This is a genomic window from Muriicola sp. Z0-33 (genome assembly GCF_026126425.1).
In the GTDB taxonomy this organism is placed as follows: domain Bacteria; phylum Bacteroidota; class Bacteroidia; order Flavobacteriales; family Flavobacteriaceae; genus JAFMPW01.
Genome location: NZ_JAFMPW010000003.1, coordinates 288357 through 346027, shown reverse-complemented (window position 1 = coordinate 346027; position 57671 = coordinate 288357). Strand labels below are relative to the sequence as shown.

Annotated in this window: 61 protein-coding genes (2 of these 61 cut by a window edge); 53 read left to right on the top strand and 8 right to left on the bottom strand. The window is 38.6% G+C overall.

The features are described 5' to 3' along the window. The 6 genes from J1G40_RS07265 to J1G40_RS07240 form a co-directional block, all read left to right on the top strand. Positions 1-487 carry the 3' portion of a hypothetical protein gene (locus J1G40_RS07265; RefSeq protein WP_265241946.1) on the top strand. 410 nt of this gene lie to the left of the window's left edge, so 487 of the gene's 897 nt are visible here — the last part of the coding sequence; its start codon lies beyond the left edge, outside the window; the stop codon is at positions 485-487. 30 nt (positions 488-517) lie between these two features. Then, positions 518-1060: a DinB family protein gene (locus J1G40_RS07260; RefSeq protein WP_265241945.1), complete on the top strand. Its 543-nt coding sequence runs from the start codon at positions 518-520 to the stop codon at positions 1058-1060. Positions 1061-1233: 173 nt separating this feature from the next. Beyond that, positions 1234-1878, top strand: coding sequence for a metal-dependent hydrolase (locus tag J1G40_RS07255; RefSeq protein ID WP_265241944.1), 645 nt, complete (start codon positions 1234-1236; stop codon positions 1876-1878). A 62-nt stretch (positions 1879-1940) separates the two neighbouring features. Further along, positions 1941-2372 carry an MBOAT family O-acyltransferase gene (locus tag J1G40_RS07250; RefSeq protein ID WP_265241943.1) on the top strand — a complete coding sequence of 144 codons (432 nt, stop codon included), beginning with the start codon at positions 1941-1943 and terminating at the stop codon, positions 2370-2372. A 196-nt stretch (positions 2373-2568) separates the two neighbouring features. Then, complete coding sequence (locus J1G40_RS07245) at positions 2569-3141, top strand: gluconate 2-dehydrogenase subunit 3 family protein (RefSeq protein WP_265241942.1); 573 nt, start codon at positions 2569-2571, stop codon at positions 3139-3141. A gap of 4 nt (positions 3142-3145) precedes the next feature. Then, positions 3146-4735: a GMC family oxidoreductase gene (locus tag J1G40_RS07240; protein WP_265241941.1), complete on the top strand. Its 1590-nt coding sequence runs from the start codon at positions 3146-3148 to the stop codon at positions 4733-4735. 173 nt (positions 4736-4908) lie between these two features. On the opposite strand, the gene J1G40_RS07235 is transcribed toward J1G40_RS07240, so the two are convergent. Next, positions 4909-5349 (bottom strand): hypothetical protein, encoded by a 441-nt coding sequence (locus J1G40_RS07235; RefSeq protein WP_265241940.1) that lies wholly within the window; start codon positions 5347-5349, stop codon positions 4909-4911. Positions 5350-5796: 447 nt separating this feature from the next. On the opposite strand from J1G40_RS07235, the gene J1G40_RS07230 reads away from it, so the two are divergent. The 24 genes from J1G40_RS07230 (at position 5797) to J1G40_RS07115 (ending at position 30694) form a co-directional block, all read left to right on the top strand. Continuing rightward, complete coding sequence (locus tag J1G40_RS07230; RefSeq protein ID WP_265241939.1) at positions 5797-6690, top strand: alpha/beta hydrolase; 894 nt, start codon at positions 5797-5799, stop codon at positions 6688-6690. Between the two features lie 134 nt (positions 6691-6824). Beyond that, positions 6825-7364, top strand: coding sequence for a dihydrofolate reductase family protein (locus tag J1G40_RS07225; RefSeq protein WP_265241938.1), 540 nt, complete (start codon positions 6825-6827; stop codon positions 7362-7364). Between the two features lie 9 nt (positions 7365-7373). Then, positions 7374-8567 carry a serine hydrolase domain-containing protein gene (locus J1G40_RS07220; RefSeq protein WP_265241937.1) on the top strand — a complete coding sequence of 398 codons (1194 nt, stop codon included), beginning with the start codon at positions 7374-7376 and terminating at the stop codon, positions 8565-8567. A gap of 110 nt (positions 8568-8677) precedes the next feature. Continuing rightward, complete coding sequence (locus J1G40_RS07215; protein WP_265241936.1) at positions 8678-9718, top strand: serine hydrolase domain-containing protein; 1041 nt, start codon at positions 8678-8680, stop codon at positions 9716-9718. Between the two features lie 31 nt (positions 9719-9749). Next, on the top strand, positions 9750-11030 hold the full coding sequence (locus tag J1G40_RS07210) for a DUF6090 family protein (RefSeq protein WP_265241935.1): 1281 nt from the start codon (positions 9750-9752) through the stop codon (positions 11028-11030). A gap of 109 nt (positions 11031-11139) precedes the next feature. Next, the gene (locus J1G40_RS07205) at positions 11140-11658 is read left to right on the top strand and encodes a hypothetical protein (protein WP_265241934.1); all 519 of its coding nucleotides are present in this window, start codon (positions 11140-11142) and stop codon (positions 11656-11658) included. Between the two features lie 153 nt (positions 11659-11811). Beyond that, the gene (locus tag J1G40_RS07200; RefSeq protein WP_265241933.1) at positions 11812-12516 is read left to right on the top strand and encodes a hypothetical protein; all 705 of its coding nucleotides are present in this window, start codon (positions 11812-11814) and stop codon (positions 12514-12516) included. 261 nt (positions 12517-12777) lie between these two features. Next, positions 12778-13692 carry a diacylglycerol/lipid kinase family protein gene (locus J1G40_RS07195; protein ID WP_265241932.1) on the top strand — a complete coding sequence of 305 codons (915 nt, stop codon included), beginning with the start codon at positions 12778-12780 and terminating at the stop codon, positions 13690-13692. A gap of 94 nt (positions 13693-13786) precedes the next feature. Beyond that, a complete protein-coding gene (locus tag J1G40_RS07190; RefSeq protein ID WP_265241931.1) occupies positions 13787-13927 on the top strand; it encodes a hypothetical protein in 141 nt (46 codons plus the stop codon). A gap of 131 nt (positions 13928-14058) precedes the next feature. After that, positions 14059-15057 (top strand): PDZ domain-containing protein, encoded by a 999-nt coding sequence (locus J1G40_RS07185; RefSeq protein WP_265241930.1) that lies wholly within the window; start codon positions 14059-14061, stop codon positions 15055-15057. A 164-nt stretch (positions 15058-15221) separates the two neighbouring features. Beyond that, on the top strand, positions 15222-15509 hold the full coding sequence (locus tag J1G40_RS07180) for a YdhR family protein (RefSeq protein WP_265241929.1): 288 nt from the start codon (positions 15222-15224) through the stop codon (positions 15507-15509). A gap of 109 nt (positions 15510-15618) precedes the next feature. After that, positions 15619-17160: an amidohydrolase family protein gene (locus J1G40_RS07175; RefSeq protein ID WP_265241928.1), complete on the top strand. Its 1542-nt coding sequence runs from the start codon at positions 15619-15621 to the stop codon at positions 17158-17160. Between the two features lie 216 nt (positions 17161-17376). Further along, on the top strand, positions 17377-18795 hold the full coding sequence (locus J1G40_RS07170) for a S41 family peptidase (RefSeq protein WP_265241927.1): 1419 nt from the start codon (positions 17377-17379) through the stop codon (positions 18793-18795). 227 nt (positions 18796-19022) lie between these two features. Further along, positions 19023-19325 carry a GNAT family N-acetyltransferase gene (locus J1G40_RS07165; RefSeq protein ID WP_265241926.1) on the top strand — a complete coding sequence of 101 codons (303 nt, stop codon included), beginning with the start codon at positions 19023-19025 and terminating at the stop codon, positions 19323-19325. Between the two features lie 83 nt (positions 19326-19408). Continuing rightward, complete coding sequence (locus J1G40_RS07160) at positions 19409-20236, top strand: alpha/beta hydrolase (protein ID WP_265241925.1); 828 nt, start codon at positions 19409-19411, stop codon at positions 20234-20236. A gap of 186 nt (positions 20237-20422) precedes the next feature. Beyond that, a complete protein-coding gene (locus J1G40_RS07155; RefSeq protein ID WP_265241924.1) occupies positions 20423-20818 on the top strand; it encodes a hypothetical protein in 396 nt (131 codons plus the stop codon). A 10-nt stretch (positions 20819-20828) separates the two neighbouring features. Continuing rightward, entirely contained in the window at positions 20829-22349 is a 1521-nt protein-coding gene (locus J1G40_RS07150) for an amidohydrolase family protein (protein WP_265241923.1), read from the top strand. 172 nt (positions 22350-22521) lie between these two features. Further along, positions 22522-23886, top strand: a complete 1365-nt coding sequence (locus J1G40_RS07145) for an amidohydrolase family protein (RefSeq protein ID WP_265241922.1) — start codon at positions 22522-22524, stop codon at positions 23884-23886. Between the two features lie 122 nt (positions 23887-24008). Next, positions 24009-24545: a dihydrofolate reductase family protein gene (locus J1G40_RS07140; protein WP_265241921.1), complete on the top strand. Its 537-nt coding sequence runs from the start codon at positions 24009-24011 to the stop codon at positions 24543-24545. Between the two features lie 184 nt (positions 24546-24729). Further along, positions 24730-26223, top strand: coding sequence for an amidase (locus tag J1G40_RS07135; protein ID WP_265241920.1), 1494 nt, complete (start codon positions 24730-24732; stop codon positions 26221-26223). Positions 26224-26236: 13 nt separating this feature from the next. Continuing rightward, positions 26237-27064 carry a cyclase family protein gene (locus tag J1G40_RS07130; protein WP_265241919.1) on the top strand — a complete coding sequence of 276 codons (828 nt, stop codon included), beginning with the start codon at positions 26237-26239 and terminating at the stop codon, positions 27062-27064. A gap of 188 nt (positions 27065-27252) precedes the next feature. After that, positions 27253-28092, top strand: a complete 840-nt coding sequence (locus J1G40_RS07125; protein WP_265241918.1) for a formylglycine-generating enzyme family protein — start codon at positions 27253-27255, stop codon at positions 28090-28092. 102 nt (positions 28093-28194) lie between these two features. Continuing rightward, positions 28195-29409, top strand: coding sequence for a hypothetical protein (locus tag J1G40_RS07120; RefSeq protein WP_265241917.1), 1215 nt, complete (start codon positions 28195-28197; stop codon positions 29407-29409). Positions 29410-29731: 322 nt separating this feature from the next. After that, positions 29732-30694 (top strand): amidohydrolase family protein, encoded by a 963-nt coding sequence (locus J1G40_RS07115; RefSeq protein ID WP_265241916.1) that lies wholly within the window; start codon positions 29732-29734, stop codon positions 30692-30694. Between the two features lie 52 nt (positions 30695-30746). On the opposite strand, the gene J1G40_RS07110 is transcribed toward J1G40_RS07115, so the two are convergent. Next, entirely contained in the window at positions 30747-32774 is a 2028-nt protein-coding gene (locus J1G40_RS07110) for an MGH1-like glycoside hydrolase domain-containing protein (RefSeq protein WP_265241915.1), read from the bottom strand. 406 nt (positions 32775-33180) lie between these two features. Between J1G40_RS07110 and J1G40_RS07105 the strand changes: the two genes are divergently transcribed. Next, a complete protein-coding gene (locus tag J1G40_RS07105; RefSeq protein ID WP_265241914.1) occupies positions 33181-33633 on the top strand; it encodes a GNAT family N-acetyltransferase in 453 nt (150 codons plus the stop codon). 137 nt (positions 33634-33770) lie between these two features. Here the strand turns inward: J1G40_RS07105 and J1G40_RS07100 are convergent, their stop codons facing one another. Continuing rightward, positions 33771-34142, bottom strand: coding sequence for a putative quinol monooxygenase (locus tag J1G40_RS07100; protein ID WP_265241913.1), 372 nt, complete (start codon positions 34140-34142; stop codon positions 33771-33773). Between the two features lie 138 nt (positions 34143-34280). Here J1G40_RS07100 and J1G40_RS07095 point away from each other — a divergent pair, with 138 nt between their 5' ends. The 3 genes from J1G40_RS07095 to J1G40_RS07085 all read left to right on the top strand — a co-directional run bounded on the left by J1G40_RS07095 (position 34281) and on the right by J1G40_RS07085 (position 37192). After that, the gene (locus tag J1G40_RS07095) at positions 34281-35279 is read left to right on the top strand and encodes a GlxA family transcriptional regulator (protein WP_265241912.1); all 999 of its coding nucleotides are present in this window, start codon (positions 34281-34283) and stop codon (positions 35277-35279) included. 170 nt (positions 35280-35449) lie between these two features. Next, positions 35450-36325 carry a CPBP family intramembrane glutamic endopeptidase gene (locus J1G40_RS07090; protein ID WP_265241911.1) on the top strand — a complete coding sequence of 292 codons (876 nt, stop codon included), beginning with the start codon at positions 35450-35452 and terminating at the stop codon, positions 36323-36325. 162 nt (positions 36326-36487) lie between these two features. Beyond that, positions 36488-37192, top strand: coding sequence for an SIMPL domain-containing protein (locus J1G40_RS07085; RefSeq protein ID WP_265241910.1), 705 nt, complete (start codon positions 36488-36490; stop codon positions 37190-37192). 19 nt (positions 37193-37211) lie between these two features. Here J1G40_RS07085 and J1G40_RS07080 read toward each other — a convergent pair whose 3' ends face one another. Next, complete coding sequence (locus tag J1G40_RS07080) at positions 37212-37907, bottom strand: tetratricopeptide repeat protein (RefSeq protein ID WP_265241909.1); 696 nt, start codon at positions 37905-37907, stop codon at positions 37212-37214. A gap of 212 nt (positions 37908-38119) precedes the next feature. Here J1G40_RS07080 and J1G40_RS07075 point away from each other — a divergent pair, with 212 nt between their 5' ends. From J1G40_RS07075 to J1G40_RS07015, 13 genes are all read left to right on the top strand, one after another. Then, the gene (locus tag J1G40_RS07075) at positions 38120-39013 is read left to right on the top strand and encodes a hypothetical protein (protein ID WP_265241908.1); all 894 of its coding nucleotides are present in this window, start codon (positions 38120-38122) and stop codon (positions 39011-39013) included. A gap of 152 nt (positions 39014-39165) precedes the next feature. Continuing rightward, entirely contained in the window at positions 39166-39795 is a 630-nt protein-coding gene (locus J1G40_RS07070) for a low molecular weight phosphatase family protein (protein ID WP_265241907.1), read from the top strand. Then, complete coding sequence (locus tag J1G40_RS07065) at positions 39788-40567, top strand: MIP/aquaporin family protein (protein ID WP_265241906.1); 780 nt, start codon at positions 39788-39790, stop codon at positions 40565-40567. The genes J1G40_RS07070 and J1G40_RS07065 overlap by 8 nt, the downstream gene beginning before the upstream one ends. An 82-nt stretch (positions 40568-40649) precedes the next feature. Further along, positions 40650-41618, top strand: coding sequence for a zinc-binding alcohol dehydrogenase family protein (locus tag J1G40_RS07060; RefSeq protein WP_265241905.1), 969 nt, complete (start codon positions 40650-40652; stop codon positions 41616-41618). 14 nt (positions 41619-41632) lie between these two features. Further along, a complete protein-coding gene (locus tag J1G40_RS07055; RefSeq protein ID WP_265241904.1) occupies positions 41633-42520 on the top strand; it encodes a pirin family protein in 888 nt (295 codons plus the stop codon). A gap of 44 nt (positions 42521-42564) precedes the next feature. Beyond that, the gene (locus tag J1G40_RS07050; protein WP_265241903.1) at positions 42565-43116 is read left to right on the top strand and encodes a dihydrofolate reductase family protein; all 552 of its coding nucleotides are present in this window, start codon (positions 42565-42567) and stop codon (positions 43114-43116) included. A 128-nt stretch (positions 43117-43244) separates the two neighbouring features. Then, positions 43245-44033 carry a DUF1080 domain-containing protein gene (locus tag J1G40_RS07045; RefSeq protein WP_265241902.1) on the top strand — a complete coding sequence of 263 codons (789 nt, stop codon included), beginning with the start codon at positions 43245-43247 and terminating at the stop codon, positions 44031-44033. A 36-nt stretch (positions 44034-44069) separates the two neighbouring features. Further along, positions 44070-44843, top strand: coding sequence for a molybdate ABC transporter substrate-binding protein (gene modA, locus J1G40_RS07040; RefSeq protein WP_265241901.1), 774 nt, complete (start codon positions 44070-44072; stop codon positions 44841-44843). Next, on the top strand, positions 44836-45240 hold the full coding sequence (locus J1G40_RS07035; protein WP_265241900.1) for a TOBE domain-containing protein: 405 nt from the start codon (positions 44836-44838) through the stop codon (positions 45238-45240). Before modA ends, J1G40_RS07035 begins: the two co-directional genes overlap by 8 nt. Further along, positions 45234-45908 (top strand): molybdate ABC transporter permease subunit, encoded by a 675-nt coding sequence (gene modB / locus J1G40_RS07030; protein ID WP_265241899.1) that lies wholly within the window; start codon positions 45234-45236, stop codon positions 45906-45908. The genes J1G40_RS07035 and modB overlap by 7 nt, the downstream gene beginning before the upstream one ends. Further along, positions 45905-46792: an ABC transporter ATP-binding protein gene (locus J1G40_RS07025; protein ID WP_265241898.1), complete on the top strand. Its 888-nt coding sequence runs from the start codon at positions 45905-45907 to the stop codon at positions 46790-46792. Before modB ends, J1G40_RS07025 begins: the two co-directional genes overlap by 4 nt. A gap of 119 nt (positions 46793-46911) precedes the next feature. After that, positions 46912-47235 carry a TfoX/Sxy family protein gene (locus J1G40_RS07020; RefSeq protein ID WP_265241897.1) on the top strand — a complete coding sequence of 108 codons (324 nt, stop codon included), beginning with the start codon at positions 46912-46914 and terminating at the stop codon, positions 47233-47235. A 26-nt stretch (positions 47236-47261) separates the two neighbouring features. After that, complete coding sequence (locus J1G40_RS07015) at positions 47262-48338, top strand: Gfo/Idh/MocA family protein (RefSeq protein ID WP_265241896.1); 1077 nt, start codon at positions 47262-47264, stop codon at positions 48336-48338. A 35-nt stretch (positions 48339-48373) separates the two neighbouring features. On the opposite strand, the gene J1G40_RS07010 is transcribed toward J1G40_RS07015, so the two are convergent. Then, complete coding sequence (locus tag J1G40_RS07010) at positions 48374-48907, bottom strand: thioredoxin family protein (protein ID WP_265241895.1); 534 nt, start codon at positions 48905-48907, stop codon at positions 48374-48376. Positions 48908-49084: 177 nt separating this feature from the next. Then, positions 49085-50326, bottom strand: a complete 1242-nt coding sequence (gene lysA / locus J1G40_RS07005; RefSeq protein WP_265241894.1) for a diaminopimelate decarboxylase — start codon at positions 50324-50326, stop codon at positions 49085-49087. A 110-nt stretch (positions 50327-50436) separates the two neighbouring features. Here lysA and J1G40_RS07000 point away from each other — a divergent pair, with 110 nt between their 5' ends. From J1G40_RS07000 to J1G40_RS06985, 4 genes are all read left to right on the top strand, one after another. After that, positions 50437-51129: an LON peptidase substrate-binding domain-containing protein gene (locus tag J1G40_RS07000; RefSeq protein WP_265241893.1), complete on the top strand. Its 693-nt coding sequence runs from the start codon at positions 50437-50439 to the stop codon at positions 51127-51129. A gap of 164 nt (positions 51130-51293) precedes the next feature. Beyond that, complete coding sequence (gene sucC / locus J1G40_RS06995; protein WP_265241892.1) at positions 51294-52487, top strand: ADP-forming succinate--CoA ligase subunit beta; 1194 nt, start codon at positions 51294-51296, stop codon at positions 52485-52487. A 240-nt stretch (positions 52488-52727) separates the two neighbouring features. Further along, positions 52728-53063 carry a hypothetical protein gene (locus J1G40_RS06990; protein WP_265241891.1) on the top strand — a complete coding sequence of 112 codons (336 nt, stop codon included), beginning with the start codon at positions 52728-52730 and terminating at the stop codon, positions 53061-53063. 239 nt (positions 53064-53302) lie between these two features. Then, positions 53303-53632 (top strand): hypothetical protein, encoded by a 330-nt coding sequence (locus tag J1G40_RS06985; RefSeq protein ID WP_265241890.1) that lies wholly within the window; start codon positions 53303-53305, stop codon positions 53630-53632. Positions 53633-53674: 42 nt separating this feature from the next. Here the strand turns inward: J1G40_RS06985 and J1G40_RS06980 are convergent, their stop codons facing one another. Then, positions 53675-54022 (bottom strand): DUF1456 family protein, encoded by a 348-nt coding sequence (locus J1G40_RS06980; protein WP_265241889.1) that lies wholly within the window; start codon positions 54020-54022, stop codon positions 53675-53677. A gap of 136 nt (positions 54023-54158) precedes the next feature. Between J1G40_RS06980 and J1G40_RS06975 the strand changes: the two genes are divergently transcribed. Beyond that, on the top strand, positions 54159-54560 hold the full coding sequence (locus tag J1G40_RS06975; protein WP_265241888.1) for a TerB family tellurite resistance protein: 402 nt from the start codon (positions 54159-54161) through the stop codon (positions 54558-54560). A gap of 233 nt (positions 54561-54793) precedes the next feature. After that, positions 54794-55222, top strand: a complete 429-nt coding sequence (locus tag J1G40_RS06970) for an Hsp20/alpha crystallin family protein (RefSeq protein ID WP_265241887.1) — start codon at positions 54794-54796, stop codon at positions 55220-55222. 641 nt (positions 55223-55863) lie between these two features. Here the strand turns inward: J1G40_RS06970 and uvrB are convergent. Continuing rightward, on the bottom strand, positions 55864-57671 hold the 3' portion of the coding sequence (gene uvrB, locus J1G40_RS06965) for an excinuclease ABC subunit UvrB (protein WP_265241886.1). Its footprint extends 181 nt past the window's final position; 1808 of the gene's 1989 nt are visible here — the last part of the coding sequence; its start codon lies beyond the right edge, outside the window; the stop codon is at positions 55864-55866.

The following is a 57671-nucleotide window of genomic DNA, read 5'->3' as shown; positions in this document are numbered from 1 at the left end:
CTTACTGGGAATTCTTGAGAAACATAATGTAGCAACCCCCTGGTCAGAGAAGGCAGAGCAATTTGTGTGGAATGAAATTGAACGCATTAAAGAGAAGCACGCTTTTTGCCATTTGTGTGTCCCGAGGCGATTGCAATTCTTGCAATACACAAAAAGCAGAGAAAAGGCAGACAAAGCCCTTGAAAATTTAAAAAAATGGATAAAGGCAGACGGGGTAATTTGCAAGGATAAAACAGATGATGGTTGGGGGCTTTATGGTAAACCGCACAGTTTGTGTTACACATCATCCCCTGATAGTATTCTAAATACTCTTTTTTCAGAAGAAGAAATAGCTTCCGATTTAGATGAACTGGTCCGAAGACAGAAAGAAGATGGTCGGTGGGATACATGGTATGGGATTAGTCAGGGAACAAAATTAGAATGGGCAGGCATACAAACATTATGGACCTTGAGAGTTTTGAAAAACTTTGATCGCATTGAAAAATAACAGGAATCTACATAACCAAAATAAGGTCTTATGAAACGCATATTAATTCTGAGTATAGTAATTTTATCTTCCTCATTAACTTCACCACTGTTTGCGCAGGACAATGATTTTATCAAAGAATATTTGGAGCGCCTGGAAAATTCACGTAAGTACTTAATTCTTGTGGCAGAGACTATGCCCGAAGAAAATTATGGATTTAAAGCAACGCCCGAATCAATGAGCTTTGCCGAGAATTTAATGCACATTGCCTGGGCAATGGATTGGCACAGTCTGTCCTTAATGGGAGGACGTGTAGCCAGAGATTGGAATACCGACACCGAACTCAAAGCGGATAAGAAATCAAAAAAGGAAATGATTGCTGCAATAAACAAGACCTTCGACAAAACCACAGCTTTTATCTCAAATTTCGATATAGATAAACTCGAAGAAAGATTAGACTATTTTGGATTAGATAGAACAAAAAGACAAGTTTTGTTATTACTTGCAGACCATATTACACATCATAGAGGGCAAATGCTTGTTTATATGCGACTCAATGGACTAAAGCCTCCAAGGTATGTTTTGTATCAGTAATTAGCACAGAATTTAATAAAAGAAAGCAGTCCATAAATAATGAACGCTACATGCAAAACTTTAATTTAAAACCTAGATGGTTTTTTTAACTTGGCACATTTCTATTCTGACAGGTCAGATTATATTGACTAAGCGGAAGGATTTTTGAGTAATTTTGACTTAAAAGAAGAACCATGTTTATAGGACATTTTGCAGTCGGACTATTGTCAAAGAAAAATGATCAACTGCCTTCTCTGGCCATGATGTTCCTTGCGGTGCAGCTGTTAGATTTAATTTGGCCAATTTTAGTTCTTTTTGGAATTGAAACCTTCTCAATAGATCCGGGAAATACCAAACTGACACATTTAAATTTTGAGTTCTATCCCTATTCACATAGTTTATTAGCAGCCTTTGTTTGGAGCCTGTTATTGGGTGCTGGTTATTTCTTATTTACTAAAAACAGTAAAGGGTCATTACTACTTGGTGGATTAGTCATTAGTCATTGGATCCTTGATTTAATTACCCACAGACCAGATTTGCCGCTCTCACCTTTTTCGGAAACCAGGATGGGTTTTGGATTATGGAATTATCCAGTTATAGAGATTGTTTTGGAAGTTTTGCTTTTTGGGGTTGGGGCATTTCTTTATTATAAATCATCCAATTTCAAGCGAAAAAAATCATTTTTGCTGTTAATTGCTTTTCTTCTCGTTGTGCATCTAATGAATCTTAGTGGTCCGCCACCACCCAATGTAATGGCCGTCGCATGGTCTGCCAATCTGATGTGGTTAATAATTCTCTGGGCCGGGTGGATTGAAAAAAAACCATCACAAAGTACCTGAAGTAGTCTTAACACCAACAAGGTGTAAATTACATGCCAACCGGCCATACCAGAATTTAAGATTTGAATTTATCCCAATACGTAAAAAAAAGAAATGGAGTTCCTTTAGGTGCAAGTGATTCGCTTAAAAATATGATGATTCGTTCATTGGGAGCAGGAAAGTTTAAGAATTTCTGGAAATTTTGGAATCCTATATGGAGCTATTATCTGGGAAAATATATTTTTAAACCTCTGAAAATCATCTTATCCCCGGCCTTATCTCTTATACTCACATTTACATTCTGCGGCTTTATACATGATGCGGTTATTATGTTATTGAGGTGGAACTTTGAATTGCTTTTAACTCCCTGGTTTCTATTAATGGGATTTTGTGTGGTTTTAAGTGATTATGCCAAAATTGACTACTCAAAATACCCCTGGATCACCAGGGCCCTTATAAACCTGTTAATAATCTTTAGTTGCCTCTTTATAGCCTATCAGCTGAGAATTAAATAAGCACAAGATTTATAAAACTAATAAGAAGTACTAGTAACAAGCTATAGGCCTTAATCTGAGACGGATACCAGGCTTCCAGGTAGCCAATTAGAAAATCCTTACATTTAACTGACCCGATATATCCGCTGGGTGACAGGACAGGACATCCCAGGAGAAATAATAGCCCAATAGTCAGAAACTTTTACAAAAATAGATTATGAATAATAAATGGTCGAGAAGGAGCTTTACCAAAGCTGTGATTTCTGCACAAGCCCTGATAGCTACTGGTGCGTTGACACTTCCTGTAGCATGTGCCGAAACAAAAAAAACCGAAGGGGATGCTCCTTTAGACAGCCAACAGCAAAAGACCCTGAAATATGCAATGGATGAAATAATTCCTGCCAATGAAAAAATGCCCTCAGCTTCGGAAATAGGAGGGGTTGGCTACGTTTTAAATATCCTGGAGGAATTACTGGAGTTAACGCCTTTATTTATAAGCCTGACAGATAAAATTGAAGCTCATAGTCTACAACATTTCAGCTCTGATTTTTCAACATTGAATAAGGATAATCGTATTGCTGTATTAACCAATATGGAACAATCGGAACCTGAGTTATTTAAAGTACTTAAGGACTTTACTTATGAGAGCTACTATACCAATAAAGAAGTATATGAATTAATTAAATATGAACCCCATACTACAGGAACATTTGGACCAGAAATGACACCCTTTGATGAGAAATTATTAGATCGCGTTAAAACCGGTCCACCGACATATACCAAAATTTAAGGTTATGAAAGATGAGGATATAGATGTTTTAGTAATCGGATCAGGAGCTGCGGGTGCTGCCCTCTCATGGAGTTTAACCGAAAAAGGCGCAAAAGTGGTTTGTTTGGAGCAAGGTGGCTGGATAGACCCTTCTACATTTCCTTCATTAAAACCAGATTATGAAACTCATTTAACCAGGGAGGGCGATTTTAATTTAAGTCCGAACTTAAGAGATCGCAAGGAAGATTACCCGGTTACCACTGATGGTGAGAACCCGCCATTTGTTATGATGTTTAATGCCGTGGGCGGAACAACAATACATTGGCAAGGTATTTTTCCCAGATTTCATCCGTCAGATTTTAAAGTAAAAACCTTAGATGGTGTTGCTGACGACTGGCCTATTGGTTACTGGGATTTGGAACCTTATTACGACTTCAATGATAAAATGCTGGGCGTATCTGGTTTAGCCGGAGATCCTGCCAACCCTCCACGCTCTAAAAGACCAACACCTCCTTTACCCCTTGGTAAAATGGGACATACATTAGTGAAGGGCTTTGAGAAATTAGGTTGGCACTGGTGGGTTAGTGACCACGGCATTATTTCGGAGCCATACAAGGGTAGAGCACCTTGTAAGCTACATGGTAAATGTATGTTTGGATGTCCAATGGGAGCAAAAGCAACTACTGATCGTACCTATTGGCCATTAGCTATAGAAAAAGGTGCTGAAATCAGGACCTGGTCCAGGGTTAAAGAAGTTACCGTTACAAAGGAAGGAAAGGCAAAAGGGGCTATCTATTTTGACAAAGATGGAAATACCCGGGAGATAAAGGCTAAAGTAGTAGTAGTGTGTTGTAATGGGATAGGAACGCCCAGGTTGTTATTGAACTCTAAGTCCAATTTATTCCCGGACGGATTGGGCAACAGTAATGGCCTGGTAGGTAAAAACTTTATGACACACCCAACGCATTTCATTAATGGTGTTTTTGAAGAAACCATGGACAGTCATATAGGACCTATGGGGAGCCCTTTATTTAGTCAGGAATTTTATGAGACCGACGAGAACCGGGGATTTAAACGAGGATATATGCTTATAGGAGAGCGGACATTTGGACCCTTATCTCAGGCCCAGAACATTCCGTGGGGGAAAGCACATCATACTGAATTTGGTAAAATCTTTCCCCATCAGGTAGGTCTGACTGTAGTGGCAGATGATCTTCCGGAAGAAACCAATATGGTAACATTAGATGATAAGGAGGTAGATACCAATGGGATTGCAGCTGCGAAAGTAACCTATTCTCTATCCGAAAATTCAAAAAAAATGTTGGCCCATGCCGTTGAGAAATCAACCGAAGTTTTAATGGCCGCGGGAGCTAAAGAAATCATTGTTCCCCCACCAACAAACCTGGCCCATTTAATGGGAACAGCTCGTATGGGAACAAATGAAAAAAATTCTGTGGTGGACAAAAACAATAAAGTACACGGGGTGCCAAATTTATATGTAGTAGATGGGAGTTCATTTACAACAGGTGCAGGTGTAAATCCTACTTCAACTATAATGGCATTGGCATTAAGGGCTGCTGATAAAATCTGGGAAAAACGTACTGCCTGGAAATAATGGGTATTAGAGGTAGTTTGAACAAAAATTAAAATGAATTTTGAAAGCAGAATGTTAAAAGCCAATAAATCAAAAGAAAATGCCAGCAGCATACTGGCATTTTCCATAACCCCTCTCAGGGGTTTTTAATGTTATTCAATTGATCTTCTTTTTTCAAAGATCGGCTTGGATGGTTAATTCCAACTGAAGCCCTTGTCCGAATTGGATTTAATGACCACGTAAATCACAATAACGGCCAGGACAATATGCATATATCCATACTGACTTGGCACATCATCTCTAACGCCCAGGATCATATAGGCCTGGAATAGATTTACGGCAATGATAGCCAGACCAATCTTTTTGGCAATCGTAGTTGCCGCGACATTGTCCGAGCCATATTTCGCTTTCGTTGGGAAGGTGACAATTGCAATGCCCAAGAAAGCCATCATAGTTGCTAGCATACCCCATTCGCCTACGGCCGAGTACGCCTGGTACTCACCAATGATGGGTAGTAGGCTAAAGAGGAATATCCCCAATAAAAAGTTCCTTCGGTTAAGTTTCAGGGCACCGAATGCGGCCAGGAGTAAGAATAAGACCCCCACTGCGCTAAAAATAATTTCTGCTGTTTCCATAATTAATAAAGTTTGGTTGTTAGTTATTGATTAATAAGCACTTAATATACGGAATAAATAAAAAAGCACACCCTTTTGGCCCTGACATTTTAATAAGCAGATCTAATTTAAATTGTGAAGAACAAATTAATTGCTACTGAAATCAGAGGCGCAAGAGCCGGGTGGTTGGGATGAAGAATAGGGTAGTATGCTCCAAAAGTATGGCCAGGACCGCTTATGATTTATTATTAGAACAACTACCCAAATAACTAACCATATCAACCTGCAACAACCTGAATAAGAAATAGCAGCCTGACTGGTTAATTAAATACATAATCCTTCAATTTAACTATCTTAAAGCCCGGTAGTTTTCATTTTCAATAACGTTATGAATCATTTGAATAGGCCATTGTAGTTGAATTATTCAAAAAATTACCGGAATAATCATTTAAGTTAATAATTTTCAAAATGAAAAATTTAGCACCTTTTGGTCTGTTGTTTATATTTTTTTTATTTGGAAATATAGTCGGGGCTCAAACTGTTTATAGGCTATGGGAGGAGACTGAAAAGCCCCATTATAAAGAAAATAACTTAAAAGAATATGAAAAAGAGCTTTGGGGGACACTTTGCTTATTAAATATTACAAACCCCACACTTACCGTCTATAAGGCTAAGGGGGAGAATACCGGAAAAGCAGTAGTTATCATACCTGGTGGCGGCTATGAAATGGTGGCAATCCACCACGAAGGTTACGATGTGGCCGAAAAGCTGTCGGCCAATGGCATTACCGCGGCAGTGTTGAAATACAGGCTTCCAAGCCCTGAAACATCAGAGGAGCCCCATTTAGTTCCGCTTACCGATACCAGAAGAGCACTTGTGCTTCTAAGAAGTATGTCCGGGGAATATGGTTTTAATAGAGAAAAGGTAGGTGTTATGGGCTTCTCGGCAGGTAGCCATTTAGCCACCGTTGCCAGTCTTTGGAAAAGTGATAGAGAGGAAGAAAACCCTAACTTTTCTGCCCTGATATATGGGGTGACCAACCTTTCAGATGCAAATTTAAAATGGCTCGAGGAGAGCTTATATTACAGAAAGCTTACCGATGAAGAAGTTAATCAAAACCAACTACTCAATTTAGTATCTGCAGACACCCCTCCGGCATTTTTGGTACATGCTTATGACGATGATGTTTGTTTTGTGGAGGAAACTACGCTATATGCTCAGCAATTATACCAGCACAATATATTGGCAGAGGTACATCTGTTTGCCAAGGGGGGGCATGGATTTGGATTGGGTAGTGAAGAAGATGGCACAGGGCAGTGGATAAACCTATTTATTAATTGGGTCAGGTCTAACGAGCTGTAGCAGCTTTTTGAGGATTGCTGGCAGGATTAATTGGTGAAATCACTTTTAATTACTTTAACAATGTTTAGATTGCAATGCAATGCGCTATATAGATTAGCCATGAATTTCTTACAGAAATACCGAACTTTAATATAGTGGACAAAAAGAATAGTGTATTTATAGCGACAAGTTTAGATGGCTATATTGCCGATAAAAATGGTGGGGTAGATTGGCTGCATTCCATCCCGAATCCCGATCTTGACGATATGGGATATATAGCATTCACCAATGAAATAGACGCTCTTGTCATGGGCCGATCCACCTTCGAAACCGTCTGTGGATTTGATGTAGACTGGCCCTATGACAAACCGGTATTTGTATTGAGTACTACTTTAAATGAAATCCCTGAAAGTCATAAGGAGAAGGCGTTTTTAGTTAAAGGCTCGCTTACTGAAATTCTGGCCCAGATTTATAAAAAAGGATTTTACAGACTTTATATAGACGGAGGAACAACAATACGTAACTTTCTCAAAGCAGATTTAATTGATGAAATGGTCATTACCACTATTCCGATATTACTAGGGGGTGGTGCGCCTTTGTTTTCAGAACTTCCCAAAGCAATGGAATTTGAATTAATGGGGACCAAAACTTTTTTAAATCAAATAGTGCAGCGTCATTACAAACGAAAAAATTAAAAATAAAAAATGAGCAAGTTAAAGAACAGAATACAACTACTTCCATTTTCCATTTTACTCATCCTTGCACTTATTGGATGCAAAACAGGAAATAAGGACAAAGAAGCTAATAAAGATGTTGCTTCTTCAACCTACACCTTAACACCATCCAGTGCCCTATTAGCGGTAATAGATTCCGTTAATCTGGAAATAAAAAATGGAGCATATGGCCTGATAGATCGTTTTATGGTCATCCAAAACAAAGAGGTATTGGCAGATTTTAAATATGTGCAGGACTATGCCTCCATAGCCAAAAAATACGATACTACTAATCATCAATTTAATTACAACCACCCTGACTGGCATCCCTTCTACAGGAAAACTCAGCTGCATTCCCTCCAATCTGTTACCAAAAGTGTTACTTCAATACTGCTTGGGATAGCTTTCGATTTAAATGAGGAGTACAATGTTAAAACAAAAGTGATGCCCTTATTTAAAGATTATACTATTAAAGCTTTGGATGAAAGAAAGAAGGCGATAACTATTGAAGACTTGTTAACAATGAGAAGTGGCCTGGAGTGGAATGAAGATGATTATACGGATCTCTCCAATGATTGTATTGCGATGGAATTAAGCGATGAATGGATAAAGTATGTATTAAATAAACCTATGGATACCATTGCGGGAAAAAGGTTTGAATATAATAGTGGAGCAAGTGTGCTTTTGGGTAAGATAGTCAGGATTATTACCGGACAGCGTATAGACAAGTGGGCCGAAGAAAAACTATTTGAGCCACTTGGAATCAGCGATTATTACTGGAAAAAAACCCCGGATGGAGAAATTGATACAGAAGGGGGGCTATATCTAAAGGCAGAAGATTTGGCTAAAATAGGTGCTTTATTTCTTAATAATGGGGTGTGGAATAATAAACAGATAGTATCTGAAAGCTGGGTTACAGCTTCGGTAAGTCCGGTAGTGAAAGACGTAAACCCCAATAACAATAGACAAATAGGATATGGTTATCAGTGGTGGATTCCCGAACACAGCAATGGTGAAAGCAAAATTTTTGCGGGCAATGGCTATGGAGGACAATTTTTGATGGTTGTACCAGAACATGAATTAATAGTGGTTTTTAATGGTTGGAATATCAATGACACCCCTGAAAAGTCGTCCTGGAGAGTTTTACAAGACAGGATAATTCCGGAGCTTATCACGAACAAATAATTTGGTATATCATTAACTACAATTTTTAGGATGCAAGGCCGATAAGGTTTTAGCCAGAACGGTAATAATTGATTTTAGAAGAATGTATACTTTCAATAACATAAGGTAGGATGACTAAGAAACAAATAAAACGAATCCTCAGAATTGTCTTACCTGTTGGAACCATTATCTCATTATTTTACGTACCCTGGATTTTGGTGTGGGCCTGGATACTACCCCTTCCGGATACGGTACAGGGGCAATTAGATGAGGCTATTAACCATGGTTTTGACGGGATGATTGTCTATGTAGATCAATCCGGGAAAGCTCCGGAATTTTATGCGGCGGGTTATAAAAACAGGGAAAATAAGATAGCGGCAGACCCCAAAGCCTTATTTAAGATCGCCAGTATTAGTAAGCTGTATATCGCAGTGGCTATGGCCAAATTGGCGAACGAAGATCGTTTGTCTTTAGATAAGAGTCTGGCAGATTACTTTCCCGAATTGATGGGAAGAATTGAAAATGCAGAAAAAATTACCCTAAGGATGATGGTACAACATAGAAGTGGCATTCCCAATTTTACTAACCACCCGGATTTTTGGGTAAACCCACCGGACAACAATAAAGATATCCTTGCACTGGCACTAGATTTGCCGGCAGAATTTCAGCCTGGGGAAGATTACGGTTATTGCAACACAAATTATTTATTGCTTTCTGAAATTATCGACAAGGTGGTGGGATATAGTCACCAGCAATATATTAAAGAGGAAATTTTGATTCCACTTAAACTGAAAAATACTTTCGCCTCACTGAGTGAAGTGAATCTAGACCGTTTAATGAGTGGTTATTATGTTGGCATTGAAGAAGATATTAAGACCGCAAATTATGGATCTATGATAGCTACTGCGGAAGATGTGGGGATTTTTTTAAGGGCACTAAATGATGGCTCCTTGTTTAAAGAAGGAGAGCAGGAGATCTATTCTTCAATTTACGAATATGACCATGGAGGATTAATCCCCGGTTATCAGAGCCTAGCCGAATATCATGAAGATATTGATACTGTTGTCATACAATTCTTGAATACGACCAATTTTGAAGGTTACAACTGGAATTTATCTCAAATAGTCCACAATAGAATTGTAAAAATATTGAGAAATAGAACAAGCTCTTGATAGTATATAAATGGAATGAAAAAATAATTTTATGATCAGTTTTTTTAGACGGTTAAGGCAACGATTATTATCTGAAAACAGATTCAGCAAGTACCTGATGTATGCTATTGGAGAAATTTTGCTTGTTGTGGTTGGAATTTTACTGGCCCTTCAAATAAACAACTGGAATCAGGAACGAATTCAGGCCAAAGAACTTGATGGTTTAATGAAAAGCATTTCAAGCGCAATCCAATCGGATGTTAAATATCTGAATTATATCAGAACGGCCAGAGAAAATATGGGGCAGCATGCAGATTCTATCTTTAATGCGTATATGGATAGGCCGTTTACTTTTATGGAATTAACCGATTATGCATACCTCTCCAACACATTTAATGATTTAATAACTACTATTTATTACCTGCCCAATACAAGTTCTTTTGAAGCTTTGAAAAGTTCACTCTATTTAAGTAAACTCCAGGGAACAGATATTGAATCATTGCTCCATACCTATTATTCTTCAGCAGATCGAATTCAGAAACAGGAAGAAGAATACAACCAAATACTGAAGGCCGATTATCGGAGTTGGTCTAATGAATTTAGAAATAATGGACGAGATCTTTTTATAAGGCCTTGGTTTTATGATGATTCAGAAGAAAAATTAAAGCGATTTATAGAAATTCTGAATGCTGAAAGTACAACCGCACTTTTTGCCAAAGGATTTGAAGAAATAAATATGACCGATTTATATGATCTGCAAATTACCCTGGGTGAAAAATATATTGAGATGGTAGATCAAAAACAAGTGAATTTTAGTGAGCAAACCAAAATAAGTTTTAGCAGTATTATAGGGACATATGAAGAAGTTGATGTGTTAAATCTATTGATTGATGGCCAGGTTGCACCAAATTTCGATTTTATCTATGCACAATCCGGAGATGTCTATTATCCGGGGATAGATTTTAAAGAGGACTACCTGGTAATAACCTATCCTGAAGATACATTTACATGGGGCTCACCCTATTTCAGAATTAAGGTATTGAATGGCAGGGTTACCGAGTTAGATTTTTCTAAATACAAACATGTTGTTTTGGAAATGAAAGGAGAAAAAGGAGGTGAGGAATTTGCCCTGATGATGAAAGACAAGTACGATCTGCCGGATGGCAAAGAGTCAAGAGTAAATATAACATTGACCCAAAACTGGAAAAAATATCAGGTACCAATTGATCAATTCAAAACCGCAGACATGGAAATAATTGAGACTCCCCTGGGCTTTGTTTTTATCGGCGGTCAGGGAAAAACAATTCATGTAAGGTCTATTCAGTTTAATTAGGAAGGAGAACTTGCAAGGGAAAGAACTAAAGTTCAAGGCACTTTGTAGTGCATTGCTCAAATGATGCAGCCATAGGTAAATATTTGGTAACATCTAAAAACAGGAAAGAATGAAAAAATTTTTAACAATAGCATTTTGCTGTATTTGTTTTGCTTTGGTATCATGTAAAAATGCCAAGGAGCAATTAACTAAAGTTCAAATAGAAGAGATCACTAAGTCGGCTACAGCTGTTGTTAAAAAGGTATTTGAATATTCCAATCTGCAGGATTTTGAGACCGGCCTAACTCACTATTCGGCATCTTCCGATTCTTATTTTATTACTGATGGCATAATGCACTCCCTGGGCGACCTTAAAAAATCCTATCGGGAAATAGGCCCTTCGGTAGAAGTTTTACATAATACAATTGAAAGTTGGAATACTTCAGTATTATCAAAAGATGTTGTAATATTTACCCTTCCGGTGCAATTAAAATTAAAGCTCAGGGGATTGCCTGAATACAATGGGAAGCTTATATGGACCGCCACGGTCCAAAAACAAAATGATGAATGGAAAATAGTACAAAGCCACGAATCATGGTTAAACTGTGCCCAGGTTGCTGCTGCCTTGACAGCGGTAGCTGATAATTAAGAAAGAAGTTAATAGGCAAAAAAATAGCTGCAAAAGCTTAATATTAAATCAATTGCGCTTTTTTATTACATTTATGTCAACTAAAAAGCCAGAATATTGAAGTCTACTGCTTTTTATATTTTGGGCCTTTAGGGCCATCTTAAAAAACCAACTATGCCAAAAGCAAAATTCTACAAATACGCGCACCTTTACCTGGCGCTAGGATTGGTCATTGTAGTCCTTGGATTTAGTAAAACTTATTTTGTCAGATTAGGAGACTTTAGACTTCCTTATCACCTTCATGGAATTAGTGCATCTTTATGGATGATTTTACTTATTGTACAGCCTTACTTGTTCCAAAGAGGCTGGTTAAAAACCCATAGAATCCTGGGTTGGACTTCTTTACTATTGGTGCCTATGTTGGTCATTTGTGGGATTATAATGATGAGATTCATGATCCAGGGACAAGCAAATTATCCACCCAATTTAGTTTATAAACTTGCATTTATAGATGCATGTACCTTATTAAGTTTTACAGTTTTGTACGTGCTGGCGCTGTATTTCAGGAAGAATCTGATGCTTCACTCCAGATTTATGGTGACAACAATATTTGGCCCGCTGCTACCAGCCTTGGCCAGACTATTCCTATTTACAGTAGGGCTGGCCGCCAACTTCAACGAGGCCCTCACATATTCGTACTTGTCAATAGAACTCGTTCTTGCATTTATAATTTGGAAAGAGCGTAAAAAACCGGAAGTAAAGATTACATATGTTCCTTTTCTTGTCTTTATTATTGCGCAACATGGTCTTATGTACTATTCAAATGATTGGGCCTGGTGGAAAACACTAATGGATAGTTTTGCAAATTTTCAAGGGTAAGAGAACCATGGAATTTATGCGACCATCAGCAAAGTAAAAAATTCTTTGTACGTAAAATTAAACGAGATTAAGGCCAACACAGTTAGCAGCAAAGTAATAAATAAACAAATCCTTAGAATATAAATTTTATTGTTCGGTGCATCAGGAGCCAGAACCACAGCTTTGAGAAACGAATTGCCAAAATAGGTTGTCATTCATCATGTCTTAGACCAAGCAATATCATAGTTTCTGTTTTGCACCTTATGTCTTACCTTACCCTTGATGAAAATTACCTTTATAGTCAATAACAAGAACAACCGCCTTGCAAAAGTGCTTCCAGGGCTGCGCAACTATTGCGAGCAATCAAAATTTGGGCAGTTACAGTTTTATGCTACCCAGCAGAAAAAACATGCCATTGAACTGGCCAGCCAAGCCACTGATAACGGCTGTGATTTTATGATTGCTGTTGGGGGTGATGGCACCTTGCATGAGGTGGTCAATGGGGTGCTGCAAAGCAAGCTTACAGTTGATCAGTACCCAACAATAGGCCTGCTGCCACATGGTTCTGCTAATGATTTTGCAAGAACAGCGGGCCTCACCAGTGCTATTGAAGCACTGATAGAAATGATTGCATCCAAGACCACTCAAAAGATAGACCTTGGTAAAATACTACTTCACCAAACCGGGGAAACCCGTTATTTTATAAATATTGCCGGAGTTGGGCTAGGCCCGGAAGTTGCGCAACAACTAGAAGCATCATCCTCTGCCTTAGGTCCGGGCTTCAATTACTTTAAATGCATTATAAAAGGATTTCTCAGCTATGTAAAAAAAGAGGTTAGCTGCTCTAGTAGTACCTGGCAGTGGAAGGGGAAGCTACTTCAAATGGCAGTGGCCAACGGACGTTATTTTGGCAATGCCCTCTGCATTGCCCCTAATGCCATCCTTACCGATGGGCAGTTCCAGGTCGCTATATTTGGCGATTTAAGCATTTGGGATTATCTAAGAAACATTGGCAATCTTAAAAAGGGAGTAAAGATTAAGCACAGGCAGGTAAGCTATCACAATTCCAGTGAAGTACTGCTAGAAAGCGCAAACGCCTGTGGAATTGAGGCTGATGGGGAATATGTGGGTGTTGCACCGGCTACCATAAGCATTGTTCCAAAAGCCATAAACTTTGTAATGCCTCCGGCTGACTAAAGAACCCCTGCATCTTTCTTGGCCCCATGTGAATGATAATTTCCTGTTTTTAGAGCAACTAAGAAATTCTGGAAGATAAAGGCCAGCCTATGCTATGAAACAGATAAAACTTACAAATACTGCTGATCTGTTCTTCTTAATGGCCTGGGAACTTTATGAAGCGGCATTTCCATTAGAAGAGAGAAGATTAAAGGATGCCCAGATCCGGGTTATGAAAAACTCCGACTGCAATTAAATATAACGGTAGAACAATTCCATTGGTAGTATGGTTGACCTTTGTTAACAAACATAATTCATTTATTAACAGTGAGTTAAATTCAGAATATTAATTAGTATCTTATCTCAATAACCAACTAATTAAACATTATGACTGATCAACCAACCAAGTACGCTCTTTTGTTAAAGATTGGAGCGGTACTATTTATTATTTGGGGCATCCTGGGACTCATGGACGCCAAAAACTATTCCTATTCTGGCTATAGCACAGATGGTAACAACACAATTACCCAGGTAAGAGACGGAAGTCCGGCTGAAGCTGCAGGTATGCAGGTGGGAGATGTTATGAAAAGCTTTGACGGCATTTCAGTAACAGATTCTAAAGCTTTTTCGGAAAGAGCACGTACCGAAATTGGACAAACTGTGGAAATTGTGGTCGACAGAGGTGGCGAAGAACAAGCGTTACAAGTGACCTATGCTGAATTAACGGATAAAAACAGCACACTGAATTTATCCGCATTTATTATGGGCCTATTATTTGTGCTTTTAGGACTATTTGTATATATCAAAAAGAAAACGGCCCTGACATTTGCATTTGCTGTTTTTGCAGTTCTTTTCGGGTTTATTTGGTTCAATGGGCCTAATGTTGGTCCGGGATTCATGAGAAATCTTGTTAATAGCGTTAGTGTCACTATTATCATGTTTGCCTTTGTAGCTTTGGCCCGTTTTATTCTACAGTACCCACCGCAAAGCGCTTTTCTGAAAGGTGGTAATAGTCGGTGGATTTATGCTCCTGCAGCTGTAATTGTGGCCGTTATCTGGATATTAAATTTTTTACGACCCGATAGTACAAGTACGCTGAACGTCACTATGAATATGCTGTTTTTTGTAGTAATTCTCTTTTATTTCGGATTATCACTTATCATGCTGATAAGCAAATATTCTAAAGCCAATACAGAAGTAAGAAAAGCATCCGGATTAAATTATATGTTGTTGGGAGCAGTTTTAGGGTTACTTCCGTTTTTAATATATTTCATAATAGACCAGATATCACCTACAACTATTTTACCGGGTGATGATTATATGTTTTTGACATTTGCATTTATTCCTATTTTCTTTTCAATGGCATTAATGCAAAAAAGCAATTAGGTTTAATGGGGTGTAATTGAAAAGCCATGACCTGATACTGAACATTCAGGAGAACAAAAAAGTGCAAATTTCTATAATTTGCACTTTTCTTTTACTTTGTGCTTAGGGCAAATCACCTATTAAGGACTATATGCTAACCGTTATATTAAACTAAAACAAACATCATGATCTTACAAATTATCAAATTGAAATCGAATCTGCCGGAAGAAGAATTGCTAAAAAGGGCAAGGGAAAGGGAGCCACAGTTTAAGGCCATCCCGGGTCTTTTACAGAAATATTACGTGAAAATTGGAGCGTCTGGTCAATATGGTGGTATATATGTCTGGGATTCCCAGGAATCTCTTGCAGCTTATAGAGCATCCGATTTGGCAAAGAGCATTCCAGAGGCATACGAAATAGTTGAAGCCCCCAATATTGAGATCATGGATATACTATTTCAATTGAGAAATTAAGTAAAATTCACTGCCAGTAAAGGTATTGTTCCTAATTAATTGTAACAACTCCCCTTAAAATTCGTCATATTCCCAAACTCATTTATTCAACCAGTTAGAGCAATCTTTAATGAAACTGCATAGCAAGCTTTTAATCTTTCTCTCTTTATTATTGTCTTTATCCTGTTCGGAAAACCAACCTGAGGTTAGTGTAAGCAAAGGAATTTGGCTTACCAATGTCTCCGTTATATCTCCCGAATCGGAACAAATAAAACCATTTATCGGAACCGTTGTAATAGATCAAGACCAAATTGTTTATGTAGGTCAGGAAGATATTCTGGTCAAGGGCGACTTTCAAAAAATTGATGCCAAAGGTAAATATCTTATTCCCGGATTGATAGATTCGCATGTACATTTGAGTTCAATTGCCGGCATGACCTACAGGCATGCCAAAGAATATCCAAAACTGGCTGAGAGTTATTTTGAGCAGCTACCCAGAAGCTACCTTTATTTTGGATACACCTCCCTGATAGATCCAAACAATTATAGTCCGGGAACCATTAAGGACCTGAAAAGCAAGCATGTTCACCCTGATATCTATACCTGCGGGGAACAGGTTAAGGTAATGGACGATTTTATGATGGCTGAAGACGATCCTGATGATCGTTATAAATTTTATCCCGATTTCTTGCATGACAAATACAATGAAAATGTCAAAATTCCAGATTCCATAGATGTTGAGCTGCATACTGTAAAGCAAGTGGTAAGAAATGTAGTCGATAAGCAGGAAGGTATCTGCATTAAAACTATTTATGAAGATGGTTTTGGCGGCACCGAAGAAATGACCTGGGAGTTGCCATCCTTAGAAATCATTGAAGATTTGGTAAATGAAGCCCAGAATGAGAATATTCCCGTATTGTTGCATGCAAATTCATTTGCCGCTCAGAAGTTTGGAGCAAATGCCAATGTGGATATTATTGCCCATGGTATGTGGCACTGGGGGCTGTTGAAAGACTATTTAAATGTCAGCGATCTTCCTGATGCCCATAAAGCATTACTCACTGCAATTGCGGCAAAGCAGATTGGGTATCAGCCTACCTTTAGGGTAATTGGAGGACAAAGAGATGTTTTTAAACCCAGTTTCGTGGATGATCCAAATTTGCAGGAAATATTTCCTCCAGAGCTGCTTAACTGGTTAAGAAGTGAAGAAGGGTCGTGGCAAAAAAAGAGAATACTTACTTATGGAGGTGCGTATTTCAACAGTGATACACCAGATTCGGAAATTGCGATTTTGATGCAATCAGTACTAGATAAGATAAACATCACCACCAATTATTTATATGGAAAAAAGGGCAAATTGTTATTCGGGTCCGATACACCAGCCATGAATAACCATGCAAATCCACCAGGATATAATGGTTATTTGGAAATGATAGAATGGGCCAAGGCAGGGGTTTCTTTAGAAGATTTGTTAAAAGCTGCTACTATAAATAACGCTAAGGAATTTAATCTTGATAAGCAGCTCGGGAGTATCGAATACGGGAAGAAGGCGAATTTAATATTATTAGATAAAAATCCTTTGGAAGAAATTGAGGCTTACAATAACATTTCAAAAGTGATCCTGGGGGGCGAGATATATGACCGGGAGAATTTTTCAGCTCTCAACCGGTAAACCCTTGCATTTACAATACATAATTTCATATGTTGCCATCTTAATATAATCCTAAATGGGGTGTAACATTATTTGTGAAAATTAGACTTAATAGTAGTTTCATTGAACAAATCTTAATTATATAGACACATAATAATCGGAGCAATGAATGCCAAATTTCATTTACCACGGATATAAATTAAGGTATATAAAATATAATATAACGGTATTTCAATAATGAAAAAATTAACTTTTCTAGTCATTTTTCTGATGCTGATTTCCTGTGATTTCAGGTCTTCTGGTAATAAGGGAAAACAACTTAATAAAGATTTAACGACGGTAGCTGATAGTATATCGCTATTGATGTCAAAGTACCATTACAACCCTGAAGAGCTTATCACAGATCAGTATCTGGAATTAGAAAAAGAGGTTAAGAATCTTGCACTGACGGCCCTGGGGAAGCAAGATTTTATTGACAAGTATAATGCACTTTGGAAAGATGGCCCGTTCTCACATGTTAGACTGGGGATTTTAGAAACACCAGCGGAAGAAATGGCGGCATTTATAGATTCCTTACAAGTCGGGGATCATAGTGTTTCTCTGAAATGGGTAGAGCATACGGCAGTACTTACCGTTACAACTATGACCGGTTGGGATACAAAAGAAAATGTGTTTAAAGCGTACCGTAATATAGCAGAAAATAAAACCAATGCCCTTATCATAGATCTTAGAAACAATACCGGGGGAACCTTTGCGGGAATACCATTGGTTGGTCATATACTGACAGATTCTATTGATGCAGGTATTTTTGTCTCCCGGAAATGGTGGGAGAACAATACAAGAGAACCCCTAATTGCTGATATTCAAAACTTAACACCATGGCATGGCTGGTCCATTAAATCGTTTTGGCATGATGTACAGGAGGAACCGCTTACACGCGTAAGATTTAGCCCCATGAACCCTCATTTTAAAGGTCCGGTTTATGTGCTAACAAGTAATAAATCTGCGAGTGCCACCGAGTTTGCGGTAGATGCTCTTGCTCAGGAAGAAAATGTAACGATCATAGGTGAAACTACAGCTGGCGAAATGTTATCCCAGAAAATGTATGATTTACCATATGGCTTTCAGTTATCACTGCCTATTGCAGAATATTATTCTACACGTATTGGAAGAATCGAAGGAAAAGGTGTTGCACCAGATATAGCTGTTGATCAAAGTATGGCTATGGATCTGGCCCTATCGTTAATAAACGGGGAGAATCTGGAGGATGCTCTGGCAAGTGCTGAACTTGAGTTGGACAAAAAGGATGAACAGCCCTTCAATGGAGAGGCCCTGTTTCTTTTTGGCAATATGAACGATTGGGGTAAAAATTGGAATAGTACCCCTCGCTTTGAGTATAAAGGGGAAGGGATATATGAAACCAGGATAAGGTTTAATAAAGGACGTTATGAGTTTAAAATAGCGCCCATGAATTGGGATTTTGATTATGGTGCAAATTCAGATCAGGAAAAGGTTATTATCGGGCAGATGATAGCTCTAGCCAGAGTTCCAGGAAGCAATAATTTGCGAATTGATATTGAAGGGGAATCAGAGTTCACATTTAGTTTGGACGTAAGTGATGAAAGGGCCGCGACATTATTTATTTCAAAAAATTGAGAATAGGAGTAACTTTGGTAATATTCTATTGAATCGCATTTGCAATAAAGAACTCCAGGAAGCAGTTGCTTCTTAATGAGCTCAAAAGACATTAGTAAATACTGCCATTTATGATAAGGAAACATTCTGAAATTGATCTTGAAGCAATAATGCACATATGGCAGGAATCTTCAACATTAGCACATCCTTTTTTAAATTCAACCTTTGCTTAAAAGGTGAAGTCTGATATGCGAAATATGTATATTCCGGGTTCAGATACCTGGGTTTATGAAATGGACAATCAGGTGGCAGGATTCATAAGTATGATAGGGAATGAAATAGGTGGATTATTTGTGTTACCCGGGTACCATTCACAAGGGATAGGTTCAGCACTTGTAAGCTTTGTTAGCGATTTTAATAAAGAACTGGAAGTTGAAGTGTTTAAAAAGAACAGAATAGGCCGATCCTTTTATGATAAGATAGGGTTCAACTTAAAGAATGATTATTTTCACGAGCAAAGCGGAGAAAGGGTCTTAAGGTTAATTAAGTAAAAAAGTAATCTGGTAATTAATAGGGGAAACACCCCATAAGAATGAAAATTATATCAACTACAATCCTACAAATAATTTGAACTTTGAGTCTTTTAAAATCTCCCCTTTTATTTTGCCTTCTTTTTGTTTTCCAATTCGCTTCTGGCCAAAACGATACGGACATTAGCTCAGGAAAGAAGTTTAGTATTCATTCTGATATTTTAGATGAAGACAGATCTTTTTTTATCAGTGTTCCTAATTCATATCATGAGACGTCGGCTAAAGACAAAAAGTATCCGGTTTTGATTTTATTGGATGGATATACTTTTTTTAAAACAACAGTGGGAATAGTGCATTTCATGAGCTCCAAACGCAACCGAAACTATTTTATGCCCGAGACCGTCATTGTTGCCATAGAAAATGTTGACCGTGAACGAGATTTTACCGTTACAAAATTGAAGACCAAACGCACCAATACCATGGGTGGGGGAAGAGATTTTTTGAAATTTATCGAAAAAGAACTGATTCCATATATTGATAACACCTATAGGACAGCGCCTGTCAGAACCCTTGTAGGCCATTCTTTGGGAGGATTGCTGACATTAAATTCCTATATGGATAAGCACAGTCTTTTCAATGCATATCTTTCAATAGATCCCAGTATTTGGTGGGATGAAGACAAAATGAAGAATAAAGTTGAAGCTATTGATAGTGCTTCATTTAAGAAAAGTCTTTATATAGCTACCGCCAATCAGGGAGAGGCCAAATACGAAAGAAATAAGAAGCGGCACGATGCCCTTTATGCCTTAATAAGAAAAAGAACAGGCGATCAATACGAGGTTAAAATAGCTTATTTTGAAAAAGAGGATCATCGCTCAGTTCCCTTAATTGCATTATATGAAGGGCTGAAGTTTTTGAATCTTGAGAATTAAGTAGCAACCAGAAATATGGAAATGGAAATTCATTTGGTAAATACGGTAATTCACTGTACTGCAATCTTAGCTTTTTGAATTCTTGACAATTTTTGGATACATTGATGTATAACAGATAGATTATGTCATAATACCCACAGGCTGGGATGACCAATTTGCATTAAATGTAAATTTAAACACCTATTCATGAAATTAATGATCAAATTGTTTGGCATATTATTGATCCTATTAGGGTTATCATTACTTATTGATCGTGAAATCATTTTTAGTTGGTTACAAACTAGTTTAGAAAGCACTTCCCTTTATATTTTTGCAATATCGATACGGTTAGTTTTGGGCATTATCTTTATCCTGGCTGCCACTAAGTCAAAATACCCTAAGGTAATTCAAATATTTGGCTACCTGTTCATCATAGGTGCCGGTTATCTTATATTAATGGGACAGGAAGGGTTCCTAAACTTTATTACCTCACTTTTGCCTGATATCAAACCATTTGCGCCTGTAAGTGCTGTGCTGAGTATTGCATTCGGAGGATTCCTTATATATGCATTTTCGAAGAAAAAGGAATCGGGGCAGGCATAAACGAAAGACTATGATGAAATTACATTTTAAAGCGTCATTACTGCTTGTTACTTTTCTCGTTTCTGGCTGTACCAACACTCCAGAATATCACTTAAATGACGGTATTCTTATTTCCAATGCCACAATAATATCAGCAAGTGAAGATGAAAATATTCGAAGTTTTGAAGGACATATCCTGATAGAAGCCGACTCCATAGTCTATTCTGGCAAGGAATTGCCCAAAATAAAGGGCAGTTACAAGACCATTAATGCAACTGGCAAATTTGTTATCCCCGGATTAATAGATTCTCATGTGCACGTTGGTCATACTATCACACTCAAAGACGAACATTACGAAACCCGGCCAGAGCTGGTTAAGTCTTACAATGAACAATTGCCAAAGAGCTATTTGTATTTTGGTTTTACAAGCCTGATAGATCTTGATCTAAATGAAAACACAAGAAATCGGTTTCAAAAAGCAGCTATAAAACCAGACTTGTATAGTACTTCACGAGGGGTTCGCTACTTTGATGGTTACGGCCCCGGCCTTTTTCCTGAACATCTTCGATTAAAGTATTTTCCCAGATGGATATATGACCAATCGCAACTAACATCTATTCCGAAAGATACAGACCTCTCTGAGCATACTATCCCTGCTGTTGTGGAACAGACTATTAAGGACAATGCCATCGGATTAAAAACATATTATGAAAAAGGATTCGGAGGTGTTTTTGATTGGCCCGTTCCATCAGATTCTCTTCTTGTAAATTTAGTTAATGAGGCGCATCAAAATAACCTCCCGGTTGTATTGCATGCGACTTCTTCAGATGCATACAAAAAGGGATTGCAAGCTAATGTAGATATTTTTGGACATGGACTCTGGCATTGGGAGGGCAGCAAGTTAAACCCTAATCCGCCAGACGAAATAAAAAGTATCTATGAAGAAATAAGGGCAAAGGAGAAATATGTGCAATCTAGTATGAGGGTTATTTTGGGGGAGTACGACACTTATACCTGGTCCTTGATTAATCATCCGGATATAAAACACGTATTGCAAAATGATTTTATTAAATGGCTCAAATCTGAAGAAGGGAGGTGGTCTCAGGAAGAGCTTATAGCGCTTTATAATTCAGTGATCAAAGATTCCACCCAATCCAAAGAAAAATATCTCAAAACCTTTAATGAAAGGGTAATAAGAACTACTAAGCTGGCCTATGATAATGGGGTGAGATTAATACTAGGCTCGGACTCTCCCGCACAGGAAGGTATAGGCAACGTGCCTGGTCTTAATGGGTTTCTTGAAATAGAGGCCCTCTCTGAGGCAGGCGTAGACAATAAGACAATATTTCTTGCATCCACCATTAGAAATGCAAGAGCTTTTAACCTTCAACATAGCCTTGGAAGTATTAAAAATGGTAAAAGGGCTAATATGCTGATATTGAACCAAAACCCCTTATTGGATGTTAAGGCATACAATACTATAGCAACCGTAATTGTATCAGGGATTTCATATAATAGAGAACAACTCTCGGCCACTTACAATAGTCAGTAAAAACACTGATTAATGCTGATCTATCAAGCAAAAGGAAAGCGCAAGTGCCTTTAATTAACAATAAACTCTCCTAGGATTACGCCCAGATCAATAAAATCTAAATCGTTCAGATAGCTTGCTCTACTGTAACAATTGTGTCTTTACCTTGTCCTTAGACAAACTATTGGCCTTAATGAGAAAATTTATAAATAAATTGCTCATAGTTATTCTGGCAATTGGCTTTTCATTCTGTGAGGACCCTAATACTGAGGATGATCAATTAGTCATTGTCAATGCATCTCTCTTCAATACAAGTACACTACAAGTAGAAAAAAACAGATCTATTTTTATTAGAAATAATCGAATAAAAAAAATATCAGGGACAAGATCAGGCGATTTCGCCTTAAATAATGTTGTAGATGCCCGGGAAAGATTAATTACTCCTTCTTTTATAGATGTACATAATCATCTGAATTTTATTTTTGGAGATACTACAGAAATAACCAATCCAAACGAGTTTAAAAGGTCGAGAAAACTTTTAACAGAACAATACCTGCCATATGGTGTAACAGTTGTACGCTCTGCGGGTGGAAGAGAATTGCATATCCCAATGGTACAATCCTGGATGAATCATCATCAAGATTACGTGGACTACTTTCCTTCCGGTGGGGCTTTGGTTTCCTTGGATACAAAATTTTATAATCACGCCTATGTGGCTGATAGCTCTGAAGTACAATCAAAAATTAGAGAATATCACAAGCTGGGAATCAGACATATTAAACTGTATAGTTTAATAGGGGAGCCAGAGCTTAAAGCTGCTGTTAGCACTGCAAGAGAATTGGAGCTGAATATTTTTGGACACATTGAAAATGCAATGATTTCAATTGAAACCGCTTGTAATCTTGGCTTAACAAATTTTGAACATGCCAAAACCCTTTTTTTAGAGGTGATCCGAAAGTATGAAGCAGCTTCAATAGACTTGTCGGGCCTTCCCCCGGATGACGAAGAGAATTGGCGCTATCGAGAATATGAGGTGTTTAATTTTATAGGTGCTGATGACCCTTCAATTTTGTCATTAATAGCACTATTTAAGAAAAATGGGGTCTCCATTACACCTACGCTTAATCTTTATGCACAACCAATAGGACTTGTGAACAATAGCTCCCAACCAACCGCACATAAAGAAGATCAGTTGAATTGGTCGGAAGAACAAATGAATCGTGCAAAATTGGGTTATAAAGTACTTGCCGCGGTAGTCTATAAACTGTACGAAAACGGAATACAATTAAATACGGGGTCCGATAACTATGAACCTGGCAAAACAATACTTTCTGAAATGTTGCTTTTAAATGATTTGGGTATTCCCATGAGTGAGGTTTTAAAAATTGCATCTTTGAATAGTGCAAGGGCTATAGATATGGAGAAAAGTTATGGTTCAATAGAAGTTGGAAAAAAGGCCCATCTCGTAATATTTGATGAGAATCCTTTGGTGAACCCCTTAAACCTGCTTTCTAAAAAAACCGTAATAAAAGACGGTATTTTATGGAAACAGCATTAATTTTTAATGTCTACATTTTACTGTGACAGATGAGATAGACGGTCAAAACCAATGTTGCTTAATCGTTTTTCTGTTTATTTACATATTAGTTATTAGCTTTAATTTTCTTCAGTAACAATAAAATGCAAAAGATTATTTACTACGTAGCAAGTTCCCTTGATGGATTTATCGCCGGGCCAAATGATGATATAAGTAAATTTATCCCTGAAGGTGAGGGCATTGAGAAATATTTGTCCGACCTGCAAAATTTCGAAACGGTAATAATGGGCAGGAAAACGTACGAGTTTGGCTATCAATATGGACTTGTCCCCGGGCAGCCGGCCTATGCACATATGACACATCATATATTTTCTGAGACACTTAAAATTGATGAGCTCTCAGAAAAGGTCCTTATTGAAAACAGATCAATAGAACGGATCAGGGAAATAAAGAAACATTCCAAAACGGATATCTATCTGTGCGGTGGAGGAGAATTTGCAGGCTGGCTACTGGATAACGGACTGATAGATCAATTAAAGCTAAAATTAAATCCGGTAATCCTCGGTGAGGGTATTCCCCTTTTCGGAAATTCTAAATCGTCATGGCCTGCAGATTTAGTCCAAAGGGAGTCGTTCAGTGACGGACTTCAAATCCTTACCTACGACCTCATTGAATCTTAAACAGCAGGACGAAAAATAGGGTACATATCTTAAGGGCATTACGAAAATGTTGTCATAAATTGCAAAGACCACCAAATTGTTAAATTTGCCGTATCCATAAACTGATGAAATGGAATTAATAATTTACAACGGGGTCTGCAAACAGACTTCGAACTAATTCAGTTCAACGCATAAATAAAACCGTATGGAAAGAAGAAACTTTGTAAAGAACACAATGGCTCTTGGGGCTCTACTTTCTGTACCGGGGCCTTTTTCAACCAGGCTTTTTGCCGCCCGCCTTCCTTCAGAAATTACTGATTTTACTGCTTCTGAACTCTCTGTTGCCATTAGAACAAAACAAGTAAGTTGCCTTGAAGTGATGCAGGCCTATCTAAGCCGTATCAATCGCTATAATCCGGTATACAATGCCATTATAAGCAGGGTTAGTGATCGCGAGTTATTGAAACAGGCGCAGGATGCTGACCATGCCCTGGTGAAAAATGAATATTGGGGTTGGATGCACGGTATGCCGCATGCAGTAAAGGACCTGGCGCCAGTTAAAGACATGGTCTATACCCAGGGCTCTCCAATGTTTGCAAAGCGGATAGCAGAGGAAGACAGCGCTATAGTAGCAAAAATCAGAAATCAGGGTGCCATCTTTATAGGTAAGACCAATACACCCGAATTTGGATTGGGCTCACAGACGTATAACCCCGTATTTGGGGCAACCGGTAGTGCCTACGATCCAAAATTAACTGCAGGCGGTAGTAGCGGCGGGGGAGCTTGCGGCCTGGGAACCCGGATGTTGCCAGTAGCCGATGGGGGTGATATGATGGGCTCTTTGAGAAATCCGGCAGCTTTTAATAATGTAATCGGCTTCAGGCCAAGTACCACTGTTGTAATGGAAGAGGGAGATGCAGAAGACAGGTTGCTCTGGACTTCTGGGCCTATGGGAAGAAATACACGAGATACTATCCAATTGCTCAATACGATGGCCTTAAACCCTGTTTTTTATGATTTGAAGCCGATGAACTTAAAGGATGTCAAAATGGGTTGGATGGGTAATCTGGGGAATTACCTGGCGATGGAACCCGGTATTATAGAATTATGTGATGCAGCATTGGCAAAGGTGGAAGATGCCGGGGGAAAAGTGGAGGCCATGCAAAGCAGTTTCAGGCCTTCAGATTTATGGGAGTGCTGGACCATCCTTCGTCATCATAGACGCTTAAGTATGCTGGATTATTACGAAGATCCCTTAACACGGGATTTGCTCAAGCCAGAGTTGATATGGGAAATTGAACAGGGATTAAATTTTAATGATAATGATGTTGAAAGGGCAAATAGGATACGTGCTAATTGGTATGTTGAATTAGAAAGTTTATTTGATAAATTCGACTTTCTTGTGCTGCCAACAGCACAGGTGTTTCCTTTTCCAAACAATATTCACTGGCCCAAACAAATTAACGGGCGGGAGATGGATACCTATCATCGCTGGATGGAAGTGGTCATTTTAGGCAGCCTTGGAGGTTTACCGGTAGTTAATGTCCCGGTTGGTTTTGATGCTCAGGGAAGGCCTATGGGCATGCAGGTCATGGGGAAATTTGGAGATGATAAAAAGGTTTTGGAGTTTGCATTGGCCTATGAACAGATCACAAATCATTTAAGTGTTAGACCAAAGCTGGTAGCAGCTGATGACTAAAAAAATATAAAAAATGAAAAAACTGCTTTATTCCATATTACTGTTTGTAGTTATTGCTGGGTGTGAGACCAGAAATGCTGTAGATAATAGTGGAAGTGGTGCGGATATTTCTGAGGTGCCCACGGAGAAGATAGTAGATTTGTCCCATGCCTATTCGGATAAGACCATATATTGGGTAACGGCGCAGGAATTTAAACTAGATACTGTTTTTAAAGGCCCGACAGATAAGGGTTATTATTACTCTGCCAATAATTTCAGTACTGCAGAACACGGAGGTACTCATTTAGATGCTCCAATACACTTTGCGGAAAAAGGACAAACTGTAGATGAAATACCCCTCGAAAAATTAATCGGTAGTGCCATAAAAATAGACGTTTCTTCAAAGGCAAAAAGCAATCCGGATTACCTGATTAGTATTCAGGATTTTATCTCATGGGAGGAAAAAGCAGGTCACGAGATTCCTGAAGGAAGCATTGTTTTATTACAAACAGGATTTTCAGAGTACTATCCGGATAAGATCAAATACCTGGGAACTAATGAACGCGGAGAAAGTGCCATAGAAAAGCTGCATTTCCCTGGCCTATCACCGGAGGCAGCCGATTGGCTGGTAGCTCAACGCAATATTAATGCTATCGGTATAGATACCCCTAGCATAGATTATGGCCAGTCTACCTACTTCGAAAGCCATGTTAAACTGCTGGAACACAATATTCCGGCTTTTGAAAACCTTACCAATTTGGATAAATTACCCTTAAGCGGATTTGAAATAATAGCACTACCCATGAAAATTAAAGGGGGTAGTGGTGCGCCTTTGCGTATTGTAGCAATCATAACCGATTAGTATAAATAATATCGAACAGTCTTCTGATTTATTAATTGCAGCCCGAATTCCGTATTAAAAAGCGCTATAATTAACTATCTTGGTAACAATAGGCCCATCTCTGTTCCAAATGTTCTTAGATTATCAAACTAAAACCTCAGGGAGTTGTTTGAGTTCTGCTTTTTGTATGGTATAGTTTTACAACTAAAATGATAAAAACAGTAATTAACAGGGGTGCTATATTATTGGCTCTTGCACTTGTTCTAAATATTATCGGTTGCCAAAAAAGACCTGCCACTACATTAAAAGAGCCCATTTTAGACATGGAGTTTATTCTTGTTCAAAAAGGGAGTTTTAATATGGGGAATAACCAGGAGAATGGCACTACAAATCCCGGACCAAAACATAAAGTAATTATTTCGACAGATTTTTGGTTGGGAAAAACAGAAGTTACCCAGGATCAATGGCAGAGAATTATGGGGGATAAGGAACTTCACCCCGAAAAACCTTCTCCATTCAGGGGAGTACATCCAGATTACCCGGTGGTAAATGTCTCCTATTTTGATGTCGAAAGATTTCTGGGTAAGTTGAACAAACTATCTGGTGAATATCAATTTCGGCTCCCTACTGAAGCAGAATGGGAATATGCCTGCCGCGCAGGAACAACTACTGCATTTTCTTTTGGATCAAAGCTCAATGACAACCTGGCAAATTTCAATGCCAAAGTACCTTCTGAATATGCAATTTCAGGTATAGCTTCAACACATCCTGAGCAGGTTGGAAGTTATGCACCAAATCAATGGGGTTTATATGATATGCATGGGAACGTATGGGAATGGGTTAGCGACTGGTATGGCATTTATCCAGATAAAGAGGTAACCGATCCAAAAGGTCCGATAAATGGAAAAGAGAAAATAATACGAGGGGGTAGTTGGTATTTTGGAGCGGACAATGCAAGGTCATTCCACAGAAGGACACATCAACCTCGGTTGTGGGGATTTTCTATTGGGTTTAGAATTGTATGCGAAAAAAGTTTTAGGTTTGAGTAGGGGTATAGTTAGCGCCGATACAATTCCTGCTAGCGAAAATTAATATATTGGGCATAATCTATATTGGTTTATGATCAAACACTTAATTAGGGCAATTTTAAGATGAAAAACCACATCTTGATAGTACTTTTTTTACTCATTAGTTTATTGGGAAATTCCCAGCAGCAAGACAGTATTAAAAGGGTGTATAAGAATGGTATCGATAAACCCAGCATGCTTACCACCCACCATTTTGGAATATTAAGCGCACGGATTAATCAGAATTTTAAGAAAGAGACCACGCCTCATGCCACCCTATCATTTACTTATGAGAGCGGAAATAACTTTCATCCTTTTGTTAAGGGATATGTACCCCGGGATGAGGAGACACAAGAGCTGTTGAGACCCAGAGAGTGGTATGATCGGGAGTTTGATATCACAACTATCCCAAACGATTCTATAAGCATCGCAGTGGATGCCGTTATCAAAGGTTTCCGACTGGAATTTAATCATAGAATAGCACCCAATCATGAATTGGGAATAGCAGTACGAAGTTATCTGATTACAAAAGGGAATTTACCTTTTTCAGTTTTTACCAATGATGATTTTTTAGAATGGTTTCATAGCAATATAGCCGGCGGGGAAGATTCGTTTTCCAGGAAATTCCTTGGCACCAACCAGGCGAATATAGAGTATACAGATAGAAATGGCCGGAAGTTAAACTTTGATGCCGGGGATTTTTTTATAGCTGGTATAGAATTTAACCATTACTACCACCCCAAGCTTTTTAATAATGATGCCAAAGGTGTTTATGTAAATTTTGGCTCCCATATGGGGGTAAACACTTCAAGGTTTAATTCTTCTGTAGACCTGGGGCTTTCCGGGAATATTTTAAAAATGTGGGAAATTGGAGAGGATGATTTCTTTAATGTCGCCTTTGGAATAGGGGCCTTACGGAAAAACGTATTCAATTTTGATTCCGTGGTGCAATTAGGAAGTAGTTCGCTATTATTAAGTCAGGAAACCATGCTGGAGTATACCCGATATACCAAAAAAGGGAATTATCATGCCATAGGGGTGAATTACCAATTGCAGACTCCTTATAACAAAAGAAAAGAGTCTGATTACACTTATATATCAGGCGATTGGCAGAACATAAGGTGGTGGCAAAGCGGGGTTGAAAAGCTTTATGAGCATCTTTCAGAATGGACCATTGTGTACACCTATGCCAGACCTGGCTGGAAAGTTTGCTTATATATGAAAGAAGACCTCCTGGTTAACAATGCCCCTGATCTTCAAACTGGTATAAAACTCGAAATACCGTTAGGCCAAAGGTAAAATTGAGGTTATGACCATAGCGGTTTAAAAGCGCGGAGGTACATAAATACTTTTGGTCCTGCTTATAACATTACACTTGCGCCACCTTGGTCATCAGGATATTACAAAAAACAATGAAAATGGAGAACACACTGGGGTATCATTCTTAAAGTATTACAGCTCGGAATTATTTCTAAAGTACAATCTAATTTAACGAAGTTGTTACGTAGACCAGCAACCACATCTTCGGTAAATTTTGTAATTTGAAATTTGTAATTTAGGAATTCTTCCCCTGAACAGATTTAAATTGTTTCACTTACTACCGAGGATTAAAAGGAAAATTATGAAAACAAAAATTTCTACTTTTATTGTAATTTTTTTATTGTCAATTTCATGTAATTATCAGGCCAAGGACAACATACCACCTGCCAAGGCCAATAATGAAACCTATACAGGCCCGATTATCGATATGCATTTGCATGCCTATAATGAAGGGTATCCGATGTTTGGTATGACGCATCCACCAACACTAAGAGGAGACACTTTTGAAGGAGTAAATTCTGCCATGGAGCATAAAGAAAAATCCTTAGAAAGATTCCATAAGTACAACATTGTGAAGGCTGTGGTTACCAATGGTGAGTCGTGGCTCGATGATGCCCCTGAAAGTATTTTGATTGGCAGCGCAAATAAGGCAATAGACTCATTAAGAAAGCAATACAGTAATGGTGGCCTGCAGCTCATTGCAGAAATGGCCCCTTTTTATAATGGTATTCTGGCCGATGACCCAGCTGTGATGCCATATTTTGAATTGGCACAGGAATTAGATATTCCTGTAGGATTTCATATTTTTCCCGGCGGGCCCAATTATGGCTTTCATTTGATGCCCGAAATGCTCGGGGGAATGCGAACGTATAATGCCAGTCCGTTACAACTAGAAAATGTGATGGTGAAGTATCCTAAATTAAGGGTGTACATCATGCATGGCGGTTGGCCATATACCGATGACGTAAAAGCCTTAATGTATGCCCATCCGGAGGTATATGTGGATATTGCAGTAGTTAACTGGATTTTACCCCAGGAAGAGTTTAACAGTTACATTAAATCTCTTATCCAAGCTGGTTTTGGAGATAGGATCATGTTTGGGACAGATCAAATGGTTTGGCCAGAAACAATAGACATAGCTGTTGCAACTGTCAACTCGGCCAATTTTCTAACGCTCCAGCAAAAAGAAAATATCTTCTATAACAATGCTGCAAAATTCTTGAGGTTACCTGATGAGGAGATAAAAAAACACAAAGGTCAATAAAACATGGGTTAATAATCTGGCAATGCTATTTTAACCCCTGGCGTTAGCAATATTACTCTTCCATCAATAACATTATTAAATGTGCAGCGCTCCAGCTAAAATTTTTGGCATATAATCCTTCCCCGCTAAGCGGATGGTAATTTTCCCGAATAGAACTTCCTTTGCCCAATATACCTTTGGCGCCAGCTATAATTTGAATGGTGGCTTGGTCTGCATCCTGATCAAAACCGTAATTGCGAAGGCCTTTTACCCCAAAATAGGCCTGGTCTAACCAATTGGGCCCGCGCCAATACCCATTGAGCGGATCAAATTTTGGATGGTCTTTGGACATGGTTTGAAATGGAACTTTGGTATAGAACTTTTCAGGGTCCATCATTTTATCTTTAACCGCCTCTGCCTGCTCCTGGGTGGCTGCCCGTGCCCATAGGGCTGTCCAGCCCTCACTGCCTGCTCCCTTTATAAACCTAGTACCGTCCAGATTGGTATCGTAAAACCAGCCGTCTTCCTCATCGTAAAACTGCTCCTGGATACGTTTTTTTAAAACTACAGCCTCCTCCTTAAATGTATGGGCATCTTCAGTTTGCTCCAGTTTTTCTGCCAAAAATGAAAGGAACAATTTTTCGGCGTATAGGTAGGCATTGAGATCCACACTTTCCTGGTCCAGGGAGTACGCCCCTTCAGAATTCCTGAGTATTTTCGAGGCATCAAACCGGATGGCATTGTCCATCCCACTTTCCCATTTTGCGGCCAATACCGTACCGTCAGTAGAGCCAAATTCGCATAGTCCATCCTGGTCGTGGTCTCTTTTATTGTACCACCAGCCGTGGTATTTTTTCAATTTGGGATACATCTCCTCTAAAAATGCCATATCCGGATCTTTCTCAATAATTCTGGCAACGGCCCAGGCAGAAAGTGGCGGTTTTGTATCCCTGTAATTATGCGCTTCAATGGTAGTGTCTCTGTATATACAATCAACAATAAATCCGTCTTCACTTTGATAATCAAACATGGCGCGCATCTGATCCTTGGCCAAAGCAGTGTTGTAATAAGACAGTCCAACTGCATGTTTCCAGGAATCCCAGCTCCAAAACCCGTGAAACCATTCGTATTGGTAGCTTGGAAACAGGCCCTGATGTTTTAACTCCCCGGCAGGAATGCGCCAGTTATTTTGTAAAGTAAGATGTGCCTTGGCCAATACGGTAGCGTACTTATCATCTCCGAAATTACCTTTTCTGTTTTCTATCAAAACTTTTAGCTCATCTTCTTTCTTATTTTGAACGACATTTAGAACCGTATCATATTGGACATTTTGAATCTTTTTCTGCTCTTCGGTCCATGAGTATTCGGGGAAAATAAAAGTTTGAGCAATGATAACCTCCTTAGATGCGCCTGCTTGTAAGGAATAAGCAGCCAGATTTATTTTATAAGATGAAGTACCTTCCAAACTGAGCTCGCCTGCTTCATCCACGATTTGAACATATCCAATGGCATCGCTTTTTTGGGAAGTGAACTTCACATAATTATTTTCATTCGAAATCTGAATGCCCACATCAAAGAGATTTCCCGCCACCGAGGAATTTATATTCATATCGGCCCCGGATAGATTGGTAATTGTAGTCCGTGCAAGGGCGGTATGCCCCGACATAAATACCAGTTCCTGATCTATTTTTAAACTAGAATTTTTGAAGGTCTGCCTTAATTTACCTGCATCACTGTTTTGATATGTGATATCTTTCTGCCAGTCCATAATGGCATTCCCTGCATCATCTGTTATTTGTAAAGCAGCCAGACAGCGGCTAATCCACACACCATTTTCCTGTGTCATAAGGAAAGGCCCGGAAAAACCTCCATAAGCAGCCGTGCTATCCGGATGGCTATAGGCAAACCAGGCCCCCTGATCCGAAAACATAAGCATATTTCTGTCCGACTTGCTTTTTGGTGTTCCCTCAAAGTTGAGTACGCTGTTGTAGGCCTCCAGATAGTTCGTTTTTATTGTAGCCCCTTCATTTTTTGAAGTATCTTGTTTACAGCCAAGGCATAGCATAATCAAAAGAGCAACTATTGTGTTTTTAATGTCCATTATCAGAGCTAAATATCAGTTAAGGTAATTTAAATTTAAGAAACCCGATTTAAATATAGGCTCAGTCTTTAACATAACGATAGCAGCAAGTCATTGCTGTACATTTCTGTATTTACTATCTTAGGGCAATGCTGGGCAATACTACTGCTCAACTCAAGTGATACCATTACAGCACATCATATGAATGATCAAATGGAAGATAATAGCCCAAAACATGGGTTGCAGAATATCATTTATGAGTAAAAAACGAAATAACCCGGGAAAAAGGCCGAAAGGGGCATCATATCAATTTTTCTGATCAGGAATTCAAATCCAATTTAGACACGTACTTTCTTTTATATATTTTAGCGCTAACCTGTCTAAGGGATAAACAGGAATAATAACAACATGACTGTGCAAGAAGAAAATGAAGATCATTTCTGTAAGAGAACATTCGCATTATAAGGATAAGGCGATTGCTTATTTTCAAAAAAGCTGGCCAAGTGTATTGCCAGTTATTTATGAGGATTGCATTGCCCATAGTATAACCGCAAAGAATGTATTACCACAATGGTATTTACTTGAAAAAGACGGCAATTTAATTGGGTGTGCCGGCCTTATAACCAACGATTTTATAAGCAGAGGAGACCTGTATCCATGGATTTGTGCCCTATTCATTGAGGAGGAGCAAAGAGGAAATGAATATGGATCTCTCTTAATAGAAAAAGCAAAGGCCGATGCCAGAGCATCAGGATTTAAATATGTATACCTGTGCACCAGTCATATTGGATTCTATGAGAAATACGATTTTAAATATATTGGACAGGGCCATCATCCGTGGGGAGAGGAATCCAGGATTTATGAAATAGCATTGGATTAGAGACCAATCCCGGGCTGCTATTGCAATACAGATTCCCCGCTTTTTTGAACACTTAAATAAGCAAACTGCCTTTAATCTATTCTGTTTTGGCTATTTATATTCAAAACAGCCCTGGCCCAAATTAAACTTTTAACCGTTTATCTTCTGTCAAATCCAAATGCAGCAGGAGCAAAGGTGGCATTTAGTCCCATACCAAGTGCAGCTTGTTTTAATTCGTTAGGAACATCTCCACAAAAAAGAAATGGCCCGGGTTCAGCTATTTGAAGCAATGCAGGAAAATGTCCGGCTGCGGTGGTTCCCAGGTGCTGTCCCAGGGCGGCTCCATCTTTAAATAGATCATAGACCAATAAGACACCAGTTCCCTCATCAAAATAACAGGTAACTTTTAGTGCTCCCGGTTCTGTATCCTTCATTTGCTTTTCTACATCCTGATAAATTGATCGGAGTTCTTCCCCTTTTCCAGCCTTGGCTGTCCATTTGTAAACTACTGTGATTTCCTGATTTTCCATTTTGTATTTGTTTTAATAATGATTTGTATACTACAAATGTATGTCATTATCAGCCTATAATAAGGTGTCTAATACGACATATTAAAGGGTTGTTTACGACAATTTGATTTTATATTTTTGTGTAAAATTCGGTATCTCATGAAACATATTAGTGTATTAGTCCCAGCGGGTAGCAGTATAGTAGATACTATAATCGCTCCCTACAATTTATTAAAAATGGCCAATACGTATTACAAAAGGCTGAATAAGCTGAAAACAGTTGCATTTCAAGTAGACCTTGTCGGATTATCTGAAGAGCCGGTAGTATACCAGGGGCTATTCAGTGTTCAGCCCACTGCCACTATTCATGAGGTACTAAATACCGATTTGATTATAGTATCACCATTAAGTGGCGACATGGAAAAGGAGCTATTTAATAACAGGGAATTTGTACCATGGATCAGGAAACAAAGAATAGAAAATGATGCGGAAATTGCCAGTTTGTGCAAAGGGGCTTTCCTTCTGGCAGAAACAGGACTCTTAAATGGGAAGTCGTGTGCGACACACTGGACGGCCCATGAACAATTCCAAAGAAGATATCCTGCCGTGCACCTGATGCCCGAAAAAATCATCTGTGAGGACAATGGTATTTACTCCAGTGGTGGGGCATACTCTATCCTGAATTTTACACTTTATTTAATTGAGCGTTATTTTGGAAGGGAAGTTGCAATTTGGTGTTCAAAGTTATCTGAAATAGAATTTGACAGAGTGAGTCAGAGCGAGTTCATCATCTTTAGCGGACAAAAGGGACATACTGACGAAAGCATTAAAAAAGCGCAACATTATATAGAGAATAATTATCAGCAAAAGCTCAGCATTTCAAAAATTGCTGAAAAGGTAAACATGAACGGGCGTAGTTTTTTAAGAAGGTTTAAAAAGGCCACTGCAAATACGCCTTTGGAATATATTCAACGGGTTAAAATTGAAGCTGCAAAAAAGAAACTGGAATCCTCTACGGACACCATTCTGGAGGTAATGTACGGTGTGGGCTATATTGACGAAAAAGCGTTTAGAACCACTTTTAGAAAATATTGCGGACTATCTCCAAAAGCTTATCGGAATAAGTACAATCGGGAGTTGGCCTTTTCACAGCTTTAAGGGCATGTGATACCTGCTTCCTTAGGTACAAGTTTCAATTAGCATTGTTAGAGGACAATTATTAGCTTCTTTTGTAACACTCTCTTGTTAAATTTAACTATTTTCCATCTTCTAATTAAATTAGGAAACAAGCTTTCCGATCATCAGACATTAATTAACCTAAGACTTATATGGAAAAAGTACCTCCTAATAAATACAAGCCAGTTATACTATTTCTATCAATCACCCTGGCACTAAGTAGTATCTTTTATTTCCTGATTATTTATTCCGGTACATTGAGCAGCGGTTGGGGGCAATTTACAATGGGACTTATGTGGTGCCCGGGCATTGCGGCTTTGATAACCATGAAGATATTGGGGAGGAATATTTCTGATCTGGGATGGAAATGGGGAAAGACAAAATACCAGATTTGGAGCTACCTGATTCCTTTGATATATGCATTCATAGCGTATCTGGTGATATGGGTATTTGGTTGGGGCGGTTTTTATGACAAAGCATATGTTACCAGGCTTACAGAAGCATTTGGTTTTGGTGAAATTGGAAATGGCCTTGTAATAGCGTCTTATTTTATTTTGTTTGGAATTTTTGGAACTATCCGAAGTGCTTCCAGTGCATTAGGTGAAGAAATTGGATGGCGAGGATTTCTAGTGCCTGAATTATATAAGACTCAGGGATTTACCAGGACTTCCCTGATTTCCGGTTTTATTTGGGGTGCATGGCATTTACCTATATTGCTCTTTGCTGATTATAACAGTGGAACGCCTTCCTGGTATGCGATGTCTTGTTTTATGGTACTTATCATAAGCATGAGCTTTATTTATACCTGGTTTCGAATTAAATCCGGAAGTTTATGGACCGCTGTGATCTTACATGCCAGTCATAATTTATTTATCCAGCGAATTTTCACCCCTTTGACGGAAGACACTGGGAGCACGCCTTATTATATAGATGAGTTTGGAATTGTTCTGCCTATAGTTGGCATTTGTTTTGCAATATATTATTGGAGTAAGCGAAAAGAACTCCTCCCGGCACCACAGATGGGGTAAAATTACCTCTGGTAAATGCCATTTAGAGTAGAACATCATTTCAAATTACCTGTATAAAGGGTATAATAGCTAACTAAAAAGGGGCATTCGCTCATTCTTACTTTTGGGAACCCTAATTATAGTATAGTTTCGTTGAATGAAAATGATTTAAAAAAAAACATCATGAAAAAAATCGGACTTTTATTATGCTTTAGCATAATTGCATTTAATGGCATTGCACAAACAAAAAACTTTATAGATAAATCATATCTGGAAACAACTGCTACCATAGACAGTCTGGTAATTCCGGACAGGATTTACCTGTCTATTCTGATCACAGAAAAAGACACAAAAGGGAGAACATCAGTAGAGGAACTGGAGAAAAAAATGAACACTAAACTAATTGCCCTTGGAATTGATACCAAAAAGCAATTAACACTCTCGGATGTTACGAGTAATTTTAAAAAGTATTTTCTAAGAGGAACCGATGTTTTAAAGAATAAGGCATACACCCTCCTTGTTTATGATGCGGCAACTGCCGGTAAGGTCATCGTTGGCCTCGAGGCCATTGAAATCTCAAATGTGCATTTAAGCAAAACAGAATATTCAAAAATTGAACAGTTAAAAATTACCCTGAAGCAAAAGGCGGTTGCCAAAGCCAAATTGCAGGCAACAGCCATGCTTAAACCCCTGAATCAGCAATTGGGAAAAGCAATTTATATATCAGACTTAAATACCAATTTCACAACTTTGCTCAGGACCAAAGCTACAGGAATTAATATAAGGGGGATGAATGCTGAAAGTGAAGGGGATTACATTCCAATTGACATCGAATTTGAAAAAATTGGGATACAAAGTACGGTGACGGTCTATTTTGAAATAGAATAAACCGGGCTTGGATTAAATATTATTTTTTATAAGCTTCCACAAAAGCCTTGGCCCTTCTGTTGGCGTTGTTAAGTTCTAATGCTTTTGAATAGTTTTCAAAAGCTTGCACGCTGTCTCCAGCCTTTAAAAAGGCTTCTCCCAGACTGTCATATACATTATCACTATCGGGGTATAATACCACGTTAATTTTAAACACCGCTATGGCATCATCGTATTCTTCATTACTCAAATATTTATAGCCAAGGCTATTAAATTCCCTTTCATTAATCAGAACACTTGTGGAGTCTTGCATTTGGATCTGAATATAACCTCCAAGCGCTTTATCATATTCCTTATTTTTAAGATACATGCTTGGGGATTTAAAACTGTCATCCACTTTTAAATAATCGTAGGTGATTTCACTTTCGTCCTCTTTAGATAGCACAGACAAATACCTTTCTTTAGTTTCCGGATGTTGCACAAAATGCAATTTTTCATAGATCTGTTCTACAAAAAAAGTGTTTTCATCCAGGGCCAGTGGTTTAATCTTTTCTGCGCCTCTCCAGTTCAAATAAAGGGTGTTGTCCTGGTAAAACACTTCAATAACATCATCCTGGTTGTAAAGGTAACGTCCGGAGGTTGCGGCAATATGTTCAGGAGAATAATCTATGCCATTAGAGCAGCCAATAACAATGACAAATATGAGCGCAGGAAATAATAAGGTTTTGAGTTTCATTTTAATTTGATGGGTTAGCTAAACAATCAATTATTTATGAAATATAAATCTCATTATAAATGAGACGCCTCTATTTGATTTTTGTTACGGTTTTATGAAGAAAAATCAGATTACAATTCAAAGTGGTGAGGTCTATTTAAGTTGGTCGTCACTAACAGAGAGTTGTTCTTTTTAAGGCCTAATTTGATTATATTTAGTATAGATACTGTTAAATGAAAATTGATTTTAAAATAGCACTCTTTATTACCATTCTAATTAGTTCAATTAAGACCCATGCACATCCTGGAGGAAATATGATAACGGTTGGGGAGCATGTATTATGGTCCTATGTTAGCCCAATTGATGATACTCAGCATCATGCCTGTGTGATGATATGGAGACCGGGAGCAGAACCAGAAATACTTTTAAAATCAGAATTTGCTGCGAGCGATTACTTTTTTTATGCAAATGGCAGCAGTATTTACATAATTGAACAGCGATACATCCAATCGAATGATACTTTTGATATTAGGGTACTTAAAACCCGTATAGGGGAACAACCCATTGTAATGTGGGATTGGTTTACAGATAGATGGAGAATAGGGGATGGGGGCTTTTTTATGAAATCTGAGCAGGAAATTGTTTTTGGTCGTTATCCATACGTGTATTGCCTTAAAAGAGGTCAAAACCCCGAAAAATTCCTGGAGTTCGAGGCGCCGGTTAAAAGAATACGTGCAATAAATAATAATTTAATATTGCTGCTAGGCGATAATTCTTGTTGGTTGGCCAACAGAGATGGCAAAATAATCAGGACCTGGTCCAATTTGCTCGATGTTCAAATAAAGGACGCTCCGTTAAACAGAAATCAGATATTTGATGCAGATTTTAAAGACGGAGAATTACTGCTGGCGTACTGGGGAAACAGATCATTTGATGTTTTCAATAGCAAAGGGGTGCGCAAAACCCTATTGCAAATACAAGCACCACAAGTGCCGCATTGGGTGGCATTCTATGGAACTGAAAAGTTGTTGTTTTCATCCAGGTTAGATTTTAGCGGAGCTGCGCCAACCCCCAATTTAATCTTGTATACAGCCCATGATGAAAAAGTGAGTGTCTGGAAGAAGTAAATGGCTAATAGAGTCCGTCACATGGATAGTTACAATTCCTGTGTTAGAGAATAATAAATAAAAAGTTATGTTAGGGTTATTGGAATTGGAAATTTTAGGAACAAACAACTTTTAGAATTAATATTGTCATTCCATCAAAAAAATAAACCCACATGCATGCCATGGTATTCGAAAAGATCCAAAAGACAATCAATTCTTTAGATACTAAAAGTATCCCGGAACGGCGTAAAAAGATACTTCAACCTTTGATAGATTTCTTGCAGTCTAAGGTAAATGCCGGCCAGAAGATCCGTTTAAATTTTATATGTACCCATAATTCGCGCAGAAGTCACCTCTCACAAGTTTGGGCACAAACTATGGCATATTATTTTAACGTAAATAATCTCAGTTGCTATTCCGGAGGAACCGAAGCAACCGCTCTTTTTCCCATGGTGGTTACCACACTAAAGCAATCGGGTTTTGAAATTCTAAAACTATCAGAAGACAACAATCCCATCTACTGTATAAAATACGCAGACAATGAACATCCAATTATGGGATTTTCCAAAGAGCTGGATAGCGAATTTAATCCCAAAGCCGCATTCGCCGCTATTATGACCTGCTCTCAGGCAGACGAGGGTTGTCCTTTTGTTGCAGGAGCAGAAGTGCGTTTTCCTGTCACCTATGAGGACCCTAAAGCTTTTGACAATACAGAACAACAGGCTGAAAAATATCATGAGCGAAGTCTTCAAATTGCCACTGAACTGTTTTATGTGTTCTCCTTAATTCAGTTGAATGAATAGTTTTAAAGAATACCTAGGTGAATTTATCGGCACTTTAATCTTAGTTTTATTTGGTTGCGGCGCAATAGCTGTAGCAGTGCTGTTTGATGGATTCGGAAGTTTATTGGAAGTTGCTATCATATGGGGGATTGGGGTGGCCTTAGCCATATTTTGTGTAAGAAACATATGCCCCGCCCATATTAATCCGGCCGTAAGCCTAGGAATGTGTATGTCTAATAAATTATCTTTTAAAAAGCTCCCGTTTTATATACTTAGCCAGACTTTAGGAGCTTTTGCTGCCGCAATTTTAATATTTGTAATCTTTAATGACAGTATTGCTTTTTATGAAAATGCCAATGCTATTGTGCGGGGCGGTCCGGATTCTTACAGATCGGCTATGATGTTCGGGGAATTTTTTCCTAATCCGGGTTTTGCGGATTTCATTAAAATTACTCCTCTAAAGGCCGGGTTCATGGAAGGACTTGGCACATTTATACTGGTTTTTGTGATTTACAGATTAACAGAGAAGAAAGCACAAATTGATAATTTAACTCCGGTTTTAATTGGTCTGACTGTGACACTTTTAATATGTTTGATTGCTCCATTTACCCAGGGGGGATTTAATCCTGCAAGAGATTTTGCACCAAGGATTGTAGCTTATTTCGGTGGCTGGGGAATTTCTGCATTTCCTGAATATCCATTGAGCTTTTTTAGTGTATATATTATTGCTCCGCTTCTTGGAGGAACGGCGGCCAGTTTGTTTAATAGGTTATTGGAAAAGAATTCTAACTAATACGAGGCCTTTTAATTTGATTATGGACCGAGAATGGCAAACTAAAATGTATTTTTAATGAAACAGCCATTAAAAAAGCATTATGAAAGCAGCCGTTACAACCAGGGCCGGTGATCCGGATGTCATTAAAATTCAGGAAGTTCCCATGCCTGTTGTGCATCCTGGCTGGGTACTCATCCAGATAAAGGCATTTGGCCTAAACCGATCGGAACTCTTCACAAGGCGGGGAGATTCTCCCGGAGTTCAATTTCCGAGAATACAGGGCATAGAATGTGTTGGAATTATAGAGAAAGACCCATCCGGTACTTTTGAGAAAGGACAGCAGGTTGCTGCAATAATGGGAGAAATGGGCAGATCTTTTGATGGAGGCTATGCCGAATTCACTACTGTGCCATTGAAAATTGTTTTTCCCTTTAAGAGCAAATTGTCCTGGGAAACTATTGGCGCCATACCTGAGATGTTTCAGACCACCTCAGGTTCTTTAAATGAGGCCCTCGAGATTCGGGAAGGAGAATCTTTATTAATCAGAGGGGGTACTTCTTCCATTGGGATGCTATCTTGCCAGCTTGCCAAGGCAAAAGGTCTGAAAGTTATATCTACTACGCGAAATCCTGAAAAGCGGCAGGCTTTATTGGAAAATGGAACAGACCATGTGGTCATTGATGACGGCCAGATTGCGGAGAAAGTAAAGGAGATATATCCTTCTGGGGTTAATAAAGTGCTAGAATTGGTTGGCACTACTACCTTAAGAGATTCATTGCGAAGCATTGCCCATAAAGGGGTTGTTTGTATGACAGGTATTTTAGGAAATTCCTGGACCATAAAAGATTTTTCTCCTATGTATGATATTCCATCAATGGGGAAATTAACTATCTATGCCGGGGATGCTGCAAACCTCTCAAAGGAATTGCTACAAGAGTTTATAGATGAAGTGGAAAAGGGCAATATCAATTTAAATATAGACAGGGTATTTTCATTAGATGAAGTAGCTATTGCCCACCAATATATGGAAGACAATAGGGCCAAGGGAAAATTAGTGGTGAAGATTTAAGTACATTTAAAATCATGGCAAATAACAAACTTTTAGTCAATGAGCGACAAGCGGATCTGGGAAATTTTATGGTTGGGAGATTGCTGCCATTTCGCAAGAAACGCCAAGTGGGGCCTTTTACATTTATTGATCATATGGGACCTGCAAAAATGGGAGATGGCAAATACGTAGATGTGGATCAACATCCTCATATTGGCCTAAGTACACTTACCTATCTCTTTGAAGGCGAAATAGAGCATAAAGATAGTATTGGAACCGTACAGTTGATTACTCCTGGAGATGTTGGCTTTATGACTGCGGGGAGCGGTGTCACACATACAGAGCGGACTCCGAAGCACAGGCGCGAAGGGCAGGAATTTATCATGCATGGCTATCAGATTTGGGTAGCCTTACCCCGGGAAAAAGAGGAAATAGCACCGCACTTTGATTATTATCCGGGCAAGGATCTCCCGAGCTGGCAGCAGGGGCTGCTTAGCATAAAACTAATTGCCGGAAATGCCTTTGGAAGGTCGTCTCCTTTACAAGGGTACTCGCCGCTGTTTATGGTTGATATATATGCCGAAAAAGCAACAACATTAGATCTGAGTGGTCAGCTCAATGGGGAAGTAGCTTTTGTTATAGTCCGGGGATCTATTACGGAAAGCAGCGGAAAAGTCGAGGCAGGGCAAATGCTCATCAGTAAGACCAATGAACAATGTGAAATATGCCTGGAAGAAGGCACTCAACTTTTGCTTTTTGGGGGTGAACCTCTGTCACAAGAACATTACCTATTATGGAATTTTGTATCCCACAGTAAAGAGCGACTGCTAAAGGCCAAAGAAGATTGGAAAAACAAAAAATTTCCTCAAGTGGCCGGGGATACTACTTATATTCCTATTCCAGAGTTACGACCCAAGTCTTGATTAATGTTTATTGGACATAAAAGTTTTATTTATGGAGATTAAAAATGACAAAAGCTGACTCTAAAATTACTGTTCATATGGTTGCCAGTCTTGATGGCTTTATAGCTAAAAAAGACAATAGTATTTCCTGGATGCAATCCGCAGACAATTACGAGCAAGGTGTTACCCTTACTGAAGAACGCATTGCAGAGGTGTTAAATGCTATAGACTGCTATGTTATGGGTTCAGCGACATATGAGCATGCCCTGGAGCATGGCTGGCCTTATGGGGATGTTCCTACTTTTGTGCTAACCAACAGGGCTTTAAAATCTGATAGGGCAACTGTAGAATTCTACTCCGGGGACTTGCCCAAACTTGTGAACAACCTTCTGAAACCCGGCTATAAGAACATTTGGATGGTAGGAGGAGCCAGTTTAACCAAAGACTTTCTTCGTTTAAAATTGGCAGACGAATTAATCATTTCAATGCTACCGGTCTTACTCGGAGACGGATTGTTGTTTTTTGACTATATAGGGATAGAACAGCAATTGCACCTTAAAGACCTGACGGCATATAAAGACGGCATGGTGGAAATGAGGTATCAAATAATTACCTAAAATTTAGTCGGTGGCTGGGATTGCCTTTAAACCTGTTTGAAATGCACATCGAATAACTTACCTTTAGTAAGTGTCAGGGGACAACGCTGTTATTCTCTGAATTCATGGTAGAACTAAAAAAAACTAATATGAAACATCTGCTTTTATCTCTTGTGGTGGTACTGACATTTGTTAATTGTACCGAAAAGAAAAGCGAGTGGAAAGTCCTTCTAGTTGATGACTCCCTGGACGGCTGGCATATTTTTCAGGATGATGGAAACAAAAAGGGATGGATTGTTGAAAATGGCGTCCTCATATTTAACGGGGTTTCAGATATGGAATCCGGGGAAGGGGATGCAAGCTTACTTTCCGACGCCATTTATGAGAATTTTGAAATACAGTTCGATTGGAAAATAGCCCCCTGGGGCAACAGTGGATTTATGTGGGGGGTACAGGAAGACAAGAAGTACAAATATCCCTATCAAACCGGCCAGGAGGTGCAAATCCTGGATGCTGCTATTTACGAAGATCCTCATTCGGCACTGGGAGGTGAAATGGAAATACAAAATGCATTAGAAGATTTAGAAGCACGTAAACATTTCGTTGGTGCATTATATGATTTATCGGCACCTTCAGAAGCTTTAAAGGTTAATCCGGCCAATGAATGGAATACGTATCGTATAAAGATTGATTATCGCAGCAATATTGGTGAGGTTGTCCTCAATGGGGAACTTATCAATTCTTTTCCTCTTCGGGGTCCGGAATGGGAGGCCCTGGTTAAAGAAAGTAAATTCGGCAGATCGGATGACAAGGAGTCAGAATATCTTGGGGAAGCCCGCTGGAGTGGATTTGGAAAATTCTCCAAGGGAAGTATTTGTTTTCAGGACCACCCCGGAATGGTTTCCTTCAGAAATATTAAGATCCGCGAACTGAACTAAATTTGAATTCAGAATCGATTCAAAAACGGCATATAAATGAGCTGTCACAGAGGAGTATTACTTTTAATAACCATCGCTTTCCTCTTTACCTTTTCTGGCTGTACTGATGGTGAGAAAAATCCAAAAGTAACGATAGCTGCCGCTGCCAATATGCAGTATGCCATGAGGGCAATAGTTAAACAGTTTGAAAATGAATCGGGGATCAAATGCGATTTAATAATAGGCTCTTCCGGCAAATTAACTGCACAAATAACCGAAGGTGCACCGTATGACATTTTTGTGTCTGCGGATATGAAGTACCCTTTAGCACTTTCCAGTGCTGGTTTAGCGCATGAACCCCCTCAAAGTTATGGCTATGGGCAGTTGGTGCTCTGGACAACCATTGAAGGATTGCAACCTTCAATTGCCCTGTTAAAAGAAAACTCAATTCACCATATTGCACTGGCAAATCCACAAATTGCACCTTACGGTAAGGCCGCCATTGAAGTATTAGACCATTATGACTTATATGATAGCCTGGACCATAAATTAGTATATGGGGAAAGCGTTTCACAGACCAATCAATTTATTTCATCCAAATCGGCAGAACTTGGTTTTACGGCAGCGGCCGTAGTTTTATCTCCCGAGTTAAAAGATAAAGGCAGTTGGATACCACTCGATAGTGCCTCCTACAAACCAATACAACAGGGAGCGGTGCTAATAAAAAGAGATCAGACCCATTTAGCCGATATAAAAGAATTCTATGCATATTTGTTTTCCCAGGAGGCTAAATTGCTATTGAAAAACTATGGATATTTAACAAATGAATAGTCTAAAAGGACATATAGCTGAAATCACAGTTAACGGAAGCATGTCTTTGGTGACACTGACATTAGGGGAGGCAATAACTCTTAAAAGTATCGTTATAGACACTCCTCAAACGGCACCTTATCTTCAGGAAGGGGTAGAACTAAATTTGCTCTTTAAAGAAACCGAAGTGGTTATTGCTAATGATGATATTCCTGGTATCAGCATGCAGAATCAAATTCCGGCAACCATCAGTAATATAGAAATGGGAGTATTGCTGAGCAGGTTGGTACTGCAATCTGCAGCAGGAATAATAGTTGCTGTAGCGGCTGCAGAAGCCATCCGTAAAATGCAATTGAAGGAAGGGGACAAGGTAATAGCATTGATAAAACTTAATGAAATAATACTATCGGAATGTTAGACTGGTCTCCTTTAATCCTGACATTTAAACTGGCGGTGGTAACCACCATATTTTTGTTGTTGCTGGGAATTCCACTGGCTTATTGGTTAAGTAAATCCAAATCTCGTATCAAGCCGGTAGTAGAGACCCTGGTGAGTATGCCTTTGGTACTTCCGCCCACGGTGTTGGGATTTTACTTTTTGGTAGCCTTTAGCCCCGGTAATGCATTTGGTGCATGGCTAGATAGTTGGTTAGGCGTAAAATTATTATTCTCATTTCCCGGACTGGTAATAGCCTCGGTTTTTTACAGCCTGCCTTTTATGGTGCATCCTATACAAGCCGGACTGTCTGGGTTACCAACTTCGCTGACAGAGGCTGCATTTGTTTTGGGAAAATCTAAACTCAGTACGCTGTTTAAAGTTCAACTCCCCAATATTAAAGCCTCTTTGCTAACAGGGATTGTCCTTTCCTTTGCACATACCATTGGAGAGTTTGGGGTAGTTCTTATGATAGGGGGCAATATCCCCGGAGAGACCAGGGTAGCTTCAATTGCTATATATGATGAGGTGGAAGCTCTGAATTATGGAGCTGCCAATTTTTACTCTTTGGTACTATTTGGCATAACTTTTTGCATACTGCTTGGGGTATATCTGGTGAATGGGAAGTATATCAAAAGATTTTGGAAATGATCGAGTTAGATATTGGGAAAAAATTACGGGCAGCAGAGGGCATAATGCACCTTAAGCTTAATACTGTCATTGAAAAAGGACAATTGATTACCCTTTATGGCGAATCAGGAGCAGGTAAGACTTCAACCTTAAGAATGTTAGCCGGACTTATGAAGCCGGATAGTGGTAAAATAATTGTGAATGGAAGAACCTGGTTCGACGCTGAAAATAAAATAAGCCTGAGTCCACAAAAGCGGAAAATTGGCTATGTTTTCCAGGACTATGCTTTATTCCCGAATATGACGGTTCGCGAAAATCTGGAGTTCGCCTTGCCGAAAGGGGAGTCTGACCATATTATTGCGGAACTGATCAATATCATTGAATTAGAAGCATTACAAGATATAAAACCAGACAAGCTTTCTGGTGGTCAAAAACAAAGAGTCGCATTGGCAAGGGCATTGGTACAGCAACCGGAAATTCTCCTACTCGATGAACCTTTGGCCGCACTGGATAACAAAATAAGGCTAAAGCTGCAAGATTATATTCTTGATGCACATCGGCACCTAAACCTTACCACAATACTTATTAGTCATGATATTGGTGAAATTATCAAGCTTTCTTCCAAACTTTATATTTTGGAAAATGGGAAAATAATCCAACAAGGGCACCCGGAAGAAGTATTTATGAACAGGAGGATAAGTGGCAAATTTAAATTTACAGGCGAAGTACTGAAAATAGAGCAGGAAGAAGTGGTGTATATTGTAACGGTACTTATACAATCTGATCTGGTCAAGGTCATAGTTCAGGAACCGGAAATTAGAAATTTAAAGATAGGTGATAAGGTAGTGGTGGCCTCTAAAGCTTTCAATCCTATTCTTTATAAGGTTGAAACTACAATGGATTAACAGTATTTTTCCTATATTTAAGTACCATGTTGCAATAGAAGCGCGCAAATGGAAAAGATAAATTTATATCCTTACCGAGAGGAGTGTAAAGAGGTGAACAGGCAAATGGAGTTAACAATATGTGGGAAAAAAAATTGGCAATTTATGATGCACTGGTCGCCAAATGTCCCAGATTTGAGCGAAAGGGTAAAACCATGCCCTATACCTCTGCTAATGGATATATGTTTTCATTATTGAATAAAAATGGTGGATTGGGGATTAGGTTTTCAAAAGAGGTACAAGAGAAATACCTAAAAGCCTTTAATACTACTTTATATACATCTTATGGTGCTACAATGAGAGGATATATACTTATCCCTGAAGAAATGTTGGAAGACCTGGATACTCTTGCCAAGTACCTCAATGAAAGTTATGAATACGTACTAAGTCTGGAACCTAAATAAACATGTTAAAACCATTATTATACCTAATGGTCCTGCTGATCGCCGGAGGTATCCAGGCCCAGGAAACGCCATTAAGACTGGGAGTCGCTGGCCTTACACATTCACACGTACATTGGATACTTGGGAGAAAGGATCATACAGACGTTAAACTGGTAGGCATTGTTGAACCCAATAGGGAATTGGCGTTGCGCTATTCTAAGCAGCATGGATTTTCAATGGATATTGTCTTTGATAATCTTGATGATTTAATCACCAATACCCAGCCCCAGGCAGTCGCGGCATTTGGTTCTATATTTCAGCATTTAGAGGTGGTGGAGACATGCGCTCCAAAAGGTATACATGTGATGGTTGAAAAACCATTGGCAGTGAATCTTGAGCATGCACAAAAAATGGAGTTACTAGCCAAGAAGCATAATATTGTATTGCTAACCAATTATGAGACCAGCTGGTATCCCACCAATAAAAGAGCCTATGATTTGCTGCATGACGGCAAAGTGGGGGAGTTGCGCAAGGTGGTGATCAGAGACGGACATAAGGGTCCTAAGAAGATAGGGGTCAATAAAGAGTTTTTGGAGTGGCTTACAGATCCTGTGCTTAATGGAGGAGGTGCGCTAATGGATTTTGGATGTTATGGAGCCAATTTAATGACATGGTTGCAACGGGGTGAGAAACCGCAAAGTGTAACCGCAATTACCCAGCAATTGCAGGCTGAAAACAATCCCAATGTTGATGATGATGCTACAATTATATTAAAGTATGCTAAGGCAAACGCCACTATTCAGGCTTCCTGGAACTGGCCCATAGGCAGGAAAGATATGGAGGTCTATGGTGAATATGGTGCCATCTTTGCAGATGATCGCAATAACTTAAGAATCCGGATCTCTGAAGGATACGACGGGTTTGATGAAGAAACTATATCGCTGGAAGAAAGGCCGGCTCCATATGATGATCCTTTTTCATTACTGGCTGCAGTAATTAATAAGGAGATTGTCCTGACTCCCTTTAGTCCTTATACTTTGGAAAATAACATGATAGTTATGGAAATTCTTCAAGCCGCCTCTGAAAGTTCAAAAACAGCGAAGACTGTTTTTATAAGGCGTTGACTATTATAGGTTTAAACTGCCTATTTTGGTTTCAATTATTTTACCTGCCCGCTATAGGTTTTCCAGTCTTTTTCTTTATAGATATCATCGCCAAAATATTTAGCAATGTTAAGAAAGGGTTTGGGCTTTTGATAACCTGGTACCGGAGAGAGCATATTGAGTTTTTCATCCAAAAATACTACGGTAGGATAGCTTAGACGCCCTTGAAGTAGGGCAGCTGCCAATTCATGATAGCCTCTTTTCCCTGCAGCCACATATTTATAGGTCTTTCCTTTAAATTCTATAGGCTCTTTGCCTTCTCCGTCCATCTTTACCATATAGAAATTGTCTGTCATATATTTGGCAACAGTGGCGTTCTGAAAAGTGTCTTTATCCATTTTTTTGCACCAACCACACCAATCTGTATAGACGTCTACAAATATCTTCTTCGGTTTTTTGTCGTTTGCGGCTAAAACAGCGGCTTCATCCCAGCTAAGCCATGTCACTTCCTGGGCGTTGACCGTGAAGGAGATAAGGCCAAAAACCAACAGAAGCACAAATTTTGATAATGATGGGGTGAAAGTTTTCATTGTATCTTTTTGAGGCATTAGTCCAAATACTGTACCAAAACTAACGAAAAATCAGGTAGAATATTTTGATCAGCCCATTATAACAAGAAAAAGCGCATAGGCAATATCACCCTAAATAATGGAAGATCTTAGTAACCAAACCATAATAATAAGGTAGATTTTTGAATTTTATCGCGATTATTTAACCAGGAGCTTTTTATTATTCTGCTCAAAAAGGTCTTTTGCATCTACTTGATTTTTGATCAGATCATCAAAAGTCTCTCGCTTGCGAATAAGTACGGCCTTCCCGTTATGCCAAAGTACTTCTGCCGGACGATATCTGGAATTGTAATTACTAGCCATAGTAAAGCAATAGGCCCCGGCATTTTTAAAACACAAGATATCTCCTTCACTAATTTCATTGATCCTTCTGTTATTGCCAAAGGTGTCTGTCTCACAGATATACCCCACTACACTATAGTAGCGTTCCCTGCCTTTTGGATTAGATATGTTTGTAATCTGATGAGCAGCACCATATAACATTGGCCTGATCAAATGATTAAAACCAGAGTCTACACTTGCAAAAACTGTTGAGGTAGTCTGCTTGACTACATTTACCCTGGCCAGAAAATAGCCGGCTTCGCTTACCAGGAATTTTCCAGGTTCAAAAGCCAGTGTAAGCTCTTTGCCGTATTCTTTGCAGAACTCATTGAAACGCCCACTAAGCTTTTGCCCTAGTTCTTCAATATTGGTCTGGATATCTCCTTCTTTATAGGGAACCTTAAACCCACTGCCAAAATCTATAAAATCCAAATCTTTAAAGTTTTTGGCCGTTTCAAATAAGATTTCGGAGGCGTATAGGAAGACATCAATATCAAGGATATCGCTTCCGGTATGCATATGAATCCCGTTAATATGCATTTTGGTAAGATCTACAATCCTCAATAAATGTGGAATCTGATGAATGCTAATGCCGAATTTTGAATCTATATGCCCTACGGAAATATTAGAATTTCCGCCTGCCATTACATGTGGATTAATACGGATACAAACAGGAATATCCGGATGCTTGCTTCCAAATTGCTCCAATATTGAGAGGTTGTCAATGTTTATTCTTACTCCCAGCGCAGCTGCTTCCTCTATCTCTTCCAAAGAAACTCCGTTGGGAGTAAAAATAATATCCTCCGGCTTAAAACCCGCTAAAAGGCCAAGTTGTACTTCCTGAATAGATACCGTATCCAGTCCGCTGCCCAGACTATTCATTAGCCGCAGTATGGTAATATTGGACAATGCCTTTGCAGCATAATTTAATTTTAACTTTTGAACACTGCCAAAGGCATTAGTAAGACGATTGAACTGAGAAATAATTTTTTCTGAGTCGTATACGTAAACAGGATCGCCAAACTTCTTAGCAATATTTAATAAATTTGAGGGTTTCATTTGCTTCTGCTTTATTACAAAGCTAGGCCACCAGAAGGTGTTGAACAAAAAAAAATCAACATATATTAAAAAATACAACATTTTGTTATATTTATAACAAATCTTATTTTATGTATGGTTTGCGACAGTCTGATGCGCTTTGTATTTTTAAAGAAAATAAGCTGATGAAATTACCAATGTTTCCTTTGCAGTCTGTATTCTTCCCTGGGGAGAAGGTACCCTTGCATATTTTTGAAGATCGTTATAAGGATTTAATCAATGATTGTCGGTCAGAAGCTATAACTTTTGGGATTCCGGTATATATAAATGATAGTATAGCATATGGGACCGAGGTACAGCTTATGGAGGTCGTAACCACCTATGAGAGTGGGGCAATGGATGTTGTCTGTGTTGCGAGACAAGCATTTAAAGTACTCACCTTCGACAATGAGATGGACGGTAAACGCTATGCGGGCGGCGTAGTGCAGTTTCTGGATAATGTAAATGATGGTGAAAAGGAATTGAAACTCAAAGTGCTCGATAAGATTGAAGAACTTTATAACCTCATGGATGTGCCTTTTACTGCTATGCCAATAGATCATTTTAATAGTTATGCCCTTGCACATAAAATGGGACTTTCATTTGAACAGGAATACGAACTACTGCAACTTCCTAGAGAAAGTGAGCGACTTAGTTACATAAAAGCGCATTTAATTGGTACTATTCAGGTGCTGAAGGAAGTAAACAGAACCAAGGAAATCATTGATATGAATGGACATTTCAGAAATTTTGACCCCCTTGATTTTAAAGATTTCAAAGTGTAAATAGCTTATTGACAAAAACCCTGAAAGTATAGTTGATTAAAAAACGCTGAACTCTGAATTGGTATATATTACAATTTAGATTTTTTTTATATGGGGGTAGTAAATCATTAGTGTAAATGCCTGCGGTTTCCTATTTTTGCAATCGAACCTAAGAACTATTTTTTATGAATCTTCACGAGTATCAGGGAAAGGAAATATTGGCCAGTTTTGGTGTGCGTGTGCAAAGAGGAGTTGTTGCACATAATGCCCAGGAAGCTGTTGAGGCGGCTAAGCAACTCACACGGGAGACCGGAACATCATGGCATGTAATCAAAGCCCAGGTTCATGCAGGCGGCAGAGGAAAAGGCGGCGGTGTTAAACTTGCTAAAAATCTTGGAGAGGTTGAAGAGATTGCCGGAAATATCATAGGCATGCGTCTTATTACCCCCCAAACTTCTGCTGAAGGAAAGAAGGTACACCAGGTATTGGTAGCTGAAGATGTGTATTATCCGGGAGAAAGCGAAACCAATGAATTTTACATGTCGGTATTACTCAATAGGGCAACGGCAAGAAATATGATCATGTATTCCACAGAAGGGGGAATGGATATCGAGAAGGTAGCTGAAGAGACCCCGGAACTGATATTTACCGAAGAAATAGATCCAGCCACTGGGCTATTGCCTTTTCAGGCCAGAAAGGTAGCCTTCAATCTTGGTCTTTCGGGAACAGCTTTTAAAGAAATGACAAGATTCGTAAGTTCTTTATACAAAGCATTTGTAGAAAGTGATGCCAGTCTTTTTGAGATAAATCCGGTATTGAAGACTTCAGATGATAAGATTATGGCAGTAGATGCTAAAGTAGCCATAGATGATAATGCGCTATACAGAAGAAAACAATACGCAGAAATGCGGGATCTAAGAGAAGAAAATCCTATTGAGGTAGAGGCGAGATCGGTAGGGCTAAATTATGTTGACCTGGATGGTAACGTTGGTTGCATGGTCAACGGTGCTGGCCTGGCCATGGCAACTATGGATCTTATAAAAATGGCAGGAGGGGAACCCGCAAATTTCCTTGATGTAGGCGGAACCGCAGATGCTAAAAGAGTGGAAGAGGCGTTTAGGATCATTCTTAAAGATCCGGCAGTAAAGGCCATTCTGATCAACATATTCGGGGGAATAGTCAGATGCGACAGGGTAGCCCAGGGAGTAGTAGATGCATACAAGAATATGGGAGATGCCATAAAAGTACCTATCATTGTTAGGTTACAGGGAACCAACGCTGAATTGGCCAAAGAGATTATAGATAATTCCGGACTGGCCGTTCATTCTGCTGTACAATTTCAGGAAGCCGCGGATAAAGTTAAGGAGGTACTTAGTTAGGAAGACAAACAATATCCATCATAAGAAAACAGCGCTTTATAGCGCTGTTTTTTTTGCTTTTTACTGCACTTTTTATAAGTAATCCTGCGTTTTAAAATAATATTCTGATAAATTATTATAACATTAACACCGTAAGTAGTTAATTATTAGTTAAACGAAATAAATAGGGTAACATTCGTAATAAATGATCGTCTATTTGTATAATTCATCAATTAATTAACATTTTAAATCATCATCATCATGAAAAAACTCAGTTACATTATGGCGGCAGTATTAGTATTGTCGTTAAGCAGCCTAACGGCGGCTGAAGTCGTAAAGCCGAAACCAGCAAAAAGTTTAGCTTATCAAATCAAAGACCTTATTGGTAATGACGCAATACAGGTTGAGAATCAGGATTTAAAGGGAAGAGTTTTGTTCACTTTAAACGAGGACAGGGAAATTGTCGTTCTGGATGTCCAGGCCGATACAGAACAAATGGAGAAATTGATTAAAAACAGACTCAACTACAAAAAAGTGGATGTTAGCAATTTTAAAGAAGGGAAAAAATACGTAATTCCTGTACTGGTTACCTCTTAAGTTTATAATTCAGGAAACACCTAACCGTGTTTCCTGAATATTTTCTATATCATATCATATTTAAATAAAAAAAATGAATTGTGTAAGAGTTGCCAGACCTGCTGATTTACAATCACTAAAAGAAAGGGGGTATTGATTAAAATTATGTTAAAATTAATTTTCAATGTAACATATTTAAATTCAGGTCGTCTTTTATACATATTCATCAATTAATCATTCAATCATTAAACAAACAAATCATGAGAAAATTCAGTTTATTATTCGCAGCAATGTTACTTTCAGCAGGAACTCTTTTAGCAAATGCTGACAAACCCAAAAACCCAAGCAATGACCTATCTGCCCAAATAGGGGAATTATTAGAAAACAATTCTTTTATCGTTGATAACGATTTAACGGCAGAAGTTAAGTTTACAGTAAATGGAGATCGGGAAATTGTAGTGCTTTCAGTAGATACTGACAACGCTAATTTGGAAAGTTTTGTTAAAAGCAGATTAAACTATGAGAAAGTAGAATTACAGGAATACAGAGAAGGTAAGACCTATACTGTTCCGGTAAGAATAACAGAATAAGAAACAACTGTTAGATCATTAAAATCCTGACTATAAGAATAGTCAGGATTTTTTTTTGTTTTTATATTTCACGTTTCCCAAAATGGGTTTTTGCCTGCTTTTATTCTCTGAACGTGGTTTTGACCGTGCTGTTTTTGTTTTAAACAAAACATCTCCTGGGTTTCTGGGATGTTCTTTGGTGCCTCTTAAATGAATCACCAAACCATTGAGAAAGTTTCTTAAAACCTGATCTCCACAGGCTCTGTATTTCGGGTGATTTTCGCTCCTGCAAAATGCTCCAATCTCGCTTTTAGAGATTCGGAAATCTACCAATTTTAGAATTTCTACAATCTCATCATCTCTCAGTTTCAGGGCAACCCTCAATTTCTTTAGAATATCATTATTGGTCATCGTAGATCTTTTGTGCAAGTTATTATAAAAATTTCAGGAGCACTGAAGAATGTTGGTTTTACTAAAAAAGTATACGAAACCCCATATTTTGTAGTTATATTAGGGTATAACTGCTTGCCAACCAATGTCCTAAACTATGAATTCCTTAAAGGAGAAGTTAAGTATCTTGTCTGAAATGATCGCCTTTGCAAGGACCGATCACGAAATAAAGGACGCCGAATACGATTTTCTATTGGGGGTAGCTGCGTTACTTGGTGTGGATAAAGCCGCATTTGACACCCTTCTGGATACTAAAGTGGAAAAAATTATGCCGAAAACCCAGGCAGAAAGAATACTGCAATTTCACAGACTGGTACTGTTGATGAATGTTGACCAGGAACAACATCAATTAGAAATTGGCAAATTGCATAACGTAGGCCTGGGAATGGGATTGCCTCCATCCGCTATTGAGCAGGTTTTAACTGTAATGCACAGATATCCAAATAAAGTGGTGCCTCCTGATGTGCTTATCAATATTTTTAAGGCACATTATAACTGAAGTAAGTACTAAGATGGCCAGCTAAACTTCAGGCCTGGTAACCGATTATTCCTTTTCTGCATTTCACTTCTCTACAATTTTATCGCATTTACGCCATTATGGCACTATTACACCTAGGTTTAGCGACAAAAAGGCAGTAAAATGATTATGGTATATCCTTTGACCTATACTTATCGAACGAAAAAAATCAGTTAAACATAACGGTCTTAGGATCTGTTTTAAAAAGAAAAGATATGAGTATTATTAGAAGAAGCAATTTGGTTTTTCCTTCTTTGATGGATGAAATATTTAAGCCCGATTGGTTTGGGGGTATGGAGAATTCTGGCGGAACACTACCAGCTGTGAACATCAAGGAAAATGAAAAAGATTATGAACTGGAACTTGCAGTGCCTGGAATGAAAAAAGATGATTTTAATGTTGAGGTAGACAATAACATCATGACTATCTCAGCCGAGGCAGAAACAGAAAGCAAGGTTGAAGAGGAAAATTACACCCGCAGAGAATTTTCACGCACATCATTTAAAAGGTCATTTACTCTTCCAGAGACAATTGATGAAGATAAGATAGACGCTTCCTATGTGGACGGAATTTTAAAGTTTACATTACCTAAAAAAGATGAGGCACTTCCCAAGCCTAAAAGAATGATTTCAATTGGGAAATAAAAAATAACATTGTGTACTACCCATTCGGGTTTGCACATTAGTTGGTTTGTTTGGTTAGTTAGTTGGAGAGCGCTTCATCTCATTATAGATGCGGCGCTCTTTTTTTATAATATGAGTTAGTTAGAAATGAGTACTGAAGAATTATTGTCTTTAAAATATATCTTCGCCTCAGAATACAACAAGCCGTAAACTCATTTCTGTTTTAGAAAAGCGGTATTAAAACCCATAATTCAGATATAGATTTAGACCATAACTCTATTGTGAAATAGGTAAATAGGGGAGACCTTTGATAAGGATTATTTCCAAATTATTATTGATGAAATATCAGCATTATTTTCCTTCATAGTATGGCAAATATAACACCTTATTTCAACCGGCAATTAAGACCTGATCTCCTAATTTTGATACTGGAAAAATCAGGTGATTTCAGAGGCGGAATCCACAGTTTCTCATAAGAACATTCTGCAGGTGATAAAAGTTCAAAATAGTAACGAATTGAGGCTGAAATCGATAAAAATTAGGTTTTAGACTTGTCTAAAAAAAGTATATAACTATTTTAAATTCAGATATATAATTTATATTACTTAGATATATAGTTTATATTTTGGTGTATTTCACTAAACTTCCGTAAATTTAAGTAATTACTGCTGTTTTTGAAGTGTTTTTATCTCATCTCTCAGCTTGGCGGCCTGCATAAAATCGAGTTCTTTTGCTGCCTTTTCCATGGCCTTTCTTTTGTCTCTAATGAGTTGCTCTTTTTGGGCCTTGGTCAGATAATTAATGTCTGGTTCAGCTGCCCGTATTTCCTCCTTTTCAAAATGAAAAGTAGAGACCGAATTTTTTGCAAGGGCATTGTCCAAACTCTTATTTAATGCTTTAGGAGTTATGTTGTTTTCCAGATTGTAATTTATTTGTTTCTCTCTCCTGTAATTAGTCTCGTCAATTGTTTTTTGCATACTGACGGTAATCTTGTCGGCATACATTATTGACTTTCCATTGAGATGTCTGGCAGCTCTTCCAACAGTTTGTGTAAGTGATCTGTTGCTTCTTAAAAATCCTTCTTTATCTGCATCCAGAATTGCTACAAGAGATACCTCCGGTAAATCAAGACCTTCTCTGAGTAGATTAACACCGATAAGAACATCAAAGATGCCTTTTCTGAGGTCTTGCATAATTTCAACACGCTCCAGAGTATCCACATCACTATGTATGTACCTGCACCTAATTTGGATTCTTGCGAGATATTTGGCAAGTTCTTCTGCCATCCTTTTGGTAAGGGTGGTAACAAGGGTACGCTCATCCTTTTCTACTCTTTGTTGAATTTCTTCTACCAGGTCGTCAATTTGATTCTGACTAGGTCTTACTTCAATAACCGGATCTAATAACCCCGTTGGCCGTATTACCTGTTCAACATAAACGCCCTGACTATGTTGAAGTTCATAATCCGCTGGTGTAGCACTTACATAGATAACCTGATTTTGCAAAGCTTCAAATTCCTCAAATTTCAAAGGCCGATTATCCATTGCAGCTGGCAATCGAAAGCCATAATCTACCAGATTTTCCTTTCGGGAACGGTCACCTCCGTACATTGCATGTACCTGGGGAATGGTGACATGACTTTCGTCTACTATCATCAGATAATCATCCGGAAAGTAGTCTAATAAACAAAAAGGCCTGGTTCCTGGTTCCCGGCCATCCAGATATCTGGAATAATTCTCAATTCCGGAACAATACCCTAATTCACGTATCATTTCGAGATCGAAATTGGTACGTTCTTCCAGTCGTTTAGCTTCCAATGGTTTCCCAATTTCCTTAAAATAACTCAATTGCTTAACCAGATCTTCCTGAATAAGATGAATGGCATTTTGTAGAATATCCGGTGAAGTAACAAACATATTAGCCGGATAAATATTCAGGTTCTCATAGACTTCTATTAATTTATTCTTAAATGGATCAAAGGCCTCAATTTCTTCAATTTCGTCTCCAAAAAAATGAATTCTGAAAGCGTGATCCGCATAACTTGGAAAAACATCAACGACATCTCCTTTAACCCTGAAATTGCCATTTCTGAAATCGGCCGTCGTTCTGGAATAAAGACTTTGAACCAGCTGATGTAAAAATTTTGTCCGTGAAATTACCTGGTCTTTATGTACAGAGATGACGTTCTTCTGAAATTCTACCGGGTTACCTATTCCATATAGGCAGGAAACGGAGGCCACTACCAGTACATCTCTTCTTCCCGAGAGTAGGGATGAAGTGGCACTAAGGCGTAATTTCTCAATATCTTCATTTATAGACAAGTCTTTCTCTATATAAAGTCCACTCGTTGGGATATATGCCTCTGGCTGGTAGTAGTCATAATAGGATACAAAGTATTCCACTGCATTTTCCGGAAAGAATTGCTTGAACTCGGAATAAAGTTGCGCTGCCAGCGTTTTATTATGCGCCA

What these genes read in the sequence shown, in the direction of transcription:
- J1G40_RS07065 (WP_265241906.1), top strand. Translation starts at nt 39,788, where the DNA reads ATGAATAGTTTTAAAGAATACCTAGGTGAATTTATCGGCACTTTAATC.
- J1G40_RS07110 (WP_265241915.1), bottom strand. Translation starts at nt 32,774, where the DNA reads ATGGACATTAAAAACACAATAGTTGCTCTTTTGATTATGCTATGCCTT.
- J1G40_RS07190 (WP_265241931.1), top strand. Translation starts at nt 13,787, where the DNA reads ATGAAACAGATAAAACTTACAAATACTGCTGATCTGTTCTTCTTAATG.
- J1G40_RS07245 (WP_265241942.1), top strand. Translation starts at nt 2,569, where the DNA reads ATGAATAATAAATGGTCGAGAAGGAGCTTTACCAAAGCTGTGATTTCT.
- J1G40_RS07170 (WP_265241927.1), top strand. Translation starts at nt 17,377, where the DNA reads ATGAAAAAATTAACTTTTCTAGTCATTTTTCTGATGCTGATTTCCTGT.
- J1G40_RS07135 (WP_265241920.1), top strand. Translation starts at nt 24,730, where the DNA reads ATGGAAAGAAGAAACTTTGTAAAGAACACAATGGCTCTTGGGGCTCTA.
- J1G40_RS07200 (WP_265241933.1), top strand. Translation starts at nt 11,812, where the DNA reads ATGCCAAAAGCAAAATTCTACAAATACGCGCACCTTTACCTGGCGCTA.
- J1G40_RS07125 (WP_265241918.1), top strand. Translation starts at nt 27,253, where the DNA reads ATGATAAAAACAGTAATTAACAGGGGTGCTATATTATTGGCTCTTGCA.
- J1G40_RS07210 (WP_265241935.1), top strand. Translation starts at nt 9,750, where the DNA reads ATGATCAGTTTTTTTAGACGGTTAAGGCAACGATTATTATCTGAAAAC.
- J1G40_RS07085 (WP_265241910.1), top strand. Translation starts at nt 36,488, where the DNA reads ATGAAAAAAATCGGACTTTTATTATGCTTTAGCATAATTGCATTTAAT.
- J1G40_RS07195 (WP_265241932.1), top strand. Translation starts at nt 12,778, where the DNA reads ATGAAAATTACCTTTATAGTCAATAACAAGAACAACCGCCTTGCAAAA.
- J1G40_RS07115 (WP_265241916.1), top strand. Translation starts at nt 29,732, where the DNA reads ATGAAAACAAAAATTTCTACTTTTATTGTAATTTTTTTATTGTCAATT.
- J1G40_RS07100 (WP_265241913.1), bottom strand. Translation starts at nt 34,142, where the DNA reads ATGGAAAATCAGGAAATCACAGTAGTTTACAAATGGACAGCCAAGGCT.
- J1G40_RS07165 (WP_265241926.1), top strand. Translation starts at nt 19,023, where the DNA reads ATGCGAAATATGTATATTCCGGGTTCAGATACCTGGGTTTATGAAATG.
- J1G40_RS06980 (WP_265241889.1), bottom strand. Translation starts at nt 54,022, where the DNA reads ATGACCAATAATGATATTCTAAAGAAATTGAGGGTTGCCCTGAAACTG.
- J1G40_RS07105 (WP_265241914.1), top strand. Translation starts at nt 33,181, where the DNA reads ATGAAGATCATTTCTGTAAGAGAACATTCGCATTATAAGGATAAGGCG.
- J1G40_RS06985 (WP_265241890.1), top strand. Translation starts at nt 53,303, where the DNA reads ATGAGAAAATTCAGTTTATTATTCGCAGCAATGTTACTTTCAGCAGGA.
- J1G40_RS07070 (WP_265241907.1), top strand. Translation starts at nt 39,166, where the DNA reads ATGCATGCCATGGTATTCGAAAAGATCCAAAAGACAATCAATTCTTTA.
- J1G40_RS07205 (WP_265241934.1), top strand. Translation starts at nt 11,140, where the DNA reads ATGAAAAAATTTTTAACAATAGCATTTTGCTGTATTTGTTTTGCTTTG.
- J1G40_RS07075 (WP_265241908.1), top strand. Translation starts at nt 38,120, where the DNA reads ATGAAAATTGATTTTAAAATAGCACTCTTTATTACCATTCTAATTAGT.
- J1G40_RS07080 (WP_265241909.1), bottom strand. Translation starts at nt 37,907, where the DNA reads ATGAAACTCAAAACCTTATTATTTCCTGCGCTCATATTTGTCATTGTT.
- J1G40_RS07175 (WP_265241928.1), top strand. Translation starts at nt 15,619, where the DNA reads ATGAAACTGCATAGCAAGCTTTTAATCTTTCTCTCTTTATTATTGTCT.
- sucC (WP_265241892.1), top strand. Translation starts at nt 51,294, where the DNA reads ATGAATCTTCACGAGTATCAGGGAAAGGAAATATTGGCCAGTTTTGGT.
- J1G40_RS07015 (WP_265241896.1), top strand. Translation starts at nt 47,262, where the DNA reads ATGGTCCTGCTGATCGCCGGAGGTATCCAGGCCCAGGAAACGCCATTA.
- J1G40_RS06990 (WP_265241891.1), top strand. Translation starts at nt 52,728, where the DNA reads ATGAAAAAACTCAGTTACATTATGGCGGCAGTATTAGTATTGTCGTTA.
- J1G40_RS07235 (WP_265241940.1), bottom strand. Translation starts at nt 5,349, where the DNA reads ATGGAAACAGCAGAAATTATTTTTAGCGCAGTGGGGGTCTTATTCTTA.
- J1G40_RS07240 (WP_265241941.1), top strand. Translation starts at nt 3,146, where the DNA reads ATGAAAGATGAGGATATAGATGTTTTAGTAATCGGATCAGGAGCTGCG.
- J1G40_RS07095 (WP_265241912.1), top strand. Translation starts at nt 34,281, where the DNA reads ATGAAACATATTAGTGTATTAGTCCCAGCGGGTAGCAGTATAGTAGAT.
- J1G40_RS07145 (WP_265241922.1), top strand. Translation starts at nt 22,522, where the DNA reads ATGAGAAAATTTATAAATAAATTGCTCATAGTTATTCTGGCAATTGGC.
- J1G40_RS07060 (WP_265241905.1), top strand. Translation starts at nt 40,650, where the DNA reads ATGAAAGCAGCCGTTACAACCAGGGCCGGTGATCCGGATGTCATTAAA.
- J1G40_RS07055 (WP_265241904.1), top strand. Translation starts at nt 41,633, where the DNA reads ATGGCAAATAACAAACTTTTAGTCAATGAGCGACAAGCGGATCTGGGA.
- modB (WP_265241899.1), top strand. Translation starts at nt 45,234, where the DNA reads ATGTTAGACTGGTCTCCTTTAATCCTGACATTTAAACTGGCGGTGGTA.
- J1G40_RS07230 (WP_265241939.1), top strand. Translation starts at nt 5,797, where the DNA reads ATGAAAAATTTAGCACCTTTTGGTCTGTTGTTTATATTTTTTTTATTT.
- J1G40_RS07155 (WP_265241924.1), top strand. Translation starts at nt 20,423, where the DNA reads ATGAAATTAATGATCAAATTGTTTGGCATATTATTGATCCTATTAGGG.
- J1G40_RS07150 (WP_265241923.1), top strand. Translation starts at nt 20,829, where the DNA reads ATGATGAAATTACATTTTAAAGCGTCATTACTGCTTGTTACTTTTCTC.
- J1G40_RS07050 (WP_265241903.1), top strand. Translation starts at nt 42,565, where the DNA reads ATGACAAAAGCTGACTCTAAAATTACTGTTCATATGGTTGCCAGTCTT.
- J1G40_RS07260 (WP_265241945.1), top strand. Translation starts at nt 518, where the DNA reads ATGAAACGCATATTAATTCTGAGTATAGTAATTTTATCTTCCTCATTA.
- J1G40_RS07120 (WP_265241917.1), top strand. Translation starts at nt 28,195, where the DNA reads ATGAAAAACCACATCTTGATAGTACTTTTTTTACTCATTAGTTTATTG.
- J1G40_RS07180 (WP_265241929.1), top strand. Translation starts at nt 15,222, where the DNA reads ATGATCTTACAAATTATCAAATTGAAATCGAATCTGCCGGAAGAAGAA.
- lysA (WP_265241894.1), bottom strand. Translation starts at nt 50,326, where the DNA reads ATGAAACCCTCAAATTTATTAAATATTGCTAAGAAGTTTGGCGATCCT.
- J1G40_RS07140 (WP_265241921.1), top strand. Translation starts at nt 24,009, where the DNA reads ATGCAAAAGATTATTTACTACGTAGCAAGTTCCCTTGATGGATTTATC.
- J1G40_RS07000 (WP_265241893.1), top strand. Translation starts at nt 50,437, where the DNA reads ATGTATGGTTTGCGACAGTCTGATGCGCTTTGTATTTTTAAAGAAAAT.
- J1G40_RS07090 (WP_265241911.1), top strand. Translation starts at nt 35,450, where the DNA reads ATGGAAAAAGTACCTCCTAATAAATACAAGCCAGTTATACTATTTCTA.
- J1G40_RS06975 (WP_265241888.1), top strand. Translation starts at nt 54,159, where the DNA reads ATGAATTCCTTAAAGGAGAAGTTAAGTATCTTGTCTGAAATGATCGCC.
- J1G40_RS07215 (WP_265241936.1), top strand. Translation starts at nt 8,678, where the DNA reads ATGACTAAGAAACAAATAAAACGAATCCTCAGAATTGTCTTACCTGTT.
- J1G40_RS06970 (WP_265241887.1), top strand. Translation starts at nt 54,794, where the DNA reads ATGAGTATTATTAGAAGAAGCAATTTGGTTTTTCCTTCTTTGATGGAT.
- J1G40_RS07010 (WP_265241895.1), bottom strand. Translation starts at nt 48,907, where the DNA reads ATGAAAACTTTCACCCCATCATTATCAAAATTTGTGCTTCTGTTGGTT.
- J1G40_RS07025 (WP_265241898.1), top strand. Translation starts at nt 45,905, where the DNA reads ATGATCGAGTTAGATATTGGGAAAAAATTACGGGCAGCAGAGGGCATA.
- J1G40_RS07130 (WP_265241919.1), top strand. Translation starts at nt 26,237, where the DNA reads ATGAAAAAACTGCTTTATTCCATATTACTGTTTGTAGTTATTGCTGGG.
- J1G40_RS07045 (WP_265241902.1), top strand. Translation starts at nt 43,245, where the DNA reads ATGAAACATCTGCTTTTATCTCTTGTGGTGGTACTGACATTTGTTAAT.
- J1G40_RS07255 (WP_265241944.1), top strand. Translation starts at nt 1,234, where the DNA reads ATGTTTATAGGACATTTTGCAGTCGGACTATTGTCAAAGAAAAATGAT.
- J1G40_RS07020 (WP_265241897.1), top strand. Translation starts at nt 46,912, where the DNA reads ATGTGGGAAAAAAAATTGGCAATTTATGATGCACTGGTCGCCAAATGT.
- J1G40_RS07035 (WP_265241900.1), top strand. Translation starts at nt 44,836, where the DNA reads ATGAATAGTCTAAAAGGACATATAGCTGAAATCACAGTTAACGGAAGC.
- modA (WP_265241901.1), top strand. Translation starts at nt 44,070, where the DNA reads ATGAGCTGTCACAGAGGAGTATTACTTTTAATAACCATCGCTTTCCTC.
- J1G40_RS07185 (WP_265241930.1), top strand. Translation starts at nt 14,059, where the DNA reads ATGACTGATCAACCAACCAAGTACGCTCTTTTGTTAAAGATTGGAGCG.
- J1G40_RS07220 (WP_265241937.1), top strand. Translation starts at nt 7,374, where the DNA reads ATGAGCAAGTTAAAGAACAGAATACAACTACTTCCATTTTCCATTTTA.